Origin of the sequence: Acidocella aquatica, from assembly GCF_030160635.1 — a bacterium.
Lineage (GTDB): Bacteria > Pseudomonadota > Alphaproteobacteria > Acetobacterales > Acetobacteraceae > Acidocella > Acidocella aquatica.
In genome coordinates, this window is sequence record NZ_BSOS01000094.1 from 57,672 (window position 1) to 115,342 (window position 57,671).

General features: G+C 61.8%; 50 protein-coding genes and 1 tRNA gene (2 of these 51 cut by a window edge). 33 read left to right on the plus strand and 18 right to left on the minus strand.

The window, feature by feature from the left end; genetic code table 11:
* The 9 genes in view from QQJ84_RS17155 to QQJ84_RS17195 are tightly spaced (at most 11 nt apart) and all read left to right on the plus strand, a layout consistent with a single transcriptional unit that may run on beyond the window.
* Positions 1 to 225, plus strand: partial view of a TrbC/VirB2 family protein gene (locus tag QQJ84_RS17155; RefSeq protein ID WP_408862241.1) — the 3' portion only. 84 nt of this gene lie to the left of the window's left edge; the window shows 225 of its 309 coding nt (coding positions 85-309); the start codon falls outside the window, past its left edge; its stop codon occupies positions 223 to 225.
* Positions 225 to 494 carry a VirB3 family type IV secretion system protein gene (locus QQJ84_RS17160; RefSeq protein ID WP_284259538.1) on the plus strand — a complete coding sequence of 90 codons (270 nt, stop codon included), beginning with the start codon at positions 225 to 227 and terminating at the stop codon, positions 492 to 494. The genes QQJ84_RS17155 and QQJ84_RS17160 overlap by 1 nt, the downstream gene beginning before the upstream one ends.
* A 9-nt stretch (positions 495 to 503) precedes the next feature.
* The gene (gene trbE, locus QQJ84_RS17165; RefSeq protein WP_284259539.1) at positions 504 to 2,936 is read left to right on the plus strand and encodes a conjugal transfer protein TrbE; all 2,433 of its coding nucleotides are present in this window, start codon (positions 504 to 506) and stop codon (positions 2,934 to 2,936) included.
* Positions 2,933 to 3,682: a P-type conjugative transfer protein TrbJ gene (gene trbJ / locus QQJ84_RS17170; protein WP_284259540.1), complete on the plus strand. Its 750-nt coding sequence runs from the start codon at positions 2,933 to 2,935 to the stop codon at positions 3,680 to 3,682. Before trbE ends, trbJ begins: the two co-directional genes overlap by 4 nt.
* 10 nt (positions 3,683 to 3,692) lie before the next feature.
* A complete protein-coding gene (gene trbL, locus QQJ84_RS17175) occupies positions 3,693 to 5,012 on the plus strand; it encodes a P-type conjugative transfer protein TrbL (protein WP_284259541.1) in 1,320 nt (439 codons plus the stop codon).
* Entirely contained in the window at positions 5,012 to 5,695 is a 684-nt protein-coding gene (trbF, locus tag QQJ84_RS17180) for a conjugal transfer protein TrbF (protein WP_284259542.1), read from the plus strand. Before trbL ends, trbF begins: the two co-directional genes overlap by 1 nt.
* On the plus strand, positions 5,695 to 6,687 hold the full coding sequence (gene trbG / locus QQJ84_RS17185) for a P-type conjugative transfer protein TrbG (RefSeq protein WP_284259543.1): 993 nt from the start codon (positions 5,695 to 5,697) through the stop codon (positions 6,685 to 6,687). The genes trbF and trbG overlap by 1 nt, the downstream gene beginning before the upstream one ends.
* Positions 6,684 to 7,862: a TrbI/VirB10 family protein gene (locus QQJ84_RS17190; RefSeq protein ID WP_284259544.1), complete on the plus strand. Its 1,179-nt coding sequence runs from the start codon at positions 6,684 to 6,686 to the stop codon at positions 7,860 to 7,862. Before trbG ends, QQJ84_RS17190 begins: the two co-directional genes overlap by 4 nt.
* 11 nt (positions 7,863 to 7,873) lie before the next feature.
* On the plus strand, positions 7,874 to 8,155 hold the full coding sequence (locus QQJ84_RS17195; RefSeq protein ID WP_284259545.1) for a DUF2274 domain-containing protein: 282 nt from the start codon (positions 7,874 to 7,876) through the stop codon (positions 8,153 to 8,155).
* Positions 8,156 to 8,180: 25 nt separating this feature from the next.
* Here the strand turns inward: QQJ84_RS17195 and QQJ84_RS17200 are convergent, their stop codons facing one another.
* From QQJ84_RS17200 to typA, 9 genes are all read right to left on the minus strand, one after another.
* Positions 8,181 to 10,841, minus strand: a complete 2,661-nt coding sequence (locus QQJ84_RS17200) for a DEAD/DEAH box helicase (protein WP_284259547.1) — start codon at positions 10,839 to 10,841, stop codon at positions 8,181 to 8,183.
* A complete protein-coding gene (gene rhuM, locus QQJ84_RS17205; protein ID WP_284259548.1) occupies positions 10,838 to 11,821 on the minus strand; it encodes a RhuM family protein in 984 nt (327 codons plus the stop codon). Before rhuM ends, QQJ84_RS17200 begins: the two co-directional genes overlap by 4 nt.
* Entirely contained in the window at positions 11,818 to 13,512 is a 1,695-nt protein-coding gene (locus QQJ84_RS17210; RefSeq protein WP_284259549.1) for a site-specific DNA-methyltransferase, read from the minus strand. The genes rhuM and QQJ84_RS17210 overlap by 4 nt, the downstream gene beginning before the upstream one ends.
* A gap of 7 nt (positions 13,513 to 13,519) precedes the next feature.
* Entirely contained in the window at positions 13,520 to 15,838 is a 2,319-nt protein-coding gene (locus QQJ84_RS17215) for a hypothetical protein (protein WP_284259550.1), read from the minus strand.
* On the minus strand, positions 15,835 to 16,020 hold the full coding sequence (locus QQJ84_RS17220; RefSeq protein ID WP_284259551.1) for a hypothetical protein: 186 nt from the start codon (positions 16,018 to 16,020) through the stop codon (positions 15,835 to 15,837). Before QQJ84_RS17220 ends, QQJ84_RS17215 begins: the two co-directional genes overlap by 4 nt.
* On the minus strand, positions 16,017 to 18,869 hold the full coding sequence (locus tag QQJ84_RS17225) for an SNF2-related protein (protein WP_284259552.1): 2,853 nt from the start codon (positions 18,867 to 18,869) through the stop codon (positions 16,017 to 16,019). Before QQJ84_RS17225 ends, QQJ84_RS17220 begins: the two co-directional genes overlap by 4 nt.
* A 591-nt stretch (positions 18,870 to 19,460) precedes the next feature.
* A tRNA-Arg gene (locus tag QQJ84_RS17230) sits at positions 19,461 to 19,537 on the minus strand.
* Positions 19,538 to 19,592: 55 nt separating this feature from the next.
* Positions 19,593 to 20,252, minus strand: a complete 660-nt coding sequence (locus QQJ84_RS17235; protein ID WP_284259553.1) for an NUDIX hydrolase — start codon at positions 20,250 to 20,252, stop codon at positions 19,593 to 19,595.
* 54 nt (positions 20,253 to 20,306) lie between these two features.
* Positions 20,307 to 22,142 (minus strand): translational GTPase TypA, encoded by a 1,836-nt coding sequence (typA, locus tag QQJ84_RS17240; RefSeq protein WP_284259554.1) that lies wholly within the window; start codon positions 22,140 to 22,142, stop codon positions 20,307 to 20,309.
* A 262-nt stretch (positions 22,143 to 22,404) separates the two neighbouring features.
* On the opposite strand from typA, the gene QQJ84_RS17245 reads away from it, so the two are divergent.
* Complete coding sequence (locus tag QQJ84_RS17245) at positions 22,405 to 23,148, plus strand: transglycosylase SLT domain-containing protein (protein WP_284259555.1); 744 nt, start codon at positions 22,405 to 22,407, stop codon at positions 23,146 to 23,148.
* A 53-nt stretch (positions 23,149 to 23,201) separates the two neighbouring features.
* On the opposite strand, the gene odhB is transcribed toward QQJ84_RS17245, so the two are convergent.
* From odhB to zapE, 5 genes are all read right to left on the minus strand, one after another.
* Positions 23,202 to 24,434: a 2-oxoglutarate dehydrogenase complex dihydrolipoyllysine-residue succinyltransferase gene (gene odhB, locus QQJ84_RS17250; protein ID WP_284259556.1), complete on the minus strand. Its 1,233-nt coding sequence runs from the start codon at positions 24,432 to 24,434 to the stop codon at positions 23,202 to 23,204.
* A gap of 51 nt (positions 24,435 to 24,485) precedes the next feature.
* Complete coding sequence (locus tag QQJ84_RS17255; RefSeq protein ID WP_284259558.1) at positions 24,486 to 27,326, minus strand: 2-oxoglutarate dehydrogenase E1 component; 2,841 nt, start codon at positions 27,324 to 27,326, stop codon at positions 24,486 to 24,488.
* 323 nt (positions 27,327 to 27,649) lie between these two features.
* A complete protein-coding gene (gene sucD / locus QQJ84_RS17260; RefSeq protein ID WP_284259559.1) occupies positions 27,650 to 28,525 on the minus strand; it encodes a succinate--CoA ligase subunit alpha in 876 nt (291 codons plus the stop codon).
* A complete protein-coding gene (sucC, locus tag QQJ84_RS17265; protein ID WP_284259560.1) occupies positions 28,525 to 29,721 on the minus strand; it encodes an ADP-forming succinate--CoA ligase subunit beta in 1,197 nt (398 codons plus the stop codon). Before sucC ends, sucD begins: the two co-directional genes overlap by 1 nt.
* A 146-nt stretch (positions 29,722 to 29,867) precedes the next feature.
* The gene (gene zapE, locus QQJ84_RS17270; protein ID WP_284259561.1) at positions 29,868 to 31,016 is read right to left on the minus strand and encodes a cell division protein ZapE; all 1,149 of its coding nucleotides are present in this window, start codon (positions 31,014 to 31,016) and stop codon (positions 29,868 to 29,870) included.
* 176 nt (positions 31,017 to 31,192) lie between these two features.
* Here zapE and QQJ84_RS17275 point away from each other — a divergent pair, with 176 nt between their 5' ends.
* A complete protein-coding gene (locus QQJ84_RS17275) occupies positions 31,193 to 31,828 on the plus strand; it encodes a 2OG-Fe(II) oxygenase (RefSeq protein WP_284259562.1) in 636 nt (211 codons plus the stop codon).
* On the opposite strand, the gene QQJ84_RS17280 is transcribed toward QQJ84_RS17275, so the two are convergent.
* From QQJ84_RS17280 to QQJ84_RS17290, 3 genes are read right to left on the minus strand one after another with little or no spacing between them, the layout of a single operon-like run.
* Complete coding sequence (locus QQJ84_RS17280) at positions 31,825 to 32,721, minus strand: ATP-binding cassette domain-containing protein (RefSeq protein WP_284259563.1); 897 nt, start codon at positions 32,719 to 32,721, stop codon at positions 31,825 to 31,827. The two genes, QQJ84_RS17275 and QQJ84_RS17280, sit on opposite strands and share 4 nt — an antisense overlap.
* Positions 32,718 to 33,434 (minus strand): molybdate ABC transporter permease subunit, encoded by a 717-nt coding sequence (locus QQJ84_RS17285; protein WP_284259564.1) that lies wholly within the window; start codon positions 33,432 to 33,434, stop codon positions 32,718 to 32,720. The genes QQJ84_RS17280 and QQJ84_RS17285 overlap by 4 nt, the downstream gene beginning before the upstream one ends.
* A gap of 38 nt (positions 33,435 to 33,472) precedes the next feature.
* Positions 33,473 to 34,369: an extracellular solute-binding protein gene (locus QQJ84_RS17290; protein WP_284259565.1), complete on the minus strand. Its 897-nt coding sequence runs from the start codon at positions 34,367 to 34,369 to the stop codon at positions 33,473 to 33,475.
* An 85-nt stretch (positions 34,370 to 34,454) separates the two neighbouring features.
* Between QQJ84_RS17290 and QQJ84_RS17295 the strand changes: the two genes are divergently transcribed.
* The 12 genes from QQJ84_RS17295 to QQJ84_RS17350 all read left to right on the plus strand — a co-directional run bounded on the left by QQJ84_RS17295 (position 34,455) and on the right by QQJ84_RS17350 (position 43,726).
* Complete coding sequence (locus tag QQJ84_RS17295) at positions 34,455 to 34,850, plus strand: winged helix-turn-helix domain-containing protein (RefSeq protein WP_284259566.1); 396 nt, start codon at positions 34,455 to 34,457, stop codon at positions 34,848 to 34,850.
* Positions 34,840 to 35,424 carry a CDP-diacylglycerol--glycerol-3-phosphate 3-phosphatidyltransferase gene (gene pgsA, locus QQJ84_RS17300; RefSeq protein WP_284259567.1) on the plus strand — a complete coding sequence of 195 codons (585 nt, stop codon included), beginning with the start codon at positions 34,840 to 34,842 and terminating at the stop codon, positions 35,422 to 35,424. Before QQJ84_RS17295 ends, pgsA begins: the two co-directional genes overlap by 11 nt.
* 96 nt (positions 35,425 to 35,520) lie before the next feature.
* The gene (locus QQJ84_RS17305) at positions 35,521 to 35,949 is read left to right on the plus strand and encodes a hypothetical protein (protein ID WP_284259568.1); all 429 of its coding nucleotides are present in this window, start codon (positions 35,521 to 35,523) and stop codon (positions 35,947 to 35,949) included.
* Positions 35,950 to 36,201 (plus strand): molybdopterin converting factor subunit 1, encoded by a 252-nt coding sequence (gene moaD / locus QQJ84_RS17310; RefSeq protein ID WP_284259569.1) that lies wholly within the window; start codon positions 35,950 to 35,952, stop codon positions 36,199 to 36,201. It abuts the gene before it with no gap.
* Between the two features lies 1 nt (position 36,202).
* A complete protein-coding gene (locus tag QQJ84_RS17315) occupies positions 36,203 to 36,658 on the plus strand; it encodes a molybdenum cofactor biosynthesis protein MoaE (RefSeq protein ID WP_284259570.1) in 456 nt (151 codons plus the stop codon).
* A 51-nt stretch (positions 36,659 to 36,709) separates the two neighbouring features.
* Positions 36,710 to 37,225 carry an adenine phosphoribosyltransferase gene (locus QQJ84_RS17320; protein WP_284259572.1) on the plus strand — a complete coding sequence of 172 codons (516 nt, stop codon included), beginning with the start codon at positions 36,710 to 36,712 and terminating at the stop codon, positions 37,223 to 37,225.
* Positions 37,226 to 37,307: 82 nt separating this feature from the next.
* Positions 37,308 to 38,330 (plus strand): hypothetical protein, encoded by a 1,023-nt coding sequence (locus QQJ84_RS17325; protein WP_284259574.1) that lies wholly within the window; start codon positions 37,308 to 37,310, stop codon positions 38,328 to 38,330.
* A gap of 1 nt (position 38,331) precedes the next feature.
* Entirely contained in the window at positions 38,332 to 39,759 is a 1,428-nt protein-coding gene (gene radA, locus QQJ84_RS17330; RefSeq protein WP_284259576.1) for a DNA repair protein RadA, read from the plus strand.
* A complete protein-coding gene (locus QQJ84_RS17335; RefSeq protein WP_284259577.1) occupies positions 39,756 to 40,322 on the plus strand; it encodes a CvpA family protein in 567 nt (188 codons plus the stop codon). The genes radA and QQJ84_RS17335 overlap by 4 nt, the downstream gene beginning before the upstream one ends.
* Positions 40,323 to 40,419: 97 nt before the next feature.
* Positions 40,420 to 41,871 (plus strand): amidophosphoribosyltransferase, encoded by a 1,452-nt coding sequence (gene purF, locus QQJ84_RS17340; RefSeq protein ID WP_284259578.1) that lies wholly within the window; start codon positions 40,420 to 40,422, stop codon positions 41,869 to 41,871.
* Positions 41,871 to 42,290, plus strand: coding sequence for a fluoride efflux transporter CrcB (gene crcB / locus QQJ84_RS17345; protein ID WP_284259579.1), 420 nt, complete (start codon positions 41,871 to 41,873; stop codon positions 42,288 to 42,290). The genes purF and crcB overlap by 1 nt, the downstream gene beginning before the upstream one ends.
* Positions 42,291 to 42,526: 236 nt before the next feature.
* Positions 42,527 to 43,726, plus strand: a complete 1,200-nt coding sequence (locus QQJ84_RS17350) for an outer membrane beta-barrel protein (protein ID WP_284259580.1) — start codon at positions 42,527 to 42,529, stop codon at positions 43,724 to 43,726.
* A 75-nt stretch (positions 43,727 to 43,801) separates the two neighbouring features.
* Here the strand turns inward: QQJ84_RS17350 and QQJ84_RS17355 are convergent, their stop codons facing one another.
* Positions 43,802 to 44,263 carry an Lrp/AsnC family transcriptional regulator gene (locus QQJ84_RS17355; RefSeq protein WP_284259581.1) on the minus strand — a complete coding sequence of 154 codons (462 nt, stop codon included), beginning with the start codon at positions 44,261 to 44,263 and terminating at the stop codon, positions 43,802 to 43,804.
* A 154-nt stretch (positions 44,264 to 44,417) separates the two neighbouring features.
* Between QQJ84_RS17355 and ald the strand changes: the two genes are divergently transcribed.
* The 10 genes from ald to QQJ84_RS17405 form a co-directional block, all read left to right on the plus strand.
* A complete protein-coding gene (gene ald, locus QQJ84_RS17360) occupies positions 44,418 to 45,533 on the plus strand; it encodes an alanine dehydrogenase (protein ID WP_284259582.1) in 1,116 nt (371 codons plus the stop codon).
* A gap of 260 nt (positions 45,534 to 45,793) precedes the next feature.
* Positions 45,794 to 47,581 carry an FAD-dependent oxidoreductase gene (locus QQJ84_RS17365; protein WP_284259583.1) on the plus strand — a complete coding sequence of 596 codons (1,788 nt, stop codon included), beginning with the start codon at positions 45,794 to 45,796 and terminating at the stop codon, positions 47,579 to 47,581.
* Entirely contained in the window at positions 47,566 to 49,422 is a 1,857-nt protein-coding gene (locus QQJ84_RS17370; RefSeq protein WP_284259585.1) for a 2-oxoacid:acceptor oxidoreductase subunit alpha, read from the plus strand. The genes QQJ84_RS17365 and QQJ84_RS17370 overlap by 16 nt, the downstream gene beginning before the upstream one ends.
* Positions 49,419 to 50,474, plus strand: a complete 1,056-nt coding sequence (locus tag QQJ84_RS17375; RefSeq protein ID WP_284259586.1) for a 2-oxoacid:ferredoxin oxidoreductase subunit beta — start codon at positions 49,419 to 49,421, stop codon at positions 50,472 to 50,474. Before QQJ84_RS17370 ends, QQJ84_RS17375 begins: the two co-directional genes overlap by 4 nt.
* A gap of 624 nt (positions 50,475 to 51,098) precedes the next feature.
* Entirely contained in the window at positions 51,099 to 52,067 is a 969-nt protein-coding gene (locus QQJ84_RS17380) for a COX aromatic rich motif-containing protein (RefSeq protein ID WP_284259588.1), read from the plus strand.
* A 47-nt stretch (positions 52,068 to 52,114) separates the two neighbouring features.
* Complete coding sequence (locus QQJ84_RS17385; protein WP_284259678.1) at positions 52,115 to 54,145, plus strand: cbb3-type cytochrome c oxidase subunit I; 2,031 nt, start codon at positions 52,115 to 52,117, stop codon at positions 54,143 to 54,145.
* Positions 54,145 to 54,774: a cytochrome c oxidase subunit 3 gene (locus QQJ84_RS17390; protein ID WP_284259590.1), complete on the plus strand. Its 630-nt coding sequence runs from the start codon at positions 54,145 to 54,147 to the stop codon at positions 54,772 to 54,774. Before QQJ84_RS17385 ends, QQJ84_RS17390 begins: the two co-directional genes overlap by 1 nt.
* On the plus strand, positions 54,774 to 55,148 hold the full coding sequence (locus tag QQJ84_RS17395) for a hypothetical protein (RefSeq protein ID WP_284259592.1): 375 nt from the start codon (positions 54,774 to 54,776) through the stop codon (positions 55,146 to 55,148). The genes QQJ84_RS17390 and QQJ84_RS17395 overlap by 1 nt, the downstream gene beginning before the upstream one ends.
* Positions 55,149 to 55,528: 380 nt before the next feature.
* Entirely contained in the window at positions 55,529 to 57,532 is a 2,004-nt protein-coding gene (locus QQJ84_RS17400) for a DUF2849 domain-containing protein (protein ID WP_284259593.1), read from the plus strand.
* Positions 57,519 to 57,671: the start of a DUF934 domain-containing protein gene (locus tag QQJ84_RS17405; RefSeq protein ID WP_284259594.1), read on the plus strand. It continues 327 nt past the right edge of the window; the window shows 153 of its 480 coding nt (coding positions 1-153); its start codon is at positions 57,519 to 57,521; its stop codon lies beyond the right edge, outside the window. Before QQJ84_RS17400 ends, QQJ84_RS17405 begins: the two co-directional genes overlap by 14 nt.

Sequence of the window (57,671 nt, forward strand, 5' to 3'; positions counted from 1 at the left end):
CCCTGGGAAACCCCGCTCAACTCCATTCTCGAATCGGTCCAGGGCCCGGTCGCCAAAATCGTCTCGGTCATCATCATCACCGTCACCGGCCTGTCGCTGGCTTTCGGCGACACCTCCGGCGGCTTCCGCAAGCTGGTCCAGATCGTCTTCGGCCTGTCGATCGCCTTCGCCGCCTCCAGCTTCTTCCTGTCCTTCTTCTCCTTCGGCGGTGGGGCGCTGATCTGATGGATGACGCTGCGCCAATCCCCGGCTTCGAGGCGCAAGTTCACCGCGCCCTGATCGAGCAAATCCTGCTCGGCGGCGCGCCACGCTCCGTGGCAATCCTGAACGGCACACTCGCCGCCGCCCTTGGCCTCGGCCTGCACCTCTGGATCGCCGGCATCGCCTTTTGGCTCACCGGCCACGGCGCCGCAGTCTGGGCGGCGAAGCGGGACGCGCAATTTGTCGACGTCGTGCGCCGGCACCTTCGTTACCCAAGCCATTTCAGGGCGTGAGGTGCGGCCATGCTGAACCTCACCGAATACCGCAACAAGAACACGAGCCTGGCGGATTTTTTGCCATGGGCGGCGCTCGTCGCGCCCGGCGTGGTGCTGAATAAAGACGGTTCCTTCCAGCGCACCGCAAAATTCCGCGGCCCGGATCTGGACAGCGCCACCCCCGCCGAACTCATCGGCACAACGGCGCGGCTGAACAACGCCTTGCGCCGCTTGGGTTCGGGCTGGGCCATCTTCGTCGAGGCGCAGCGCACCCAGGCCAATCATTACCCCGACAGCCACTTCCCCGATCCGGTCTCCGCCTTGGTGGATGCCGAGCGCAAGGCACAATTCGAGGAGGAAGGCGCACATTTCGAGAGCGGCTACTTCCTGACGTTTCTGTTCCTGCCGCCCGCCGAAGACGCCGCGCGGGCCGAAAGCTGGCTCTATGAAGGCAGCGAAAAGGGTGGCGTCGACCCGCACGAGGTGCTCCGCGGCTTCATCGACCGCACAAATCGCGTGCTGCAACTCGTCGAAGGTTTCGTCCCCGAGGTCGAATGGCTCGATGACGCTGAAACGCTGACCTATCTGCATTCCACGATCTCAACAAAGCACCAGCGCGTCCGCGTGCCGGAAATCCCCATCTACCTGGACGCGATCCTTATCGACGAACCGTTGACCGGCGGCCTGGAACCAAAACTCGGCGCCAACCACCTGCGCACCCTGACGGTGATGGGTTTCCCATCCACCACGCAGCCCGGCATTCTCGACGAACTGAACCGGCTCGCCTTTCCCTATCGCTGGTCAACCCGCGCCCTCTGCCTCGACAAGACCGATGCCACCCGGCTGCTCATCAAAATCCGCCGACAATGGTTCGCCAAGCGTAAATCCATCATGGCCATCCTGAAGGAGGTGATGACCAACGAGGCCTCGGTGCTGCTGGACACCGACGCCACCAACAAGGCCGCCGATGCCGATCTGGCGCTCCAGGAATTGGGCGCCGACGCCATCGGCGAGGCCTATGTCACCGCGACTGTCACCGTCTGGGATGAAGACGCCCGCATCGCCGACGAAAAGCTCCGTCTGGTCGAGAAAATCATCCAAGGCCGCGACTTCACCTGCATGGTGGAAGGGGTGAACGCGCTGGAAGCCTGGTTCGGCTCGTTGCCCGGCCACGCCTACGCCAACGTGCGCCAGCCTCCGATCTCGACCCTGAATCTGGCGCACATGATCCCGCTCTCCGCCGTCTGGGCTGGCCCAGAGCGCGATGAACATTTCAACGCGCCGCCGCTGTTCTTCGCTAAGACCGAAGGCTCCACCCCGTTCCGTTTCTCGCTGCATGTCGGTGACGTCGGCCACACGCTCATCGTTGGCCCCACCGGCGCAGGTAAATCCGTGTTGCTCGCGTTGATGGCACTGCAATTCCGCCGCTACAACCACGCGCAGATTTTTGCGTTCGATTTCGGTGGCTCGATCCGCGCGGCGGCCATGGCAATGGGTGGTGACTGGCACGATCTCGGCGGCGCGCTGGCCGAAGACACTGCCCCCGTCGCCTTGCAGCCCCTCGCACGGCTCGACGATGCCGCCGAGCGCGGCTGGGCCGCCGAATGGATCGCCAACATCCTGGAGCGCGAGAAAGTCGCCATCACGCCAGAAGCCAAGGAGCATATCTGGACAGCGCTCTCCTCCCTAGCCTCGGCACCGGTGGCAGAGCGGACCCTGACCGGCCTGTCCGTCCTGCTCCAATCCAACGCGCTGAAGCAGGCGCTCCGCCCCTATTGCGTCGGCGGCCCATTCGGCCGGTTGCTCGACGCCGAATCCGAACGACTGGGCGATGCCGATGTCCAGGCCTTCGAGACAGAGGGGCTGATCGGCACCGGCGCCGCACCCGCCGTGCTCGCCTATCTCTTCCACCGCATCGAGGCCCGCCTCAACGGGCGGCCAACCTTGCTCATCATCGACGAAGGCTGGCTGGCGCTGGATGATCCCGGCTTCGCCGCCCAGCTCCGCGAGTGGCTGAAAACCCTGCGCAAGAAAAACGCCTCCGTCATCTTCGCCACCCAATCGCTCGCCGACATCGAAACCAGCGCCATCGCCCCGGCCATCGTCGAGAGCTGCCCGACGCGCATCTTTCTGCCGAACGAGCGCGCCATCGAACCGCAAATCACCGCCATCTATCGCCGCTTCGGCCTCAACGACCGTCAGATCGAAATTCTCGCCCGCGCCACACCGCGCCGCGATTATTACTGCCAGTCCCGGCGCGGCAACCGGCTCTTCGAACTCGGCCTCGGTGACGCCGCACTCGCCTTCACCGCCGCATCCTCCAAGACCGACCAGAACACGATCACGGAAATCCTGGCAACGCATGGCCAACCCGGCTTCGCCGCCGCCTGGCTTCGCCACAGAGGCGCGGACTGGGCGGCAGACCTTCTTGGCAACCTCAGTTTGGAGGCATCACAATGATTACGCCCCGTTATCGCGCCCCGCTCATCGCGGGCGCCGCCACCATCTCGTTGCTTATGGCCAGTCCGCCCGCCCAAGCGCAAATCGCCGTCTTTGACGCCACCAACTTCTCACAAAATGTGCTGACGGCGGCGCGTGAGCTGCAACAGGTCAACAACGAAATCCAGAGCCTGGAAAACGAAGCCACCATGCTCGTCAACGAGGCCAAGAACCTCGCCAGCCTGCCATACTCCTCGCTGGCGCAGCTCGACCAATCCATCAGCCAGACCCAGCACCTTCTCAGCCAAGCCCAGAACATCGCCTACGATGTCACCACGATCAACCAGGCCTTCACCCAGGTCTACCCGCAGTCCTACGCCAGCACGACCTCATCATCGCAACTGGAAAGAGACGCCCAGACCCGCTGGCAAAATGCCCGCGCGAGCTATCAGGATGCGATGAACGTGCAGGCCGGCGTCGTCCAGAACCTCGCCACCACGCACGCGCAGATCGACGCCCTCATCTCTTCCAGCCAATCCGCCGTAGGCGCGCTGCAAGCCAGTCAGGCGGGCAACCAGATGCTGGCCATCCAGAGCAGCCAGCTTGCCGACCTCACGGCGCTGATCGCCGCCCAGGGCCGCGCCCAGGCTTTAGCCGGTGCGAGTGACGCCGAAGCCCAAGCCCAGGCGCAGGCACAGCTCAACCAATTCCTGACGACGGGTTCTGGCTACCAGGCGGGGTCCGTTCAGATGTTCCACCAGCAATGAGCCGCGTCCCATGAACCCCGGCGTCATCGACAACTTCCTCAACGTCTTCACCACCTACATCGATAGCGGGTTTGGCCTGCTGCACGGCGACGTCGCCTATCTCTCTTCCACCCTGATCGCCATCGACATCACACTCGCCGGGCTGTTCTGGGCCTGGGGTGCCGACGAAGACATCATGGCGCGCCTTGTGAAAAAGACGCTCTACATCGGTTTCTTCGCCTACATCATAGGCAACTTTAACGCCCTCGCCGAGATCGTCTTCAACTCCTTCGCGGGCCTCGGCCTGGAAGCCGCGGGCTCAAACCTCTCCGCGACCCAACTTCTGCAACCCGGCCAGTTCGCCCAGATCGGCATCAATGCCGGCATACCCATTCTGCAAGCCGCCGGAAAACTCATGGGCTACACCTCGTTCTTCAATAATTTCGTGCAGATTTTCGTGCTGATGGTGGCGTGGCTTCTCGTGGTCATCGCCTTCTTCGTGCTGGCCATCCAGCTCTTTGTCACGCTGATCGAATTCAAGCTGACCACACTCGCCGGCTTCGTACTCGTGCCCTTCGGCCTGTTCGGCAAAACCGCCTTCCTTGCCGAGAAAGTGCTCGGCAATGTCGTGGCCTCGGGCGTGAAGGTACTGGTCCTCGCCGTCATCGTTGGCATCGGCACCACCCTGTTCAGCCAGTTCACCCAGGGTTTTGGCAACACCCAGCCAACCATCGAGGACGCGCTCTCCCTGGTCCTGGCCTCCCTGTCGCTGCTCGGCCTGGGCATTTTTGGCCCCGGCATCGCCACGGGCTTGCTCTCTGGCGCGCCACAGCTTGGCGCAGGGGCTGCCATTGGCACCGCACTCGCTGCCGGTGGCATTGGCGCCGCGGGTTTGATCGGTTCGGCTGGTGCCCTTCGCGCTGGTGCTGGTGCGCTTGTCGCAGGCACACGGGGTGGCGCGGCTCTCGCAGGCGGCACATCGACCGCCTATCGCCTGGGCGCCGCAGCCTCCGGCGAAGGCGGCATAAAAGGCGCTGCCGCGGGCATGGCCGGTGTCGCCAAGGCAGGTGCCGCCGTGCCACGCGCCATGGCGGCCCGCGTCGCCGACAACTTGAAGCAAAGCTTTGCCGCCGGTGGCCGTGCCGCATTCCAGGCAACCGGCGGTGCACAGCCAAATGCATCGGCCGAGGCCACACCCACCGGTGCCGCCGCAGGCGGTCCACCCGGCTGGGCCCGGCAGATGCGCCGCCGCCAGGCCGTCAGCCACGGCGTCTCCACCGCCACCCATGTCATGCGCTCTGGCGACCATGGCGGCGGCTCCACCAATGTTGATCTTTCGGGAGAGAAATAATGCAGTTCCGCCGCGCCGGCACGCGCTATGGCCGCACCCCCGAGCCCGAAACCCCCTACCAGAAAGCCGCCCAGGTGTGGGACGAGCGCATCGGCTCCGCCCGCGTCCAGGCCCGCAACTGGCGCCTTATCGCCTTTGGAAATTTGCTCCTTGCCATGGGCTTGGCCGGTGGCCTCGTCTGGCAATCCGCGCGCGGCAGCGTCGTCCCTTGGGTGGTGCAAATCGACAGTCTCGGCCAGGCCCAAGCCATCGCCCCCGCCATCGCCGATTACCGCCCGACCGACCCGCAAATTGCCTGGCAACTCGCCCAGTTTATCGAGGACGTGCGCTCGATCCCCGACGATCCCGTCATCGTGCGCCAAAATTGGCTCCGCGCCTACGACTTCACCACCAGCCAGGGCGCGATGGCACTGAACGACTATGCCCGCAACAATGATCCCTTCGCCGACATCGGCAAGGCGCAAGTCGCCGTCGACGTCTCCAGCGTCATCCGCGCCTCTGACAACAGTTTCCAGGTCTCCTGGGTCGAACGCCACTACCAGGACGACAGCCTGGTCTCGACGGAACACTGGACCGCCATCCTCACCATCGTCCTGTCCCCACCCACCGACGCCGATCGCCTGCAGAAAAACCCCCTCGGCGTCTACGTCGACGCCATCAACTGGTCGAAGGAGCTCGACTGATGAAAATTTCCGTCTCCCCGCTGGCCCTATCCGCCGCGCTCGTGCTCGCGGGTTGCGCGACCTACAAACCGCCCAGAATCAGCTACGACACCGCCCCCCAACCGGCAGTGTTGCTCCCGGCACCACCCGCGCCGGTCGACATCGTGCAAATCCCGACACCGCTCCCGCTCCCTGACCAGCTAAAGCCGCTCCCGGCAGGCCCAACCGCACCGGCAGCGTCGTCTAACCCCACGGCGCAAGTGGCCGCGGCGAACGCCGCCGCCCGCATCCAGCCAACCAGCGATGGTTATATCAACGCCATCCAGGTCTACCCCTTCACAGATGGCGCGCTCTACGAGGTCTACGCCGCCCCCGAGGAAATTACCGACATCGCCCTGCAACCCGGCGAGCAACTCGTCGGCTCCGGCCCCGTCGCCGCCGGCGACACTGTCCGCTGGATCATTGGCGACACGACAAGCGGCACAGGCCCAACAACGCAGGTCCACATCCTGGTCAAACCGACACGCCCCGATCTGGTGACCAACCTCATCATCAACACCGACCGCCGCACCTACCACCTGGAACTGCGCTCCACGACAGTGACCTATATGGCCTCGATCTCGTGGAACTATCCAGAAGACGAGCTGATCGCCCTGCAGCAGCAGAACAACGCCGCCGACGCGGCCACACCCACCGCGACCGGTATCGATATTTCCGCACTGAATTTCCGCTACCAGATCGAGGGTGACAACCCACCCTGGCGCCCCTTGCGCGCCTTCGATGACGGCCACCAGGTTTTTATCCAATTCCCAAATGGCATCGGGCAGGGGGACATGCCGCCGCTCTTTGTCATTGGCCCCAGCGGCAAGACGTCCGACCTAGTCAACTACCGGGTGCGCGGCCCCGACATGATCGTCGACACCTTATTTGCCGCCGCTGAACTGCAAATGGGCGACGGCAATTCTGAGCAGCGTGTCCGCATCGTCCGCACCGACGGGACACCGTCACAATGACCGGCCAAGACCCCGGAAACGGCGAAACCCGACCGCTTGCCGCCGAACTCCGGCTGCGGCCAAATCGGCCGAGCGTCACGCGACTCTCGCGCCGGGTGCTGATCGGTCTCGGCACCGTCGCCAGCCTCTCCATCTTCGGCCTGACCTACTGGGCGCTGCAAACACGCGGCGTAAAACCTGAAAACCAGGAACTCTACAACACGCGGAACCAGAACATCGCCGACGGCGTTACCAGCCTGCCGAGCAGTTACAACGACCTGCCAAAACCCACGCCGCCACTCGGGCCGCCACTGCCCGGCGATCTTGGCCCACCAATCCTCCATGCCGAGCAGCAGGGCCGCGTCTCGACGGGCAATGACCAAGCAGACCAGCAACTGGCCCAGGAGCAGAACTCCGCCCGCACCAGCAGCCTGTTCGTTCAAACGGCCACGCCAACGGCCACCTCCGGAACTGGACAGGTCGCGAGTCCCGATCAAGAGCCAGGTTATACCGGCGCCCCTTCGCCAACCGATCCAACGGCTACCCAAAACATGCAGGACCAAAAGCTGGCCTTCCTGAACGGCCCCTCCGACGCGCCCACCGTCAGCCCAGACCGGCTGACCAACGCGGCGTCGCCCTACATCGTCCAGGCCGGATCGGTGATCCCCGCCGCTCTCATCACCGGCATCCGCTCAGACCTGCCCGGCCAAGTCACCGCCCAGGTAACGGAAAATGTCTATGACAGCCCAACCGGTCAATATCTTCTCATCCCCCAAGGCTCAAAGCTGATCGGGGAATACAACAGCGAGGTCGCCTTCGCGCAAAGCCGTGTCCAACTGGTTTGGACCCGGCTGATCCTTCCGAATGGCCGCTCCATTGTTCTGGAGAACCAGCCCGGAGCCGACACCCAAGGCTATTCCGGGCTTCAGGATGGGGTGGACAACCACTGGGGTTCATTATTTGAAGCCGCCCTGCTCTCCACATTCCTGAGCGTCGGCGCCGAGGCAGGAACCGGCAACCAGGAGAACAGCCTCGTCCAGGCCATCCGCAGTGGTGCGTCCGACAGCATCAACCAAACCGGCCAGGAACTCGTCGAACGCGAGCTTAACATCCAGCCGACGCTCACCATCCGGCCGGGGTTTCCGGTTCGGGTGATCGTTAATCGTGACCTAGTCCTCGCGCCATATCAGGGTTAAAGGAGATGGGCATGGTAAAGTTAAAGCTTGGCATGATTCCAGACGACAAGCCCGTGAAACTCACCGTAGAAATCCCAGCCGCAGTTCATCGCGATCTTCTTGCCTATGCTGAGGTGCTCGGACGAGAGACGGGACATCCGGTCACCGACCCAGCACGACTGGTCGCGCCCATGCTGATCCGGTTTATGGCAACCGATCGAGCTTTCGCCAAAATACGACGGGTGGCACAACCTCAACCAACCGACGACCGACCGACACGGTTCGGCACATCGCAACAAGTCAAAGATCCTTGAAGTGACCGCACCCGCCCAGTAAAAATCACGAATACTTGCGAGCTAGCCCCTCTAACGTCATATTTTCAGCAATTGCATCATGCGGGATCAGTACGTAGCTCCACGGCTTTCCGCCATAACTTGCGGCATGTTCCGTAGCGTGACGGCACCATTCGACCGCGACGGCCTTCTTAGCCACCACATCCGGATCGGTCATATTGTTTGATGCCTTAGGCTCCAACATAAAAATGTGTCCTTCGGTCTCAGCCACGAAATCCGGCTGATATTCGAGCTGCTCAACACCTGAGCGGTAAAATAGCTTGAACTGTCCCTTCACCGGCTTGAACCATTTCAGCGATTCCCGTTCCAAAATCACCGCCATTTTGCGTTCGCCGTCGGCCTGGAACTTTTGCTCACGGTATAGGCAACGCTTGAACCCAGCAAATACATACCGCGCCATGTTGCTCTTGTCGGGTGGCGAGATTCGGTAATCAAGCGGCGCATCTCCGGCACTGGCACTATAGGCGCTAGGCAGGAGTTCGGTGAAACCACGCGTTACCACCACTTCATATTCAGCCCGTTGGTCTTGCCAAAAATGTTCTTGCATTTGTGCATGAACAAAACTGGCAATCTCTTTCTTATGCAGTCGCAGCACGTTGCGTGCATCATCCTCCGACAGATAGCCCAGAAAATGGCGCGTCACTTGCCCCGCGAGATCATAGAGTAATTCGGCATTTTCATCGTATGACACATCGTCGAAATCGATTAGGCTACCAACTACGTAATCCTCCAACCTTTGCTCTTCGATATTACCCGTCCCCGTGCCAATGCGATCGATCTGATCCGTACGCAAATGTTGGGCCAATAAGGTATCGTCCGGCGCCTCGTACCTCATCCTTGACAGATCGAGTTTGAAGGGGCGGAAGCCCGACTTCACCTCGCCCTTGGGAACCACCAGGATGCGCGGAATATCAATCGTCTGTTGCACCACCAATTCGCTAGTTTTAGCGATGATCGCGGCAAAATTCGGTTGGGTGATGATGCCCCCCAACTCCATCTGCACCGGGCGATAACTCTTCTCCACCTCAGCCAGCAACGCCGCCTGCACCTCCGGCCGCAGTAAATGCCCTGCACTGGGAATCAGCAACGGTTGTGCCTCTAGTTTGCGGATCGCCGCATAGGCGATCTGCGCAACCCTTTCATCGTCGCCCCCAAACGCCGCCTGATTTTCATGAAACCCACCATAGCTTGGGGCTGCTGGTGCCAAACCAAGCTGCACAGCCAGTTGCGGGGCAGATACCACCGTCACCGTCTTTTGCCCGATCGGATCATCGGACAGGATCAGCTGTTGCAACCGGATAGTCGAGTCGGGCCGCCTTGCTTCGTCAACGATCTCTTGAAAGCGATCATGTGCCACGATGTTCAGCCGGTCGACCGCCATCACCCCGGTGCGTTTGCCATACGGCAGCCGCAAGCCGCGTCCGATCGATTGTTCGATCAAGGTCCTGGCATTCGCCGCGCGCAGCGGCACGATGGTATAAAGATTGGTTACATCCCAACCTTCCTTCAGCATGTTCACATGGATAACGATCTCAGTTGGCTCGTCGGTATGTTCTACCTTCAAAAGCCGCTCAATGGTTTCCTCTTCCTTCACGGATGAATCAACCTGGATTACCTTGTCCTTATACCGCCCCTCAAAAAAGCCATCCGACTGGATCAATCGCATCAATTCAGCTGCGTGGGTGGTGTCGCGCGCAATCACCAGAATAAACGGTTTCACAATCCGCTGGCCGGTCTGGCGGGCATATGTTTCAAGCTCCACCTTCACGCTTTCGTGCAGCCGCACGCCATCTTCCAACTTAATCTGCTGGATCGATTCCGGCGATTTTCCCACCGGACTAAAATTCTCACGTGTAACCACGGCCGGCTCTTTCACAAAGCCGTCTTCCATCGCCCGGGCCAGAGGGTAATCAAAGATCACGTTTTGAAATGCCACAGGACCGCGCGTAGTCTCGACAAACGGCGTCGCGGTTAACTCCAACCCAATCACCGGCTTTAATTCATTGATCGCGCGAATGCCCGCCGATGCCCGGTAGCGGTGCGATTCATCCATGATCAGTACCAGGTCTTTCAGCCCTGCCAGATAATCGAAATAGCTCTCGCCAATTTCCTCACGAAAACTGCGGATACGCGGCGAACGTCCACCCCGCACCTCGGAATTGATCTTGGAAATGTTAAAAATATTGATCGTCGTGGGGAACAAGCTGCCACCGCTGGCAATTTGCCGTTCATAATTCTCGCCCGTCGTAATCACCGGCGGGCTGATCGCAAATTCAGCGATGCCTTTCAGCACATATTTAGGCGTGTTCTGGGTAAAGTCGGCAATCAGCTTGTTATAGATCGTCAGGTTTGGCGCCAGCACAAAGAAATTATTCAGCCCATGCGCCAGATGCAAATAGGCAATAAACGCGCCCATCAACCGCGTCTTGCCCACACCAGTCGCCAATGCAAAACACAGCGAGGGAAAATCGCGTTCAAAATCCTTCACGGTGGGGAATTCGCTGTTGATTGCAGCCAGTGCCGCCTCCAAATCTACCCCCTTTTGCGGTGGCACGATCTCAGTGATGCGGTCGAGGATTTCCAGCGAACGGCGTTGCGGCGCGCGTAAACTTAACCGCCCAGCGATGGCATTGACGTGGCGGTTCATCGCTTATTATCCTTCTTCACAGTCGCCGCAATTTTTTGCAGTTCTTCCAGTTCATCGCCCGCTGCCGCAGCGCTTCTGCGGTTGGCATCGAACAAATCATATTTCTGATGGGCAATCGCCTCGGCCCGAGCCGCCGAGACACTTCCTGCACTCCGCAGCACCGGCAACTCGTTGTTTTTCAGAAACGCGTCCAGAATGGTCTCCCATTCGGCCAACGCAATCTCCTGGCGGCGTTTGCTCCGCAGTTCGGCGGTATCCAGGAACATCGTCACGATCAGGTTCAGTTCCTTCACCTCCGCCTCGCCGAGGTAATTTTTGGCCGTTGTCACATCCCCCTTGCGCACCCGCCCGGCCTTCCAGGTGGTCAGCCCCATATTGGGGGCGTTTTCATTGGCACGGGCCGCGATCAGCTCCGCCGCCGTGTGGTGCGTAACGGCATAGAGCATCTTGTTTTGAATGCTCGCGTAAAACAGCGGAGCGGCATCGGATTTGGCGTTGTAATCCACACTGAGCGCCAAAATATCGCGGATTTTCTGGTAAAACCGCACCTCCGAGGCCCGAATGTCCCGGATGCGCTCCAAAAGCTCGTCGAAATAGTCAAATTTCGGGTCTTTCAGGCGCTTGTCGTCTATGACAAAGCCTTTCAGCAGATATTCTTTCAGCACCGTAGTGGCCCAGCGCCGGAATTGGGTGCCACGTTCGGATCGCACCCGGTAACCCACGGCCAGCACCACCTCCAGGCTATAAAGCCTGACGGGCTTGTCCGAATGAGCAATGTGCATAATTTGCACATTGCTCACCTCATCCAACTCGCCGCTCGTAAACAAATTGCCGATATGCTTGGTAATCACCGACCGTTCACGGTCAAACAAGGCCGCCATCTGCTCTTGGGTCAGCCAAGCGGTGCCCCCGATAGACCGCAGTTGGATGTCGATCTTGCCATCCTCGGTGGTATAAAGGATCAGCTCGCCCTCGCTCATTTGCGCCCCCGTTTACCGGGGCTGGGCGAGGCGCCGAATAAATCGCTGGGGTCGGGCGCCAGCGGGGGCGGGGCTTCCTCTACCGGCGGACGCACGGGCCTGGGCGGTGCTTTGGGCAGGTTCTCCACATTCAGGCTGTAATCATCATGCCCCCACTCACAGCGGTTCTTGATGTGGTTGGGGATCTTCTTCACGGTCAAGTTCTCAAACCTGTCCGTCCGCCCGCGAAAGGCGGAGCATAGCACCAGCAGCGAGCGATCGGCTCCCACCTCCTCACTCAAATGCGCCAGTTGCTCCAGCGAGAGCGTTTGGGTGGTGACATAGATAAAATCACGCTCCGTCGAGGCGCCATGTTGCCAATAGAGCGTATCGCTGGGCGCATAAACAAACCCCTCCAGCTTGCACAAAGCCTCGGCCAGCATGGCCGCATTATACGCCTTGCTGATGACCTCGCGTCCATAGCGGTCTGTCTCCAGCAGCGAAGGTGCAAGGCGGAAGTAGCGGAATCCGCCGCCACCTTCCCAGCCCATTGCTTCGGTGATGCCGCCTTTGTCGTCGCCATCGATCACTTTGCGCAGGCGAGGGATGATATGGGTATGGCAATGCTCACCCAACTCGATCATGATCCAGCGTCGGCCCATCTTGTGGGCGACAGCGCCAGTGGTGCCCGAACCAGCGAAGGAATCGAGGACGAGATCGCCGTGGGCCGTGGCAATTTCCAGGATCCGCTTTATCAGGCGCTCGGGCTTCGGTGTGGAGAAAGGAGTCTCTGGAAACAACTTATCAATTTCAAGTTTTGATTCTTGATTATGACCAGTTTCATCAAACCCCCAAATACTCCGTGGCACTATTTTTTTGGTCTCGGTAAGAAACTTCTTGATTCGGGGCATGGTTCCAGTTCCACCCTTCCCCCAGTAAAGAAGATTGTTTTCCACATTTTTCTGGTGCGTGTTAATATCATATGCCCACACCCGCGTTTTACTCGGCAAAATTTCTTTTCGAGTAAACGGATTCGTAATGGGATAATACAAATTCGGTCTCTCATCGGACGACTTAGCGCAGGTGTACGCAGCAGAGTTCCAATCTCCGCGAGGATCATTGTCGGGGTTTTTGTAATATTCAAGTTGTGATTCAGAACGATTTAAGCGATTTGGCCGCCAGTTTTCTTTGTTAACCGCATAGACTAGAACGTGATCGAAATCCGCACTGAAATATTTTGCATCATTCGCGGGCGAAACTCGTTTGTGCCACGCAAGATTGGCAACAAAATTTCGACGCCCAAATACCTCGTCGCAAAGCACTTTCAAATAATGTGCTTCATTATCGTCGATCGTGATCCACAGCGAACCATCATCCGCTAATAGCCGTCGAATAATCTCCAGCCGATCTCGCATTAATGACAGCCAGATAGAATGCTCCACCCCATCATCATAATGCTCAAACGCACTGCCAGTGTTGTAGGGCGGGTCGATGAACACACATTTCACCTTCCCCGCGAACTCCTGCTCCAATGCCTTCAATGCCAGCAAATTATCGCCAAAGATCAGCCGGTTATCAAAGAGATCATTGTCACCCACCATATGCCGCGCATGATAGGACAGCGCCGCATCCTCCAACAAAATCCGCGGCTCCAACTGCGGCCGGTTTTCCTTACCCACCCACGTGAGTTCTAGTTTTTGCTTTTTAGCCATAAGTCAATCAACCTGGTTTCTTGAGAGGATGGAGGCGCCGTGTATCACCGCTATTCCTCCAGTAACTGCCTGATTTGTCGTTGCTCGGCCATCCATGAACCGGACAGGTTAGGGCATCGATTAACGCGACAACTTGGCTTGAAAAGCCGATGGCATCAGAGTCGAGCATTTCAAATGAAATCGACTTGAAATGCGCGCCAAACGCATTTCGCGCCTGAAATATTCGTTGCAACTCGTCGAGACAAGCTTTTAATTCGACTGTGACCGCTGTTGGTTGGTTTCCATTCTCCGGCTTGTCTCTGATCTCAACTTTCAGAGCTTCACGCAACTTCTTGTCTATCGCCTGGAGGAAATCACCGATTGTATAAGTGGAATTTGTCCGCCGGGGCAGACTGCATTCATATTTCTGGGTTAAATAATCGAGCGCTGCCTCAAGAATAACACCCGCCTTGCTGCATATCGCTTGTGGGTCAACCGGGTTAGCGCTCAGCAAAGTTTTCAACCGATCAATTTCAGGAATTGAATTTACAGAACGTATACCATTGCCGATCGTCCAGCCATGCAATTCAATAAATTGGCAGGGTTGGTCGGGCTTGAGCCAGCCCCACCGATATTTCTCGCGCCATGGTCGGTAATGCGTTGTCACAATCGTATGACGAAATTTTTCGCTGACGCCATAAATCATTTGAATCACTCGCTCAACATGCGGCTCATCTACGCTGCCCAGAACATCATCAAGGATTAGAATGGTTTCCTTCGCTCGATCACGTAGCGCGAGCGCCAGGAAGACACAAAGCCCCAACGTATCCAAATGCGACTGGCTATAATAGGCTTGTGGAGGCGCCTCTTGTCCTGAAAATTTTGCCTTGAGCTCTAACGATGCTCTCTTATCAGGGTCAAGGGGCAACGCAATTTTATCTAAACCCTCACCAGGGTGAACATCCTCATAAAGTTTGCCAACTTGCTCTGCGATTTCCTTGATAATTCCGTCCGTGAAAGCCTGACGCTCAGCAACACAGATTTTTAACGCCTCTTCAATCTGCGGAACCAGCGCCCCTAGCTCGATTCTCCTTCCATGATTGTTCTCATAGCCGTCTAATGCAGATGCGAGGGCGGTAATAAACTGCTTTTCTCCTCGCCACGAATTTTCCCTCACCGCCCATGAATCTGCGGCGGGCACAGCGGACAAAAGCCATGCCGGCAGGTCTTTCAAGTCTCCGGGAGGCGAGTTATCGGGTAGATGCACGTCGCCGGACCATTGATGCCCTGCCTTTGCTGCCTCGTATGCCTTTGTGCCTTGGCTATAATCGACGCCAATCTGCAGTCGAATCGCTTCAGTTTTACTTAGCGCATCTTTCTGCTTCTTCCATTCCGTATTAGCGGCCTGTAGGGCGCTAAATTGGCCTAGGCGCTCTTTGATTGCTTCTTCCAAACCAGATACATTTTCAGTGCTTTGGCATAGTGGACATTCTGAAATCAATGTATGTGCATGCAGATATGCTTGCCCAGCTTCAAGCAACTCCAATAAATCATTCGCCCCGTCGCTTGCCTGAGCGGCCGCTTCCGTGCGGGCTTTTTCAGCTTTCGTGACGGCTAATTTTACGACTTCAAGAGCCTCTTGGTTGACGCTAGTCCTTTCTGAAAAATCCTTTAGCGCTTGAAATGCCAACCGCAATTTCCCTATCGCAGCGATATCAGAAGTTAGACTTGTTGCTGGAGCTGCCAACTTACTTTTGGCCCATGAGACGGGATTTTTACCAGCAGGATTTTCGGCTGCATCATAATACTCTTGCAGAGAGACTAGATTTTGGTCTTCAATAAGTTGAGCGTTATCTCTCTCGACAGCGATACGTTTTCCAAGTTGACGAAGCGCTTCCTCGGATGTCTCGAAAGGCGCGATATCGATAAACCGTTTTATCTCTTCATATCTCTTCGCGGGCGCAGCTTCGATCAATGCCAGTATTTGTTGACGCCGGAGAAGTTCAATACGCGGCTTGGCACTATGTGGCGCAACAGAATATTTTTTGCCAACAAGGCTACCGCTACAATCTCCATTGGACGACTTTAGAACTACCAATAAGTCCGAACCAGTCTTGCCAGCAGTATGCCAAAATTTTGTAAGTGCCGATCCCATGCCACGGTCTTCGAGCGAACCAACCTTCTCCTTCGCGAGGAATTCAAATGCATCGCAAATTGTAGTTTTTCCCGTACCATTTTCTCCGTAGATCAGCGTAAATTTTCGATCCTTTTCAAAACCAATCGTAAAATTTGATGATGAGCCACGGAATGCAGATAAAGACAATGATTTAAGAGAGTTTGAACTCATGGCTGTTCGCTCTTCGCAATGGCAAGCTCAATATCCAGTTTCCAATCCTCGCCCTTCATTGTGCCAGCAGCAATTTTTGTGACGAGTTGTTCCCGTTTATCCGCACGGAGCAACTTCTTTTCGATTAGTCGGTCCACCAAAATTTTTGCCAATTGTGAAGACGGTGTTTCCAACTCTGTCATACCAGCACCCATCGTAAAGTGAACAACGACTCAGTTTTAATATTTTGACGTAGTTTGCCTTCAATTTGGGCGATCAACGTGCCGCGCTGACGGTCGATCTCGTCCTGTGCTTCAAATAAATTACGGCGCTTGGTGGTACGTAAATGCTCCAGAGATTTAATCTGCTTCTGCCCCGCCAGCTTGTCTTCCAGACCAAGGGCCGCCAATGCTGCCCGGCGGGCTTCTTTGATCTGGCGGTCTATCTCCTTGATCTCGCGTTCCAACCCGAGTTTCAGATCATCGGCCCAGCATTCCAACTTGTCAGCCTCGGCCTCAAAAAATTTTACATTACGGTCGGCGTTAGCTTGGCGGATACGGCCAGCCTGGTCATCCCAATGCGTCTCCAAACTCGTCAACGGGCCCTCCGGCAACATGTCCATCTCGCCCATTGTAGCAGCTAACCCCAACAAACGCTTAGCGGCATCTGGGCTGATCGCGGTGCCGTTGTCAGCTTCCCCCGCCAAAATGATATGATCTTCAGGCGCATCCAGCGCTTCAATGGTAAATAGCCGTGCGATGAGCCAACCGCTCTGGCCGCGCAGAGGTTCCAGCGCACTGATCTTGCCGCTGTGGCTACTGAAATCAAACCGCACTTCGTGAGCGGCTGATCCATGCGCTTTGGCCCGTGCCACGACCGCTTCGCCCAATGGGTGATTGATACGGTATAAATGCGCTTCGCCTGACCGGCGTGGCAATTCGTACAAGCCCAGCGGCACAGCCCGGGCGTCCGCCCAGGGCGGGCATTCGCGTAACGCGAAGGCGCCGGTTGCCGGAAAATCGGCATAGGGTGCCAATTCATGCCGGGTAAGGCGCAGTAACTGTTCCTCAAATCGTCCCAGATAATCTTTTGCCTCACTGTTGCGGGATTTCAGCTTCTCTCGCACCTCATCATCAAAATTCTCCAGTAATTTCTGCCTCGTTTGGCTCATGGCCTGGTTGATTTCCAGACTCATATCCCGCTGCAACTGGTCGAAGGCGGCCTTGATCTCGTCAGTCTGCCGGCATTGCTGGTAAATGCCAGAAATGCGTTTTTCAAAATCGACGCCGGATTCAATCACGCCAAGAACCTCGTCGCTGGCGCCAAACACACCTTCAAATAATTTAAATTTTTCAGACAGCAATTCATAGACGCGCTGATCGGCCTCGTTCTTGCGATTGATGAAATTCACCACCACCACGTCGTGCTTTTGGCCGTAGCGATGGCAGCGGCCAATGCGCTGTTCAATGCGTTGCGGGTTCCATGGCAGGTCGTAATTCACAACCAGCGAACAAAATTGCAGGTTGATCCCCTCCGCACCCGCCTCAGTAGCGATCATGATGCGGCCCTGGTCTCGGAAATAATCCACCAGGGCGGATCGCATATCGGCGGTACGCGAACCGGTAATGCGGTCGGTGTCTTTGTGATGCGCATACCAAGCGTTGTAAATTTTCTTCGAGGCTTCGTCGGTGTTGGTGCCGTTGAACAGCACGATGCCGTCGCTGTAGGGACTTACGCTAAGCAGTCGCAGCAAATAGGCTTGGGTACGGCGGGATTCTGTGAAGATGATGGCTTTCTGCGCAGCGCCCAACTCATCGGCTTTGGCAAAGGCCACCTTCAATGCTTTTAACAGCGCTTTTCCTTTGGCATTCTCTTCAATCGAAGTGGCAAGCTTGGCAAAACCATCCAAATCGGCAATTTCGGCGGCAATGGCGCGGCGGTCGGCTTCGGTCAAAGGCTCCGGTGCGTCCTCGTCCCATTCGTCGGCGGTCTCGTCCAGTGCCTCGTAATCTTCGCCCAGATCGAGTTCACTAAATTTATCGTCGTCGGCCAGCTTGCCGCGTAGACGTTGGGCAATGGAATTAAGCGCGCCTGCGATGGCGAAGCTGGACGAGGCCAGCAGCTTGCGCAGAACCAGGGTCATCAGCGAGCGTTGGCCAGAGGGCAAGGCTTGCAAGTTTTCGCGACGTAGATAATCGGAGACAAGCTGATATAGCCGGTCTTCGCTCTCCTCGGGGGTAAATTCTTCCACGATCGGGAAGCGTTTGGTGTAGGGCACATAGGTGGTCACTTGCCGTCGCAAGGTACGGTGGCAGATAGGTTTCAGCCTATCGCGTAACTGGCTGAATACCCGGTCGGGGGCAGCCGCCATGAACTGCTCACGGAAGCTCTTCAGATCACCGAAACTGTATTCATCAATAAAACTGACCAGACCATAAAGCTCAAGCAGTGAGTTTTGCAAAGGCGTCGCAGTGAGGAGCAGCTTTTGCTTGCCTGACAACGCGCCTTTCAATGTGTTAGCGATGACATTGGAAGGTTTATAGACGTTACGCAGCCTGTGGGCTTCGTCGATCACTACCAAATCCCAAGGGGTTGCCGCAACGTCGGCGGCTTTGCTGCAGGCGAATTGGTAGGAACAGATGACGACGGTGTTGTCCTGGGTAAACGGGCGGAAATTGCCCGCCTTTATGGCCTGATTGTAGGATTTCGCCTCGATAATGGCGCAACGCAGGAAAAACTTCTCGGTCAGCTCCTGATGCCATTGCTTACGCAAGTTTGATGGTGCGATGACCAAAATTGCCCGTTTGCGCTCGGCCCAGCGTTGCGAGATGACCAGTCCGGCCTCGATCGTCTTGCCGAGGCCCACTTCATCCGCCAGCAAGGCTCCTTTGGAGAAGGGGGAGGCAAAGGCGAACAAGGCTGCATCGACCTGATGAGGGTTGAGGTCCACTTGCGCTCCCGCGACAGCGCTGGCCATGCGCTCGCCATCATCCGGCGCTTGGCGGCGAGTGAGGTCGTAGGCAAAGTATTTGGCCTGGAAGTCGGTGATCATGCCAGGCATAGGGCGGCGCGAATGGCAACTATAGCGTCCGTCAACAGGTTACCCTCGCGTATAAGTGGAATGAAGCCATCCTTAGGTATCACCACGAATCGGCAATCGTGAAGGGATTTTTAGGAAACGCGGTAGCGAGGTTCGTGGACATTGGGGGGCGCACCCAGCCCCCGAATTTGATTAGACTATCCGGGGCTATAAAGGCGCCGAAAACGGTCAGCATCTAGTGTAACGTCACCCAAACCGCTCGAAGTCCGTCTCAGCCAGTCTCACCCGAACAGTTTTCTTGGCTTAACTTACTGAAGTGAATGCTGAAGATAAGCCGGACTGAATCGGGGGACAACCCATTACGACCAAAATCGATCTGACCATGCGGCCTGAACAGTGAGTGCAAAAGCGGTCAATATGCGCCGAGTCGACCGGTTCCAAGGCCTCCCCAAGCCGCCAATCCTAAATCAAACGCTCATTGCTATAGAGCCGACTGGATTCAGCTCCTTGAGTGCGCTTGCTTCCGTAGTGCTTCCGTGGCTAAAAACCACTCCGGTGTCGGAATGGATTAACTTAACAACACATTGATTTTACTAAGAAAATTGGCGGACCCGACGCGATTCGAACGCGTGACCTTTGCCTTCGGAGGGCAACGCTCTATCCAGCTGAGCTACGGGTCCGTACCGCGGCGCTTCTATCTGAAAACCCGGCACCCGGCAACGGCAATGGGATATTTCAGCTTTTACAATCTAATGCCATCATCTCCCGCGCCAAACGGATCAGCGGCAGATGGTCCGGCACCGCGAACTGGCTGGCCCGCAGGCTCATGATCTCCGCCACCTGCACGGCCTTCGCATCGTCACCCGGCTGCAACGGCAGTTCGCGTAAATCCCCCGGCAGCCTGAAGCAGAACCCCTGCGTGGAGACGCCGAAAACGTCGCCCTGCCGTATGCTGGTGCCGGGCAGGTTGTTCCACGCCACGCGAATGTCGAACGGACGGTCATACAAGCGGCGCCCGACCGGCCCCGCCGTCCCCTCCCGCAGCAGCCTTTCGTCCACGCCGGTCTCCTCCACCGCCTCGCGGATCGCCGCGTCCAGTGGGTTTTCCACCCCGCCGTCCACCTCATCAATAAACCCGCCCGGCAGCGCCAGCAGCCCGGCGCCGGGATGATGCAGCCGCGTGATCAGCACCACCTGGCCATATTCATCGAGCAAAATGGCATCCGCCGCATGGCGCAGATGCAGCGCCACATCACCTGTGCCAGGCAGGCTCACGCGGCCCAGATCATGCACCGCATGGCTGGGAATATCCCCAAAACACCCCGCGATAAAGCGATCGGTGATTTGGCGCTGCAATGCTGCATCGACAATCATATGGTCTTTAACGGCTTCCACAGGCCCCTCCACAACGAAAAAGGGGCACCCCGTGAGGTGCCCCTTGTTTTCTGTTCAGGCCGCGTCGCCTGAGGCGCGGTCGGCGCGCTTGCGGGCGTTGGGGTCCAGGTGCTTCTTGCGCAGGCGCACGGCGCTGGGGGTCACTTCCACCAGCTCATCGTCCTCAACATAGGCAATGGCCTGCTCCAGCGTCATCTTGCGGGGCGGCACCAGCAACAGCGCCTCATCCTTGCCGGCGGCGCGGATATTGGTGAGCTTCTTCTCGCGGACCGGGTTGATGTCCAAATCGTTCTCGCGCGAATGCTCGCCCAGGATCATGCCAACATAAACCTTCTCGCCCGGCGAGACGAACAGCGTCCCGCGGTCCTGCAGGGCGAACAGCGAGTATTGCACGGCCTCGCCATCCTCGGATGAGATGAGAGCGCCGTTGCGGCGGCCCTCGATCTTGCCTTTCCAGGGGCCGTAGCCCGCAAAAAGGCGGTTCATCACGCCGGTGCCGCGCGTGTCGGTGAGGAACTCGCCATGGTAGCCGATCAGCCCGCGCGAGGGGATACGGAACGTCAGGCGCTGCTTGCCGCCGCCGGAGGGGCGGATGTCGGAAAGCTCGCCCTTGCGGCGCGACATTTTGTCAACAACCGCGCCGGCATAAGGCTCGTCCACGTCGATCAGGCACTCTTCATACGGTTCTTCGCGCTCGCCGGTCTCTTCGTTGGTGCGGGTCAGCACGCGCGGGCGGCCGATGGTCAGCTCAAATCCCTCACGGCGCATCTGCTCGATGAGCACGCCAAGCTGAAGTTCGCCACGGCCGGAAACCTCGAACGCATCGGTCTCGGAGCTGTCGGCCACCATGATGGCGACATTGCCCTCGGCCTCGCGGTAGAGCCGGTCGCGGATCTGGCGCGACGTCACCTTCTTGCCTTCGCGCCCGGCCAGCGGGCTGTCATTGATGCGGAAGGTCATGGAGAGGGTCGGCGGATCGATCGGGGTGGCGGGCAGGGGGCCCTGCAGATCCATCGAGCCGATGGTATGCGGGATGGTGGCGTCGGTCAGGCCCGCGACGGCGATGATGTCGCCGGCTGAAACCTCATCAACTGAAACCCGGTCCAGGCCGCGGAAGGAGAGCAGCTTGGTCAGGCGGCCGGTCTCAACCACCGTGCCATCCAGGCGGTAGACCTTCACCGGCATGTTCACGGTGGCGCGGCCCTGCTCGACACGCCCAGTCAGCACGCGGCCGAGGAAGGTGTCGGACTCCAGGATGGAGGCAACCATGCCAAACGGCGCATCGACATTCAAATTAGGCGCCGCAACGTGGGAAAGGATAAGGTCGAACAACGGCGTCAGGCTCTCGCGCGGGTCTGCGAGGTCCTTCACAGCCCAGCCCTGGCGGCCCGAGGCAAACAGCATCGGGAAGTCGAGCTGTTCCTCATTGGCGTCCAGCGCCGCGAAGAGGTCGAACATCTCGTTATGCACGTCATCCGGCCGGGCGTCGCCACGGTCGATCTTGTTGACGACCACAATCGGCTTCAACCCGCGCGCCAGCGCCTTGCCAAGCACGAACTTGGTCTGCGGCAACACGCCCTCGGCGGCATCCACCAAAATCACGGCGCCATCCACCATGTTCAAAATCCGCTCAACCTCGCCGCCGAAATCGGCGTGGCCAGGGGTATCGACGATGTTGATGCGCACATCGTTCCACACCACCGAGGCAACCTTGGCGAGAATGGTGATGCCGCGTTCCTTTTCGAGGTCGTTGCGGTCGAGCGCGCGCTCGGTCACGGCCTGGTGCGCGGCATAGGCGCCGGACTGCTTGAGCAGCTGGTCGACAAGCGTGGTTTTGCCATGGTCAACGTGTGCGATGATGGCGACATTGCGGATCTTTGGAGCGGACATTTTTGACGGGCCTGACAGTTAGTGCAGTACAGTTAGTGCAATGCTTGGGCCGCTGCCTCGTCTGAACGGAGCAACGGCCCAAAAATCGCGCGGAAGATTTCCCGCTCCGCATAGCCATATTGCGCCGCAAAAGCGAGGGCTAAAAAACAATTGCTGCCCTGCGGCGGCATGTAACCGGAAAATTCACGGAATTGCGACCCGAAAGCCTCGCCAGCTTCGGGCCATTTGCGTAAGGATTCGGGCCGAGGGAGGCGGGATTGGCTTGAAACACTTGTCGCTTGGCACGATTCCACGAAAAGCGGGTCCGCTGGCAACAGGATTGCTGGTAACCGGGCTGCTGGCAATGCTGGCGCGCGCGGCATGGGCTGATCTGCCGCCCGGCCAGGCCTGCGGCATCGCCGGGCACGCAGCCGAACAGGCCGCCGCCCTGCCAGCCAACCTGCTGGTCTCCATCGGCATGGTGGAAAGCGGCCACCCCGACCCGCTCACCGGCCGCATCGCCCCCTGGCCCTGGACGGTCAACGCCGGCGGCAACGGCCAATATTTCATGGATAAAGCCGCCGCCGAAGCCTTCGTCCGCCTCGCCTTATCCTCCGGCGTGCGCGATATTGACGTCGGCTGCTTCCAGATCAGCCTGCAAAACCACCCCGGCGCCTTCGCCACCCTCGATGACGCCTTCGACCCGGTCGAAAACGCCAATTACGCCGCCGGCTTCCTCAACCGCCTGAAAAGCCAGACCGGCTCCTGGAACACGGCCATCGCCGATTATCACTCCGCCGAACCCGACCTTGGCCTACCCTACCAGCGCCATGTCCTCGCCGTCTGGCACGGCCTGGGCCTCATTCCGCCTGGTCTCGACTCCCAATTAGCCGACGCCGCCCTCACCGCGCCCGACCCTTACGTCATCCTGATGTCCCCCGCCGCCCGCCGCATCCATGTCTACACCCCGGCCAGCCCCCCCGGCGCCGGGCTGCCGCGCGGCCTCCCCCGGGTGATCACGCCATAAAAAAAAGGCCAGAGGATGATCCCCTGGCCTTTTTGCGCGCGGTACCGCCCGGATCAGATTTCCAGCAGCAACCGCCGCGGGTCTTCCAGGCTTTCCTTCACGCGCACCAGGAAGGAGACGGCCTCGCGGCCATCAATGATGCGGTGGTCATAGGAGACGGCCAGATACATCATCGGGCGGATGACAACCTGCCCGTTTATCGCAACCGGGCGTTCCTGGATTTTATGCATTCCCAAAATAGCCGATTGCGGCGGGTTGATGATCGGCGTGCTCATGAGCGAGCCATAGACGCCGCCGTTGGTGATGGAGAAAGTGCCGCCTGAGAGCTGCTCCAGCTTCAGCGTGCCATCCTTGGCGGCCTTGCCGAACCCGGCGATCTCCGCTTCGATCTGCGCGATGGTTTTCTCACCCGCGTCGCGGATCACCGGCACCACCAGCCCGTTGGCGCCGCCGACGGCGATGCCCATGTGAACATAGTGCTTATACACGATGTCATCGCCGTCGATCTCGGCGTTAACCGCGGGGAACTCAGCCAGCGCCGCGACCACGGCCTTCACGAAGAAGCCGTTGAAGCCCAGGCGCACGCCCTTATGCTTCTTCTCGAATGCGTCTTTATATTCGCTGCGCAGCGCCATGATCGCGCTCATATCCACCTCGTTGAAGGTGGTGAGCATCGCGGCGGTGTTCTGCGCGTCTTTCAGGCGGCTGGCGATGGTCTTGCGCAGCCGCGTCATCTTCACGCGCTCTTCGCGGGCATCGGGCGTGCGGGCGGGCTTGGCTGCGGGCGGGGCGGGCACCACGGGCGGCTTGTTGACGAATTCGAGCACGTCACCCTTGGAAATACGGCCTTCCTTGGCGGTGCCGGTGCCGATATCGGCGGCGGAGATGTGTTTCTCCTCCATCATTTTCGCGGCGGCGGGCAGTGCCGCCACGCCGGGGCGCGCCACCGGGCCGGGCGGTGTCTGCGGCGGATGCACGCCTGCGGCCGCGGCGGGCGCCGTGGCGGGGGCGGATTTGGGCTCGATCACCTTTCCGGCAGCCTTGGCCCCTGCGGCGCCAATACGGCCAAGCAGCGCGCCGACCTCAACTTCAGCCCCCTCCGGCGCGATGATTTCTTCCAGCACACCAGCTTCCGGCGCGTTGACCTCAACCGTCACCTTGTCGGTTTCCAGCTCCACCAGGGGTTCGTCGGCGGCCACGGTGTCCCCGGCCTTTTTGATCCATCGGGCGATGGTTGCGCTGGTAACGCTTTCCCCAAGTGTCGGGACTTTGATGTCGGCGGCCATAACTGCTCCTAATTTTTAGACGCGGGGTCGTTCGGGAGGTGTTGCGAAAGTTTAGACGGATAATGCCTCATTCACCAGGGCCGCCTGTTCGGCGGCGTGGACGCGGGCAAGCCCGGTTGCCGGGCTGGCAGCGGCGGCGCGGCCAACATAGCGCGGCCGTTTGGCAGCGCCCCCGGCGGCGATGAGCACAGCCTCGATCTTGCGGTCAACAAAGGTCCACCCGCCGTTGTTCTCCGGTTCCTCCTGGCACCAAACCACCTCGGCCTTGGTATAGGGCGCGAGTGCTGCCTGCAGCTTGCGGGCAGGGAAGGGGTAGAACTGCTCCAGCCGCACGATGGCGACATTCTTGATCCCCCGCTCGCGCCGCTCGGCCAGCAGGTCATAATACACCTTGCCGGAGCAAATCACGACTCGCTTAACCTGCGCCGGCGCGGCGATTTTGTCGATTTCCGGGATCACGTATTTGAAACCGGACCCGGTGGCCATGTCGCTCAACGGCGACACCGCCAGCTTGTGCCGCAGCAGCGATTTCGGCGTCATCAGCACCAGCGGCTTGCGGAAGTTGCGCTTGAGCTGGCGGCGCAGCGCGTGGAAATAGTTCGCCGGCGTGGTCAGGTTGCACACCGTCATGTTGCGTTCGGCGCAAAGCTGCAGATAGCGCTCCAGCCGGGCGGAGGAATGTTCCGGCCCCTGGCCCTCATGCCCGTGCGGCAGCAGCAGGGTCAGCCCGCACATGCGCAGCCACTTGGTCTCGCCCGAGGCCAAAAACTGGTCGATAATAACCTGCGCGCCGTTGGCGAAATCGCCGAACTGCGCTTCCCACAGCACCAGCACGCTGGGGTCAGCCAAAGCGTAGCCATATTCAAAGCCCAGCACGCCCACTTCGGAGAGCAGCGAGTTGAAGATCTCGATCCGCGCCTGGTCTGTGCTGATATTGTTCAGCGGCGTGTATTCGTTCTGGTTGGTCTGGTCGATCAGCACGGCATGGCGCTGGCTGAAGGTGCCGCGCTGGCAATCCTCGCCGGAGAGCCGCACGCGGTGGCCATCGAGCATCAGCGTGCCAAACGCCAGCGCCTCGCCGGTCGCCCAGTCGATACCCTCGCCGGTCTCGATCATCTGCCGCTTGGCTTCGAGCTGGCGCAGAATCTTGGAGTTGATGTCAAAATTTTCCGGCGGCGTGGAAATGCCTTTGCCAACCTCGCGCAGCTGCTCCAGAGGCGCGGCGGTGGCTTGTTCCTCCTGCTCGTCTTCCTCGCTGGCCTGGCCCAGGCCCGACCAATGGCCTTCCAGCCAGTCCGCCTTGTTCACCTTATACGCCTGCGCACCCTTATAGGCGTCCTCCAGGGTCTGGTTGTAATTATCGGCAATCGCCTGCGCCTGTTCGGCGCTCACGCTGCCCTCGGCCGCCAGGGCATCGGCATAAAGCGCGCGCGTGGTCTTCAGCGATTTGATCGCCTTGTACATGATCGGCTGCGTGAACGCCGGCTCCTCGTTCTCGTTATGCCCGTGGCGGCGATAGCAGACGAGGTCGATCACCACATCCACCGCGAATTCCATGCGGAACTCGGTCGCCAGCCGGGCCGCGAACACCACGGCCTCCGGATTATCGCCGTTCACATGCAAAATCGGAGACTGCACGGCCTTGGCGACATCCGTACAATACAGGCCGGAGAAAGCATGCGCCGGCACGGTGGTGAAGCCGATCTGGTTGTTCACGATCAGATGCACCGAACCGCCGGTGCGGTAGCCGATCAACTGGCTCATCGCCAGGGTTTCATACACCACGCCCTGGCCCGCGAAGGCAGCGTCGCCATGCATCAGAATCGCCATCGCGTTGCGGCGGGTGGCATCGCCCATCATATCCATCCGGGCGCGGATCTTGCCGACCACCACCGGGTCCACCGCTTCAAGATGCGAGGGGTTGGGTTGCAGCGAGAGATGCAGCTGGTTGCCGTTGATGGTAATATCGGTGGAGGTGCCGAGATGGTACTTAACGTCGCCTGAGCCTTCCACATCCTCCGGCTTGGCGCTGGCGCCGCCGAACTCGCTGAACAGCGCCACCAGCGGCTTCTGCACGATGTTAACCAGCGTGTTCAACCGGCCGCGATGCGGCATGCCGATCGCGATTTCCTTCACCCCACCCTTGGCCGCGGTCTCGATGATCGCGTGCAGCGCCGGAATGGTGCTCTCCCCGCCCTCCAGGCCGAAGCGCTTGGTGCCGACATAGCGGCGCTGGCAGAAGGTCTCGAAACTGTCAGCCTCGGTCAGCTGACGCAAAATGGTGGCTTTCTCTTCCCGCCCGAACGCGGCGAGCCAGGGCGCCCCCTCGATCCGCTGCTGGATCCAGGATTTCTGCGCCGGGTCCTGAATATGCATGAACTCGACGCCGATTTCGCCGCAATAGCTGGCCCGCAAAATGGCGAGAATTTCCCGGACGGTCGCAGTGTCCCGGCCAAGCACGCCGTCGATGAAAATCGGCCGGTCCATGTCGGCTTCGCTGAAGCCGTAGGTCGTGGGGTCAAGCTCTGTATGCTGGCGGGGCTGGCGCAGATGCAGCGGATCAAGCTGCGCCTCCAGATGCCCGCGCACGCGGTAGGCGCGGATGAGCATCAGCGCGCGGATGGAATCCAGCGTCGCGGCGCGGGTACCGGCGGCCGGCGCCGGGGCGGGCTTGGCGGCCTCGGGCACATCGAACACCGCGGGGCGTGGCGCCCAGGAGGCGCCGGAAGCATCGGTGAGAACCGATCGGGCCTCATCGTCCAGCGAGGCGAAGAGCACCGCGAAATCCGGGTCCACCGAATGGGGGGCGGAAATCCATTTTGCGTAAAGCTGTGCGATGAACTGGGCATTCGCGCCATTCATGGCGGTTGCGATAATGTCTACGCCGGCCATATCAAACCTATCCCTCTATAAAGCGATTCCGCCCCGCTTAATTCACACTGTTCCAAGCAAACAGCGTCAAGTCCGGCCTCCCGCCAAAATAGGGCAGGTTTACGAACTCTGCGGGCATATAGGCCACAAGCCCGGCCTAATCTTTATCCGGTTTGGAGGGGCTGGGTTGTTCAACCTGCATGTGTATCAGATTATTCGCCCCGCACCTTCCGATTCCTTAAAATCCGCCCGTTTTATCAGAAAAAACGCAGCGGGAGTCATGAAAAAGGCTGAACCACTTTCGCGATCCAGCCTTTAACAAACCAATCATATGGGCCCGGCGCTTATGCCCGCAGCGCCTTCACCATGGTGCTGCCCAGCGCCGCCGGGCTATCGGCGACAAAAATGCCAGCCTCGATCATCGCCGCGATTTTCGCCTGGGCGGTGTCCTTGCCGCCCGAGATCACCGCGCCGGCATGGCCCATGCGGCGGCCCGGAGGTGCGGTCACACCCGCGATAAAGCCCACAACCGGCTTCTTGATCTTGTGGCGGGCGAGGAACTCAGCCGCGTCGATCTCCGACGGCCCGCCGATTTCGCCGATCATGATAATCGCCTGGGTCTCGTCGTCATGCAGGAACAGGTCCAGCACCTCGATGAAATCCATGCCCTTCACCGGGTCGCCGCCGATGCCAACACAGGTGGACTGGCCAAGCCCGGCGGCGGTGGTTTGCGCCACCGCCTCATAGGTCAGCGTGCCCGAGCGCGAGACGATGCCAATCGAGCCGCGCTTGTGAATATGGCCCGGCATGATGCCGATCTTGCATTCATCGGGGGTGATGACACCGGGGCAGTTCGGCCCCACGAGGCGCGAGTTGGAGCCGCAGAGCGCGCGCTTCACCCGCACCATGTCAAGCACCGGAATGCCCTCGGTGATGCACACAATCAGCTCCATCCCGGCGTCGATCGCCTCCAGGATGGAGTCGGCCGCGAACGGCGGCGGCACATAAATCGCCGAGGCATTGGCGCCGGTCTTGGCGCGCGCCTCGCCCACGGTGTTGAACACCGGCAGGTCAAGATGCCTGGTGCCGCCCTTGCCCGGCGTCACGCCGCCGACAACCTGCGTGCCATAGGCCAGCGCCTGCTCGGAGTGGAACGTGCCCTGCGCGCCGGTGAAACCCTGCGTGATGACTTTGGTGTTTTTATTGACGAGAATGGCCATTACGCGGCTTCCTTCACGGCTTTGACGATTTTTTCAGCAGCATCGGCGAGATTGTCCGCCGGGATGATCGGCAGGCCGGATTTGGCCATGATATCCTTGCCAAGCTGCACATTGGTGCCTTCCAGGCGCACCACCAGCGGCACCGAGAGCGAAACCTCCCGCGCCGCGGCGATCACGCCCTCGGCGATGACATCGCAGCGCATGATGCCGCCAAAAATGTTGACCAGAATGCCCTCAACGTTCGGATCGGACAGAATGATCTTGAACGCGGCCGTCACGCGCTCCTTGGTCGCGCCGCCGCCAACGTCCAAAAAGTTCGCCGGCTCCGCGCCGTAGAGCTTGATGATGTCCATGGTCGCCATCGCCAGCCCGGCGCCATTGACCATGCAGCCGATGTTCCCATCCAGCGCCACATAAGAGAGGCTGTGCTTGTTGGCCTCCAGCTCCTTGGGGTCTTCCTCGGACTCATCGCGCAGCTTCTCGATCTCGGGATGGCGGTAGAGCGCGTTGTCATCGAAGCTCACCTTGGCATCCAGCGCGATGATCTCACCGGCGCCGGTCACCACCAGCGGGTTGATCTCGATTATCGCGGCATCCAGCGCGACGAATGCCTCATAGATCGCGCTCACGAACTTGGTGAACGTGCCGACCTGCTTGCCTTCCAGCCCAAGGCCGAAGGCCAGCTTGCGGGCGTGGAAACCCGAAATCCCGGAGGCCGGGTCAACCGGCGCGCGCAAAATCTTCTCGGGGTGGTGCTCGGCCACCTCCTCAACTTCCATCCCGCCCTCGGTCGAGGCGACGATCACAATCTCGGAGACCGAACGGTCGATCAGCAGCGAGAGATACAGCTCGCGCTTGATATCGCAACCAGCTTCCACATACACGCGGCGCACCAGCCGCCCGGCCGGGCCGGTCTGCTTGGTGATCAGCGTATGGCCGATCATCGCCTCAGCAGCCTCGCGCACTTCCTCCAGGCTCTTGGCCAGGCGCACGCCGCCCTTGCCGGCCGGGTCATCCTTGAACTTGCCAGCGCCGCGCCCGCCCGCGTGGATCTGCGATTTCACCACATAGACCGGCCCGGGAAGCTTCTTCGCGGCTTCAACCGCCTCTTCCGGCGTCCAGGCCACATGCCCGCCCAACACTGCGACGCCATAGGCTTTCAGCAGTTCCTTGCCCTGATATTCATGTATGTTCATTTGAAGTCGGCCTACCCTGTTTTCTGGAGTTAAAACGGCGTCGCCGGGGGTGCTACTCCAATCATCAGCCCCCGGCAAGAAGCATTGCTGCGCTGCGGGAATTTCACGATCGCGAGGGGGAAAGCCCGGCGGCATCTCCCCGGGGTTTAAGTCAGATGCGGTAGTTTCAGATATTCCTCGCTCTGCATCTCCTCCAGCCGGGAGGCAGTGCGTTCAAAAATTTTCGCGCCTTCGCCGGCGCGGTACAAATCATCCGGCCGCGCGGCGGCGGTGGCGTAGAGTTTCACCCGGTGCTCATAGAGCGCGTCGATCAGCGTCACAAACCGGCGCGCCTCGTCGAAATTATCCGGCGAAAGCCGCGGAATCCCGTCGATCAGCAAATTGTGATAATGCGTTGCCAGGGCCAGATAGTCCCCCGGCCCCAGCGGCACGCCGCAAAGCGCCTGAAAATCGAACCGCGCGGTTTGCGCGGCGGCCAGCGGCACGGGCAAAGTGCGTCCGGTGACGATGATGCTCTCCGCCCTGGGCGCCGCCCCGGCGGTGAGTTCATCAAAAATCCGGTCCAGGGCATTATCGGCGCGGCTGTCGGCGGGCGCGTACCAGCAGGCCAGCCCATGTAGCCGCTCGCGCCGGTAGTCGCGCTCGGCATCCAGCACCAGCACGTCCAGCTTTTTCTTGATCAGGGAGATGAACGGCAAAAACGCATCGCGCCCCGGCTTGCCCTTATATAAATCATCAGGGAGCGTGTTGGAGGTGGCGACAACCACCACCAGCCGGGCGAACAGCGCCTCGAACAAGCGGCCCAGGATCATCGCGTCCACAATGTCATGCACCTGGAACTCATCGAAGCAGAGCAGCGACGCTTCCTCGGCGATCTCGTCGGCCAGGGCCGGGATCGGGTCGGCGATATTGGGATTGTCGCGCTTGATGGCATGAAAGCGCCGGTGCGCGTCCTGCATGAATTCGTGGAAATGGATGCGTTTTTTGCGCGGCACGTCGGCCGCCTCAAAAAACAGGTCCATCAGCATCGATTTGCCGCGCCCGACCTCGCCCACGATATACAGCCCGTTGGGGTGGTCCTCCACCTCATCCACCTGTTTACGGTGGAGCAACCGGCCGACCCAGCCGTTGGGCGGCTTTTTCGGATACGGATTATACCCGCGCAGCTTTGCCCATAAATCCTGCAACCGCTCGGCCGCGCTGGCCTGCGCGGGATCGGAGATGATCGCCCCGGCGGCAATGCGCGCGCGATACGCTGGAATAACGCCAGAGAGGAGGGGGAGGGCGCTGGACATACTGGGCACCCCCGATACTCCCGGGGCTTGTGCGGCGCAACAACCATAAAGCGTAGGTGCATTGCGCGCGGGGCTAGGCAATAATCCAGGGGCGCCGCGCGCAATAATTTGTCGCGCGCCTCCCATGCCCCCGCGCCACATTGACGCGCGGCCCCGGCTTCAATACGCATTTGCACATGGATATTCTGGATTTTGAGGGCTTGCGCGCGGCGCCGGTCGCCACCGGCCCGTTTCCCCATATTGCCCTGCCGCGTTTCGTGAAGCCCCAGGCGCTGCCCGCCGTGTTCGCGGCCCTGCCGCCGATGAAAGGGCGCGGCAGCTTCCCCATCGGCGCGCTGAAGCTGGGCCCGGCCGCCCGCGCCGCCATCGCCGGGCTGGAGGGCGAAGAGTTCCGCGCCATCATCGCCGAAAAATTCAACCTCGACCTTCAGGGCGCCCCGCTGATGACCACCCTGCGCGGCAATTCCGGCGCCCAGGACGGCCAGATCCACACCGATTCCACCGCCAAGCGCGTCACCATCCTGCTTTATCTCAATCCGGCCAGCGGCGCGGCCTGGGCGCGTCAGGAGGGTTGCCTGCGCCTGCTGCGCAATGGCACCGATCTGGAAAACTACGCCGCCGAAATCCCCCCGGTGGACGGCACCCTGCTGGTTTTCCCCAACAGCCCCACCGCCTTCCACGGTCACAAACAATTCATCGGCCAGCGCTATGTGGTGCAGATGAACTACATGACCACGAGCACCAAGGCGAAGGCCGAAATGCGCCGCCACCACCTCTCCGCCTTCATCAAGCGCCTCACCCGCGCGGCTTAACCCAGCCGTTTCAGCTTTAAGGGGTCAGGCCGCAGAAAAACCTCCGCCCCCGGCGCAAACCGCTTCCTCCCGCCTGCCTCCAGATGCACCACAAACCGCGTGCCCGCCCGCGCGCATTCCAGCCGCAGCCCCTCGCCATGCGCGCGCGCTGACATAACCACCGCCGCCAACCCCGTTTCGGTCACGGCAATATCAGCGGCGCGGATCGCATAACCAACGCCGCCTTCTTCCCAGACATTCTCAAACCCCAGCAACTGCGCCGCCGCCGCCGAGCAAGGGGTGGTGAAAACCTCGCGCGTAACCCCCTGCTGGATCACCCGCCCCCCCGCCAGCAGCACCAGCCAGTCCGCCATCCCCGCGATGGCGGGATCATGCGTCGCCGCCAGTGCCGGCAGCTTGCGCGCGGTGAGGGTAGCGCTCAGCCAGGCCAGCGCGGCGTCGCGCGTGGTGGCGTCCAGCCCGCTCAACGGCTCATCGAGGAGCAAAAGTTCCGGCCCGCGCGCCAGTGCCCGCGCCAGCGCCACCCGCTGCGCCTCCCCGCCGGAGAGCGCCTTCGCATCGCGCCGCGCCAGCATCCCCAACCCCAGCTCGTCCAGCAACGCCTGCGCCTGCGCAAACCGCCCCGCCCCGCGCAGCGCATAGGCGGTGTTTTCCAGAACATTCAAATGCGGGAACAGACCCGCCTCCTGCGGCAAATACCCGACCGGCCGCGCCTGCGCGCTCAGCCCGCCCCAGGGCGCCCCCGCCGCCGGCAACAACCCCGCCAACGCCTTCAACAGCGAGGTTTTGCCCGCTCCCGAGCGCCCCAACAGCGCGGTAAACCCCCGCACCTCAAAGCGCGCCTCCAGCGCCACCGGCGCTTCCAGCCGGTAATCAACCAACAGCGGCGTCATCCCCGCCGCCGCGCCCGCAGCCCCAGCCACAGCGGCAGCGGCAGCGCCGCCAGCAGAAACACCGCGACCAGCGGAAACACCGCCTCAATCCCCAGGTCCTGCACATCCACCCACAGCCGCACCGGCATCCCGGCGGGAAAATACGCGAGGATCAGCACAATCCCGAACTCCCCCAGCGCGCGCACCCAGCACAGCGCCAGCGCCCCGGCCAGCCCGCGCTGCGCCAGTGGCAGCGTCACCCGCCAAAACACCCGCCATGGCCCATCCCCCAGCGTGCGGGCAATCTGCTCCAACGCGTCCGGCACCTCCACCAGCGCCCCGCGCGCGGCGATGATATAAGTCGGCAGCGCCGCATAAACCCCGGCCAGCACAAAAGCCGCCGGCGAGTTGGTCAACACCAGCCCCACCCGCGCGAACGCCGCCCCCACCGGCGCCGCCGGGCCGTACAAGCTGACCAGCAATATGCCCAGCGCCAGCGTAGGCATCAGCATGGGGATCAGCACCAGCGCCTCCACCATCGCGCCGCGCCGCCCGGCCGTGCGCGCCAGATACAAGGCCACCGGCGTTCCCATCACCGCGATCAACCCCACACTCAGCGCGCCGCCGGCCAGCGAGGTAACAACCGCCCGCACATCCTGCGCGTCCAGATTGGCGCCGCGCCAATCTCCGCCGGTCAGCAGCGCGAACAGCGGCGCGCTCAGAAATCCCAGCACCAGCAGCAGAAAAGCCCGCCGGGCGAGGGGCAGGGCGTTCAGATGCTTTCCCCCTTGCCGGGACCATAACCATCGCGCGCCAAAATCGCCTGCCCCGCCGGGCTGCTTAAAAACGCGGCAAACGCAGCCGCCGCCCGCGGGTTGGGCGCGTTTTTCAGCACGGCGGCATAAAACACCAGCGGGCCTGGATGCAGGGTCTTGCCGTCCAGGCTCAACCCCGCCCGGCCGTACCACGTCGTCGCCAGTGCCGGATCGCTCAAATTAACCTCCGGCGGCAGCTCAATGAACGGCAGGCGCTGCGACACCGCGGCACTCTTATACGTCAGCGTCGCGTCAATCTGCCCGTCCTGCAGGCGCGCGAGCAGCGAGGGTTCGGCGAATATCTGCGCCGGATTCTCCACCGCCCCGGCCACCCGCGCTGCGAAGCCCGGCAGCTTGTAATAGGCCTCGGCCAGTTGCAGCGCGTATAAAACATACTGCCCCTGCGGGTCGCTCGCCGGGTCGGTCCGCCCGAAGCGCAAGCCCGGCGCCGCCAAAATCTTCCGCCAATCCGCCCCCGCCCGCGCAAACCGCGCCGCATACGCCGACTCCGGCGCATAGGCCAGCACCATCTCCGTACTGGCAAAGGGCACCGCCCCCTCGGCCAGCCCCGCCGCCTCCACCACTTTCACCGGCCCCGCCGAGATCGAGACAAACACATCCGCGTTCAGCGCCCGGCCCGCCAGCAGATGCGCCAGCGCCATCGCGCCCTGTCCGATCCCCTCAAAGCGCGTCCCCGTCCGCGCGCTGAACACCGGCCCCAGCCCCCTGTCCATCACCACGCCCATAGACCCCGCAAACGCCACGACGACCTTCTCCGCCGCCCAGGCCGGGGCGGCGGCGAGGCCCAGCATACTGGCGGCAGCGGCAAGCAGCAGGCGGCGTGTCGTCGGCATGTTTTCACTCCAAAAATCAGGTCAGGCCACGATATGTTCACCCGGCTATATCGTCAATCGCCGCCAATCATGCTTGGCTGCCGCCATGGCAACCGCACCCCCTCTGGCATTGCGCCTGCGCCTGCAACGCAACGGCGCCATCATCCTCGGCCCCGGCCGTGCCGACCTGCTCGCCTACATCGCCGAAACCGGCTCCATCGCGGCCGCCGGCCGGCGCATGGGCATGAGCTATAAACGCGCCTGGGTGCTGGTCGATTCGCTAAACGCCACCTTCCACGAACCCCTGGTCCTGGCCACCAAGGGCGGCGCCGGCGGCGGCGGCGCCCGGCTCACGCCGCTGGGTGCGCGCCTGCTCGCCGCCTATCGCGGGCTGGAGGCCGCCACCGCCACGGCGGGTGCCGGGCATTTGATGGAAATTGAAGCCGCTTTAGCGGTTCCGCCCGCGCCAAAAGCCAGCTACGATGCTCAAAATGATCAGTGATTTGCCAAATATCCTCACTCTCTCGCGCATCGGCGCGATCCCGGTACTTGTGCTGTTCGTCGCCATCGGCGCCCCCTGGGCGGATTTCCTGGCGGCCCTGGTCTTCCTCATCGCGGCGGTGACTGATTATCTTGACGGCCGGCTGGCCCGCGAAATGGCCCAATTGTCCGATTTCGGCCGTATGCTCGACCCCATCGCCGACAAGCTGCTCATCGGCGCCACACTCATGGCCCTGGTCGGCTTCGGCCACCTGCCGGGCTGGGGCATCTATCCCGCCATCGTCATCATGCTGCGCGAGATCCTGGTCAGCGGCCTGCGTGAATATCTGGCCGAGCTGCGCATCGGCCTGCCGGTAACGCGCCTCGCGAAATGGAAAACCGGCGTGCAGATGGTGGCGCTCGGCCTGCTCCTGCTGGGCAGCAGCGGCGCGCGGATCATCGGCCTCGGCTGGCTGCCGATGGCCTGGCTCGGCGGCACATTATTATGGATGGCCGCGGTCCTCACCCTGGTCACCGGCTGGGACTATCTGACCGCCGGCCTGCGCCACGCCAGCGCCCCGCGCCCCGGCGCCTGAACAGGCATCTGACCAGGCCCTGGCGCCTGCGCGCCGCAAGGCGCATTTCCTCCCGCCGCGGCTTCGTCTAAACACACCCCCATGGGCATAGGAGTCATGGTTTTGCGGCATCGTCTGGTTCTGGGTCTGAGTTTGAGTCTGTTATTGTCCGGCTGTGCGAGTGAGCGCCAGTTCGCCGCCGATTCGCTGTGGCCTTTTGGCAATCCAAATGCGCCGAAGTCAGTGAGTGAAACCGCGCAGCGCTCCCTGGGTAAAAACCCGGCCGTGACCCCGATCCCCCCGCAGGCGGGCAATGTCTGGCCCGGCCCGGTGGAGCCGATGCCAACTTTGAGCGACATCCAGAAACACGCAAACCAGCCGCTTGGCCAGTCTTATACCCCCTCGCTGCCCTCGCCTTATCCGCCGGGGCAGGGGCCTGCGCCGGGCACGGGCGTCTCCGCCGGCATGGCCGACAGCACCTTGTACTCTGTCCCCTCGGGCGCCACGCCACAGGTGGTCCCCTCCGCCACAGGCAGCGGCAACTAAATGAAACTGCTCTATTTCGCCTGGTTGCGCGAGAAAATAGGGCAGGCCGAGGAAAACCTGACCCCGCCGGAGAACGCCGCCACGGTCCACGACCTCATCGTCTGGCTGCGTACGCGCTCCCCCGGCCACGCCGCCGCCTTCGCCGACACCAAGCTGATCCGCTGCGCCATCGATCAGGAGTTCGTCAGCCTCGACGCCCCCCTCGCCAGCGCCGCCGAACTGGCCTTTTTCCCGCCTGTCACGGGGGGCTGAGTTGCCGCGCATCCTTGTCCAGGCAGCGGATTTCAACCCCGGCGCCGAGCTGGCACACCTCGGCGGCAGCGGCACAGGCGGCATCGCCAGCTTCACCGGCATCGTGCGCGCGGGCGATGGCCCTGGCCCACGGGTCAGCGCCCTCACGCTGGAGCATTATCCGGGCATGACCGAGGCGGCGCTGGCAAAAATCGCCGCCCGCGCGCAGGCCCGCTGGGCACTCACCGGTTGCACCATCATCCACCGCATCGGCCGGCTCCTGCCGGGCGAGAACATCGTCTTCGTGGCGGCCGCCAGCGCCCACCGGGGCGACGCCCTGCAGGCGGTGGCGTTCCTGATCGATTACCTGAAAACCGGCGCCCCGTTCTGGAAGGCCGAGGAATTGGAGACTGGCGAGCGCCGCTGGGTCGCCGCCCGCGCGGCCGACGAAACGGCGGCGGCCGCTTGGCATGAATAAGCCCCGGCATCAAGGTTTGCCCCGCCGTGCGGGTCGGCTATAGACGCGCTCATGAACCTGAAAGACCATATCCGCGGCGTCCCCGATTTCCCCAAGCCGGGGATACTTTTTTATGACATCTCAACCCTGCTGCGCCATGCCGATGCCTGGCAGGTGGCGATGGGCCGGCTGACCAATGTGGTGCGCGCCTATCACCCCACGGTGCTGGCCGGGGTGGAGAGCCGGGGCTTCCTGCTCGCCGCCCCCCTGGCGCTGAAGCTGGGCTGCGGCTTTGTCATGCTGCGCAAGCGCGGCAAACTGCCCGGCGCCACCGTCGGGCTTGATTATGCGCTGGAATACGGCACTGACCGGATCGAGATTCAGTCCGATGCCGTGGCCCCCGGCGCGCGGGTGGTCGTGGTCGATGACCTGCTGGCCACGGGCGGCACCATGGCCGCCGGGATTAAACTCTTGCAGAACGTCGGCGCCGAGGTTGTCGCCGCCGCCGCGCTGATCGAGCTGACCTTCCTGAACGGGCGTGGAAAATTCGACGTTCCGTTCGAGGCGCTTGTTCAGTACGACGATTAAGTTGGCCATCAATTAGCCATTAATAAGACGTGACGTGCCGTATAACCGAAAGAGGGTGGTAGTCCGAATGAATCGCCGGCAGATGATGCGCGGATTGGCCTTGGCCTCCCTGGTGCCGCTTGGCGCGGCGCCCGCCCGCGCCGAAGCCGCCCTGGCGCTGCTGGTGGCCGGGCCGGATGGCGAGCAGACCAGCCGCTGGGGCAATGCCTGCGCGCTGGCGATGCAGGCCGGATTTCCCGGCGCCCCCTCCATCATCACCCAGGCGGTCGGCGGGCTGGACGGTGTCACCGGCGCCAACCGGCTTGATGCCCTGGTCGTCCCCGACGGCAAAACCGCCGTGATTCTGCCCGGCGCCGCGTTGATCGCCTGGCTCACCGGCGACTCCCGCGTGCATTTTGACCCCACGCGCTGGGTGCCGCTGATGGCCGGGGGCAATTCCGGCGTGCTGGTGGTGCGTCTCCCCTCTGGCGCCGCGCCGGATTTAAAGACCCTGCAATCCCTGGCCCCGCTCAAACTGGCGGCCGATCAGCCGCAAAGCAACGACCTCGCGGTGTTGCTCGCCCTGGCCCGGCTCGGCGTGCCCACGGCCCCGGTGTTCGGCCTGCGCGGCACCGATGCCAAAATCACCGCCTTCACCGCCGGTCAGGTCGACGCTGTTTTCCTCTGCGGCGAAGGCGTCCCTGAGGACATCGCCCCCCTCACCGCCAGCGGCGGGGTGCCGGTGTTCAGCCTGGGCCTGCAAAATGCTGACGGCACCATCAGCCCCGACCCGGCGTTCCCCAGCCTGCCCGATGCCACGGCGCTCGGCCCCAGCGTCTCGCCCTTTCTTGATACCGCCTACCGCGCCGCCGCCGCCGCCGCCCGGCTGGATTTCATCATGGTGCTGCCACGGCTGACCGACCCCGGCAGCATCTCCCAGTGGCGCCAGGCCGCCAGCGAGGCATTGGCCGCGCCCGCCCTGGTTGCCGCCGCCAGCGCCAGCTCCATAACCCTGCAATCCGCCCCGGCGGTCATCGCCGGGCTTACCGCCCTAAACCTCGCCCCCGCCGATCAGGCCGATATGCAGGCTTTTCTGACCAAGAATTTCGGCTGGCAGCCAGGCTGATTTGGCGAAACCGGCCAAATCCTTCGTCTGTTCGGCCTGCGGCAGTGTGTTCCCCAAATGGGCCGGGCGCTGCGAGGCCTGCGGCGCCTGGAACACGCTGGAGGAGCAGGCCGCCATCCCGGCGCTGCCCGGCGGCCTCAAGACCACCGGCAACGCGCGCGGCAAAAAAATTGAATTCGTCGGCCTCTCGGGCATCACGCCGCCGCCCCCGCGCGTGCCCACCACCATCGCGGAGTTTGACCGTGTGCTCGGCGGCGGTCTGGTCCCGGCCTCGGTCGTGCTGGTCGGCGGCGATCCCGGCATCGGCAAATCCACCTTATTACTACAGGCGGGCGCCGCGCTGGGCTGTGCGGGCAGCCAGGTCATCTACATCTCGGGCGAAGAGTCGGTGGACCAGATCCGCATGCGCGCTGCCCGCCTCGGCCTGTCCAGCGCGCCCATGCATCTCGCCGCCACCACCCAGCTGGGCGACATCCTGGCCAGCCTCGCGCAATTCCCCGATGCCGCGCTGGTCGTCATCGACTCCATCCAGACCATGTGGACCGAAAGCGTGGACTCCGCCCCCGGCAGCGTCACCCAGGTCCGCGCCGCTGCGTTCGAGCTCATCCGCGCCGCCAAATCCCAGGGTTTCGCCCTCATGCTGGTGGGTCACGTCACCAAGGAGGGCAACCTCGCCGGCCCGCGGGTGCTCGAACACATGGTCGATGTCGTGCTCCATTTCGAGGGCGACCGCGGCCACCAGTTCCGCATCCTGCGCGGCGTGAAAAACCGCTTTGGCGCCACTGATGAGATTGGCGTCTTCGAGATGACCGGCGGCGGCCTCGCCCAGGTGCTCAACCCCTCGGCCCTGTTCCTGGCCGAGCGGCGCGGCAATGTCTCCGGCAGCGCGGTCTTCGCCGGGCTGGAGGGCTCGCGCCCCGTGCTGGTGGAAATCCAGGTCCTGCTCGCCCCCAACCCCGGCGGCTCCCCCCGCCGCTCGGTCATCGGCTGGGATTCGGGGCGGCTCTCGATGTTGCTGGCGGTTCTGGAATCGCGCTGCGGCTTAAAATTGGCAATGAACGATGTGTATCTCAACGTCGCCGGCGGCCTGCGCGTCACCGAACCGGCGGCCGACATGGCGGTGGCCGCCGCGCTCATCTCCGCCGCCTCCGATGTCCCAACCGATCCCTCCATGGTCTTCTTCGGTGAAATCGGCCTCTCCGGCGAGCTGCGCCAGGTCGCGCAGGCGGAGCTGCGCCTGAAGGAAGCCGCCAAACTCGGCTTCGCCCAAGCCGCCGCCCCCAAGCGCGTGGCGGGCGGGGCGGGGCGCATCGCCATCCCCTCCAGCCTCAAGCTGCTGGAAATCGGGCATCTGACGGACCTTGTTGGCATCGCCACATCAGGGGTAAAACGTGCCGCGCCAAAAACCAAGAACAAGGAGCAGGAATGACCTGGATTGATGCCGCGGCCCTGGTGATCGTTATTCTCTCCGCGGCGTTCTCCATGGTGCGCGGCTTCGTGCGGGAGGCCCTGGGCGTCGCCGCGTGGATCGGCGCCGCCTTCGCGGCGGTGAAATTCTACACCCTGGTGCAGCCCGAAATGGCCAGCATCCTGCCCAAAAACCTGGTTGATTACGGCTCCATGGCGGTGGTGTTCATCGTGGTGCTGATCGTGCTGAGCCTCATCAGCGCGCTGGTTGGCGGCTATGTGCGCGACTCCGCCCTCTCCGGGCTGGACAGCAGCCTCGGCCTGGTCTTCGGCGCGGCGCGCGGAGCGCTCGTCGTCTGCCTGGCCTATATCGCCCTTTCCGTCGGCGTCGCGCCCGAGCAATGGCCCGCCCCGGTGAACAACGCCCGTTTCCTGCCGCTGGCCTTTCAGGGCGCCACGGCGCTGGTCTCGCTGCTGCCCAAGCAATATCAGCCGAAGGTTGATCCGCTGCCGGGCAAGCCCGCGCCCAGCGCCGGGGCCCTGATGCAACAGCCCGTCGCCGGCAGCGCGCTGAGCGCGCATTAACAAAGCGGGGGAGAGCAATGCGCATGCTCTTCTCGACATCGGACTGTCACAAGGCTAGTTGAGGCGCGAGCGATTTAGAGTGGGGGTAGAGGCCGGCGTGATCGACGATGACAAGCCTCATGAGGAGTGCGGCGTATTCGGTGCCTGGAACGTCACTGACGCAGCGGCGATAACGGCGCTTGGCCTGCATGCGCTGCAACATCGCGGGCAGGAGGCAACCGGCATCGTCACGCATGATGGCGTGCGCTTCCACTCGCACAAGGGCCTCGGCCTGGTCGGCGACAATTATAGCGACGCGAAAACCATGGCGGGCCTCCCCGGCACCCGCGCCATCGGCCACAACCGCTACGCCACCACGGGCGAGACCGTGCTGCGCAACGTGCAGCCCTTGTTCGCCGAGTTCGAGTTCGGCGGTTTCGCCGTCGGCCATAACGGCAACCTCACCAACGCGCACACATTGCGCAAGGCGCTCACCCGCCGCGGCTGCCTGTTTCAGTCCACCATGGACTCTGAGGTCTTCGTCCACCTCATCGCCATCAGCCTCTACGCCAGCGTGGTTGACCGCCTGATCGACGCGATCAAACAGGTCATCGGCGCCTACTCCCTGGTGGCGCTCACCGAAAACCAGCTCATCGGCGTGCGTGACCCTCTGGGCGTGCGCCCCCTCATCCTCGGCCGCGTCCACGGCGCCGACGGCAATGCAGGCTGGATTCTCGCCTCCGAAACCTGCGCGCTCGACATTGTCGGCGCTGATTTCATCCGCGACGTCGAGCCCGGCGAGATCGTGCTGATCGACGATACCGGCGTGCGCAGCATCAAGCCCTTCGCGCCGCAGAGCCCCCGTTTCTGCGTGTTTGAATACATCTATTTCGCCCGGCCCGACTCGGTGATGGAGGGCACCTCCGTCTACAACGCCCGCAAGCTCATCGGCGCGCAATTGGCCAAGGAGGCCCCGGCCGAGGCGGATGTCATCGTCCCCGTGCCCGATTCCGGCGTCCCCGCCGCCATGGGCTTCGCCGAGGCCAGCGGCATCGCCTTCGAACTCGGCATCATCCGCAACCACTACGTCGGGCGCACCTTCATCGAGCCGACCGACCAGATCCGCCACCTTGGCGTGCGTTTGAAACATTCGGCCAACCGCGCGATCCTGGAGGGCAAGCGCGTCGTGCTGGTGGATGATTCCATCGTGCGCGGCACCACCAGCCAGAAGATCGTCGAGATGGTCCGCGCCGCCGGTGCCGCCGAGGTCCACATGCGCATCGCTGGCCCGCCGACCGCCTATTCCTGCTTCTACGGCATCGACACGCCCGAGCGCAGCAAGCTCCTCGCCGCGCGCAACAGCATCGAGGAGATGGCCAAGCTGATCGGCGTTGACAGCCTGGCCTTCATCTCCATTGACGGCCTCTACCGCGCCCTGGGCAAACCCGGCCGCGACCCCAAAAAACCGGCCTTCTGCGATGCCTGCTTCACCGGCGATTACCCGATCGCCCTCACCGACCACATCGAGCCGCGCGATGAGCAACTAACCCTGCTCGCCGAACTCAGCTGATGGACGATGTAGCCGCCTATCTCTGGGTTGCCCTTGGCGGGGCGCTCGGCAGTGTGGCGCGCTTCGCTTTGGGCAACGCCATGGTCCTGCTTACCGGCCCCGCCTTTCCCTGGGGCACGCTGCTCATCAATGTCATCGGCTCCTTCGTCATCAGCTTTTTCGGCATGCTCACCGGCACGGGCGACCGATTCGCCCTGCCTTATGAAGCGCGGGTTTTCGTTACGGTCGGAATTTGCGGCGGATTCACTACATTCTCATCATTCAGCCTGCAGAGCGTGGACCTCATCCGCGCCGGCCAGCCCGGCCGCGCCGGGCTCTATGTTGCGGCCTCCCTGATTCTCTGTGTTGCGGCCTGTGGCCTTGGCTTTTTGTCAGCGGCGGCCCTTAATAACAGCGCCGGTCCCGCGCATTCTCTCTAAGAGATACGCGCCTGAAACGGATTAAATTCCTGTCGGAATTTGTGTTATTTAAGCAACAGGAATGTTGCAAAACGATTATGCGGCTTCTTTTGACTGGCCCGGTGACCGGATCGGCATGTAGATTGTCATTTCGTCGTTATGAGATGATGCAAAATCAGGTTCTTGCCCTGAATGAGTAACATCTCAGGCTACGTTTTAGGCATTTAAGCGCAACAACTGCGCATTCAGGAGGCATAATGATTACCATGCGTCGGCAACTTCTGGGACTGGGCTTCGTCGCCGCGTCCTCTCTCTTGGCCCTTCACGCGGCCCAGGCCATGAGCGGCCCCACGGCAATCACGATTGACGGTGGCCCGCTCGGCTCGCTCGCCCTCAGCGGCGGCGTTGACGGTTATGGCTATTACCTGACCGAGACCAACAACAACGGCTACCTGCCGTACAGCAACAAGTCCAACGGCGCCTATGTCGGCAGCGGCCTGGTCGAGTTGCAGAAGACCTCCGGTGTTCTGCAGTTCACCCTCGAGGTCGGCTCCAACGGTGGCCCCTTCGCGCTCGGCACCGCCCCGAGCCAGACCAGCATCAGCAACCTCTCCACCGGCCCGCTCTATGCCGGCTACATCACCATCGCCCCGCCGAACACGCCGATCACGGTCTCCGTCGGCCAGATGGGCTCGCTCGAAGGCTACGAATCCGGCGTTGACTGGAACAACGCCAACCAGTTCGTCACCGGCTTGTGGTATGTTGAAAATGCCCAGGCGCGCGGCGTGCAGGTCAACTATTCGCAGGGTCCGGTCTCGGCCTCCGTGCAGTTTGGCGATGGCTATGACACTGGCGTGTTCAACTTCCTGCAGGCTCTGGGCAGCTACGCGTTCAACGCCAACAACACCCTCAGCGTCTTCTACGCGGGCAACCTCGGCCGCACCGGCCTTAACGCCCACACCTACGCCGGCACCGGCAACTACAACAACACCTCAGTTGGCGCCTACGGCTCCTACTTTGATAATTCGCAGATGGTTGGCGCCTATTACAGCTACACCAACGGCAACCTGAACGTGGTGCCCGAAGTGCAGTACCAGATCGCCAAGGCTGACGCGAAGCTGAACCAGATGAAGGCGACCAGCAACTTCGGCGCCGCCGTGTTCGGTGATTACACCTTCGCCAACACCCCGTATTCGCTTGGCGGCTGGGCTGAATACTTCACCTCGCACACCTCCAGCATGGACAGTTCCTTCTGGTACCTCGCGCCGGACGCCGAAGCGGTTGGCTTCTCGGCAACCCCGACCTGGCAGTACAAGGACCTGTTCGCCCGCGTGGACGTTGGTTACCTCTACATGCTGAACAAGACCCTGCCGAGCGGCATCAAGTCTGGCTTTGGCAACAGCGGCAACGACAGCGGCATTTTCCAGAGCACTCTGGAAGCCGGCCTGCTGTTCTAAAAATCCGTTACGTTTAACGGCAATGCGGCCGGACCTTCGGGTCCGGCCGTTTTTGTTTGTGTCATAAAGTTTGCCTTATAAAGGCAGCCGCGCCGTCCGCTTCACAGTGCGCAACGTGAGCGTCGATTGCACCCGGCTCACCCCCGGCACGCTGGTCAAAACCTCCGAGTGCAACCGCTCCAGATCCTCCATATCGCGGAAAATCACCCGCAACAGATAATCCGACTGCCCGGCCAGCAAATAACATTCCTGAATCTGCGGCACGAGATTAACCTTCGCCTCGAAGGCATCCAGCTTCTTGCGGTCCTGCCCGTCGAGCGTGATGAAAACATAAGCCGTCCCCGGATATCCCGCGGCCTTCTGGTCAAGTACCAGATGCGTCCCGGCCACCAGATCCCCCTGCATCAACAAATGCAGCCGCCTTAAACAGGCCGATGGCGATAAATTCACCTTCTCCGCCAAATCGGCGTTGGAGAGCCGCCCATCGCCCTGCAAGGCGTTCAGAATCTGCACATCCCGCGCGTCGATCTCATTCATTGATATAAACTTCGAATAATTATCTAATAAGTAAAATATTTCTCCATAAAACCTTAAAAGTCCACATGATATTCGTGAAAAATTTCACATAATTCCGTTATTATGCAGTTTAACAGCCGATCCCCGGCTGGCTCAGAACAGAAGGGACTGTCCCATGCGTATCGGTGTACCGGCTGAAATCAAAGACCATGAAGACCGCGTCGGCCTCGTGCCCGCCTCGGTGCGTGAACTCACCCATCGCGGCCATGAAGTTTCGGTCGAAGCCGGTGCGGGCCACGGCATCGGCATTTCCGACGCCGACTATGAGGCCGCCGGCGCCAAAATCGTCACCGGACCTGATGACATCTGGGCCAAATCCGAAATGGTCATCAAGGTGAAGGAACCCCTGTCCGTCGAGCGCAAAAAGCTCCGCCCCGGCCAGGTGCTGTTCACCTACCTCCACCTCGCTCCAGACCCCGAGCAGACCAAAGACCTGCTGGCCTCCGGCGCCACCTGCATCGCCTATGAGACCGTCACCAGCCCCACCGGCGCGCTGCCGCTGCTCACCCCCATGTCCGAAGTCGCCGGCCGCATGGCCGTGCAGGTCGGCGCGCATAATCTGGAAAACGCCAACGGCGGCCGCGGCATGCTGCTCGGCGGCGTCCCCGGCGTGCCCCCGGCTGAGGTGCTGATCCTCGGCGGCGGCGTCTCCGGCGCCAACGCCGCCCTCATCGCCATCGGCATGGGCGCCGATGTCACCGTGATGGACCGCAACATCGACGTGCTGCGCCGCCTCGTCGCCCAGCACGGCACCCGCATCAAAACCGTGTTCTCCACCCAGCACGCCATCGCCACCCACATCGCCACGGCTGATCTCGTCATCGGCACGGTGCTCATTCCCGGCGCCGCGGCCCCCAAGCTGGTCACCCGCGCGCTGCTGCAAACCATGAAGAAGGGCGCGGTCATCGTCGACGTCGCCATCGACCAGGGCGGCTGCACCGAAACCTCGCGCGCCACCACCCATTCTGACCCCACCTATGTGGTCGACGGCGTGATCCACTACTGCGTCGCCAACATGCCGGGCGGCGTCGCCCGCACCTCCACCTTCGCGCTCAACAACGCGACGCTGCCCTTCGCCCTGGCGCTGGCCGACAAAGGCTGGAAACAGGCCCTGAAGGACGATCGGCACCTGCGCGACGGCCTCAACGTCCACGCCGGCAAAGTTACCCATCCGGCGGTCGCCGCCGCGCTGGGTTACACCTATGAGCCTGCGGAGAACGCGCTGGCTTAAATTCGTCATCCCCCACGGCAGGGGCCAGCCCCTGCCGTCTGCGCCTTCCTCCCCCCGCCAGCCATGCCCGAATTTCCCCGGGCATGGCGCGGGGTGTTATGCGTTTTTCGCATGCGTGAGATGTTTTCAGGGGGGTTTTTCCCCCCAAAGCACACGCCTAGCGATAGGATATAATGCCGCGAGAGCATGAGTAAGCGCTATGCAGCCCGGACGCCAATTCCATCATGGCAGGCTAAGGCTGGTGTTGGAGGGAATTGGACTTGCTGCCGACTGACATTAAAGATCCCGGCTATTTCCACAAAGTGGTGGATTGCCAATGGGCCTGCCCGGCGCACACGCCGGTTCCCGAATATATCCGTCTGATCTCCGCCGGCCGTTATGCCGATGCATATATGGTCAACTGGAAATCAAACGTCTTCCCCGGCATTCTGGGCCGAACCTGCGACCGCCCCTGCGAACCGGCCTGCCGGCGCGGGCGGGTCGAGGAGCAGCCGGTGGCCATCTGCCGGCTCAAGCGAGTCGCCGCCGACTACAAGGGCGATGTCTCTGATCGCATGCCATCCCCCGCCGCCACAAAAAACGGCAAGCGCGTCGCATTGGTCGGCGCCGGCCCCGCCTCGTTGACCGTCGCGCGCGACCTCGCTCCCTTGGGCTATGAGCTGACCCTTTTTGACGAAGGCCAGAAGGGCGGCGGCATGGTCCGCACCCAGATCCCCAAATTCCGCCTGCCCGAGGAAGTCATCGACGAAGAAGTCGGCTACGTCCTGGGCCTTGGCGTTGAAACCCGCTTCGGCGCCCGCGTGAACAGTCTCAAATCCCTGCTCGACGACGGCTACGACGCCGTATTCATCGGCACCGGCGCCCCGCGCGGCCGCGACCTCGATCTTCCCGGCCGCAAGGAGGCCGCCGCCAACATCCATTTGGGCATCGACTGGCTCTCCTCCGTCTCCTTTGGCCACATCACCTCCATCGGCAAGCGCGTCATCGTGCTCGGCGGCGGCAACACGGCGATGGACTGCTGCCGTTCCGCGCGCCGCATGGGCGGCACTGACGTCAAGGTCGTCGTCCGCTCCGGCTTCAAGGAAATGAAGGCCAGCCCGTGGGAAAAAGAAGATGCGATGCATGAGGACATTCCCATCCTCAACTTCCTGGTGCCCAAGGAATTCACCCATGAGAACAACCGCCTCACCGGCGTGGTGTTCGAGACCGTGCACGCCGTCTACGACGATAAAGGCCGCCGCCAGCTGGTGAACAACGGCGAGCCGGATGTGCATATGCCATGCGATGACGTTCTGGTCGCCGTCGGCCAGGAGAACGCCTTCCCCTGGATCGAGCGCGACATCGGCATCGCCTTCGACCGCTGGGGCATGCCGGTGGTGGACGAGACCACCCACCGCTCCACTAACGAAAAAGTATTTTTTGGCGGCGATGCCGCGTTCGGCCCCAAAAACATCATCTGGGCCGTCGCCCACGGCCATCAGGCCGCCATCTCCATTGATCGTCTCTGCCAGGGCGGCGCCATCGATGACCGCCCCCCGCCGGGCGTGCAGCTGATCAGCCAGAAAATGGGCATCCATGAGTGGATCTACGATAACGAGGTCTCCAACGACCATCGCTTCGCCGTCCCCCACGCTGAAAAAACCGCAGCGCTTGCCAACATCAAAACCGAAGTCGAACTTGGCTTCGACCTCGGCCAGGCCCTCGCCGAAGCCCAGCGCTGCCTCAACTGCGATGTACAGACCGTCTTCTCCGCCCCCGCCTGCATCGAGTGCGATGCCTGCGTCGACATCTGCCCGGAAGACTGCATCACCTTCACCGCCGATGGCGAGGAGGCCGATCTGCGCGGCCGCCTCAACGCCCCGGCGCGCAACCTTTCTCAAGACCTCTACATCGCGGACGGCCTGAAAACCGGCCGCGTCATGGTCAAGGATGAGGATGTCTGTCTGCATTGCGGCATGTGTGCCGAGCGTTGCCCGACCGGTGCCTGGGACATGCAACGTTTTCTCTTCGATATGGCACAGGCAGGAACAGCATGCTCCAAGTCGTAAAACCGGTTGACGGCCTCGTCCGCGTCAACGATTTCGTCGTCAAATTCGCCAACGTCAACGGCTCCGGCTCCGCCAGCGCCAACCAGATGTTCGGCAAGGCCATCCTGCGCATGGGCGTCCCCGTCGCCACGCGCAACATCTTCCCCTCCAACATCCAGGGCCTGCCGACGTGGTACGAAATCCGCGTCTCCGAGGCCGGCTACATGGGCGCGCGCGAGGGCACCGAGCTGATGGTGGCGATGAACCCCCAAACCTGGGACCAGGACATCGCCTCAATCCTCCCCGGCGGCTATCTCTTCTACGACTCCAGCCGCGTGGTGCCCGAAAACCGCCTGCGCAGCGATATCATCATCATCGGCATGCCGCTCACCGAGCTGTGCAACCGCGCCTACACTGACCCGCGCCAGCGCCAGCTCTTCAAAAACATCATCTACGTCGGCGCCATCGCGGCCCTGCTGGATATCGGTCTTGAAGTGCTGGAAACCCTGATCGCCGAGCAGTTCAAGGCCAAGGAAAAACTGATCTCCGCTAACATCCAGGCGCTGCACATGGGCCGCGACTATGCGCAAACCCATCTGCAATGCCCCATCGGCCTGCGCGTGCGCCGCTCCAACGCGGTAGGCGATCGCATCGCCATCGAGGGCAACGCCGCCGCCGGCCTCGGCGCGGTCTATGGCGGCGCCACCGTCGCCGCCTGGTATCCCATCACCCCCTCCACCTCGCTGGTCGAGGGCTTCCAGAAATACTGCACCCGCTTTCGCGTCGACCCGCAAACCGGCGCGCATAACTTCGCCATCGTCCAGGCCGAGGACGAACTCTCCTCCATAGGCATGGTCATCGGCGCCTCCTGGAACGGCGCGCGCGCCTTCACCGCCACCTCCGGCCCCGGCATTTCGCTGATGCAGGAATTCTTCGGCCTGGCCTATTTCGCCGAAATCCCCGCCGTCATCTTCGATGTCCAGCGCGCCGGCCCCTCCACCGGCATGCCCACCCGCACCCAGCAATGCGATGTTCTGGCCTGCGCCTATGCCTCGCATGGCGACACCAAACACGTCCTGCTCTTCCCTGAAGATCCCTATGAGTGCTTCACCTTCGGCGCCCAGGCGTTTGACCTCGCCGACCGCCTGCAAACCCCCGTTTTCGTCCTGCTCGACCTCGACATCGGCATGAACGAGCGGCTCACCCGCCCGCTTGTCTGGGATGACTCCAAAAAAATGGACCGCGGCAAGGTGATGACCGCCGAAGAGCTCGAAGCCGGCAAGGATTTCGGCCGCTACCTCGATGTCGATGGCGACGGCATCACCTACCGCACCTACCCCGGCACCCATCCCACCCGCGGCTCCTTCTTCACCCGCGGCACCTCGAAGGACCGTTACGCCCGCTACACCGAACTCGGTTCGGCCTATGAGGACAACATGCAGCGTCTGCTGCGCAAATTCGCCACCGCCGCCACCCTGGTCCCGGCCCCGGTCGTCCGCCCGGCATCCCGGTCCACCAAACTCGGCGTCATCTATTACGGCTCCACCGCTGCCGCCATGCTCGAAGCCGCTGATCTGCTGGCAGGGGAGGGGATCGAGCTGGACCTCATGCGTGTGCGCGCCTTCCCCTTCAGCGATATCGTCAACGGCTTCATCGAGGCGCACGAAAAAGTCTTCGTCGTCGAACAAAACCGCGACGCCCAATTGCGCACCCTGCTGGTCAACGAGCTGGAAATCGACCCCGCCCGCCTGCCCAAAATCCTGCATTACGACGGCTCGCCGATCACCGCGCGCCAGATCGCTGAAAAAATTAAAGGCCACCCCTCGCTCACGGCCAGGTCTTTCGAGAGGAGCGCGTCATGAGCTTTCTGCCCAAACCCAAGCTGCACCACCCCGGCCTGCTCCCCAACGCGCTGGGCTACACGCGGCGCGACTATGAGGGCGCGATCTCCACCCTCTGCGCAGGCTGCGGTCATGATTCCATCTCGGCGGCCATCGTCCACGCCTGCTTCCAGATGGACCTGCCCCCCCACCGCATCGCCAAACTCTCCGGGATCGGCTGCTCCTCCAAAACGCCTACCTACTTTCTCGGCAGCTCCCACGGCTTCAACTCCGTGCATGGGCGCATGCCCTCCGTCCTCACCGGCGCCAACCTCGCCAACCGTGATCTTATTTATCTGGGCGTCTCGGGTGACGGCGACTCCGCCTCCATCGGCCTCGGCCAGTTCGCCCACTCCATGCGCCGCGGCGTCAACATGGTCTACATCGTCGAAAACAACGGCGTATATGGCCTCACCAAGGGCCAGTTCTCCGCCACGGCTGACAAAGGCGCCAAGAGCAAGCGCGGTGTCGCCAATAACGACGAGGCGATAGACCTGGTCAGCATGGCCATCCAGCTCGGCGCCAGCTTCGTCGGCCGCAGCTTCTCGGGCGACAAGGCTCAGCTCGTGCCGCTGATCCAGGCCGCCCTGGCCCACCCCGGCGCCGCCTTCATTGACTGCATCTCCCCCTGCGTCACCTTCAACAACCACCAGGGCTCCACCAAAAGCTTCGACTATGTGCGCGAGCACAACGAGGCGGTGAATATGCTGGATGTCATCACCGGCCGCGACGAGATCACCGTTGACTACGCCCCCGGCGCCGTCGAAATCGTCGAACAGCACGACGGCTCCCTGCTGCGCCTGCGCAAGCTTGCGGGTGATTATGATGTCAGCAGCCGCGCCGAGGCGCTGGGCTTCCTGCAACACCATCACGCCAAGGGTGAAATCGTCACCGGGTTGCTCTACCGCGACCCGGAGCCCGAGGAGATGCACAGTTATCTCAAAACCACGGCAACCCCCCTCAATGAGCTCACCGAAGCCACCCTCTGCCCTGGTTCGGCGGCGCTCGAGAGGCTGAACGCCAGCCTGCGCTGACCGCCGCTGCGAAGCATCAGCCCACCAACCCGGGATGGCGCGCCATCCCGGGTTTTTTATATCCGCCCATGCGCGGCCCCACCTCCCGGCGCGGCGCGGGTAAAATGTTACCAAATCTAACGCAAAAGATGAGGCGAACGCCACTTGCGAATGATTATTAATATAACTAAATGTTATTGAGAATGACTATCAATGCCATATCAAAATCGTATTTTTAGCCTACCATCAAAAATATAATTATTATATCGATATGAATTGCCACCTAAATCAAAACAAAATAAACAGGCCAAAATCTGTTATAATATGCTGAAAAACATAAAAATTATTAGGGCATTGCGGTCTCAATTAATCGCCGATGGTATGCGTAAACCAAAATAACCACGACAAAACTATTACGATTTATATTCAAAAAATATTTTTTAGAACGCCGTAAAAAACTGAAAAACAAATCTGTTCAGCAATAACGCTTTCTATTATTACATTGCGTTAAGTTGTCGCGTCAGATCGGGAGGAACTCACCATGTCCGCACTTGCATCGGATACCATTGGCGCGCGCCGCCGCCTTCGTCCCTTCGCGCAACACACCAGCGGCTCTCAACCCTCACTTATCTGGATAGACCGGAAATGAACCCGCCAAAGCAGCGCAGAGCCTCTCTGCTGTTAAAGCCTCTTCTCGCCCTGCCGGCCTTGCTGCTGTCAGGCTGCACCATGGCCGGCATCCGCCTGTTCCACCCGGCCGGTCTCGTGGCCGGCGCCGAGATGCACTACACCCTGATCCTCGTCATCACGATGCTCATCATCATCGTGCCGACGCTGTTGATGACCATCATCTTCCCCCTGCGCTACCACCATTCGCGCAACGCCAAATACACGCCCGACTGGCATTTCTCGCTGACCATCGAGCTGCTGGCCTGGGGCATTCCCTTCGCCATCGTCGCCTTTCTCTGCTATCTCACCATCCAGGGCGTCTACGCGGTCAACCCCTGGGCGCCCGGCATCCTGGCCAACGCGCCCGGCGCCAGGCAGCCGCCCATCAACGTCGAGGTCATCGCGACCGATTGGCAATGGGTGTTCGTCTACCCTGACCAAGGCATCGCCACGATTGACGATCTGGTGGTCCCCTCCGGTCGCGTCGTGCATCTGCAGATGACCGCGACCAGCAACATGAACGGCTTCTACATCCCCCAGGTCGCGCCAATGGTTGATGCCATGCCGGCGATGGAATCCAGGGACGCCTTCGAGCTTGACCAACCCGCCACCTACACCGGTTTCTCGACCGATTTCTCCGGCGCCGGTTTTTCCTGGATGCAGTTCTCCACCCGCGTCGTGCCGCAGGCGGAATTCGATTCCTGGGTGGCGAGCGTGCAGGCCAACCCGAACCAGCTCACCTACGCCGCCTTCCAGAAAATCGCGCAGCCCACCGTGAATGCCGGCGCCAAACCCGCATACTTTTCCGCGCCTGATAAAAACCTGTTCGGCGAGGTGATGACAGCGGCAATGCAGGGCGTGGTCTACCCCGTGCCCGACTCATTCACCAAGCGCGTGTCCGATAATTCCGCGCAGGGCGCCCAAGCCCCCGCCAGCCCGCAATAGGAAAGGTTTCAATCGTGCAAGTAGCAGTAGACGGTCCCTGGTCGCCATTGCTCGGGCGCTTATCGCTCGCGGCGATCCCCTACGACAATCCAATCCTGGTCTCCACCTTCGCGGTCGTAGCGCTGCTCGGCATCGTCATCATCGGCGCCGCCCTTTATTTCGGCAAGCTGGGCTACATCTGGCGTGAATGGCTCACCACCGTCGATCATAAAAAAATCGGCGTGATGTACATCATCCTCGGCCTCGTCATGCTCTTCCGCGGCTTCATGGACGGCGCGATGATGCGCACCCAGCAGCTCCTGGCCGACGGCCCTAATTCCCCCGGCTACCTCGGCGCCCAGCACGGCTATCTGCCGCCCTACCATTTTGACCAGATCTACACCGCCCACGGCACCCTCATGCTGTTCTTCGCGGCAACGCCCCTGGTCGCTGGCCTGGGCAATCTCATCGTGCCGCTGCAAATCGGCGCGCGTGACATGGCCTTCCCCTACCTCAACGCCACCAGCCTCTGGCTGACCGTCTCTGGCGCGGCGCTGTGCATGATCTCGCTCTTCGTGGGTGAGTTCTCCAACGCCACCTGGGTCGGCCTCATGCCCTTCTCCGAAATGCCGACCAACCCCGGCGTCGGCGTTGATTATTGGATGTGGGCCTTCCAGCTCTCCAGCATAGGCACCACCTTCAACGCCATCAACATGATCGCGACCATCGTAAAAATGCGCGCGCCGGGCATGCGCTGGTTCCGCATGCCGGTTTATTGCTGGTCCTCGCTCACCACCAACATCATCGGCCTTTCCATCTTCCCGGTTGTCACCGTGGCGCTCACCATGCTGGGCATAGACCGCTACTTCGGCACCCATTTCTTCACCGCCGGCTACGGCGGCAACTTCATGCTCTACGTCAACCTGTTCTGGATCTGGGGCCACCCCGAGGTCTACTTCCTCATGCTCCCCGCCTTCGGCCTGTTCTCCGAGATCGTGCCAACCTTCTCCAACAAGGCGCTGTTCGGCTATCCCACCATGGTCGCCGCCTCCTTCTCCATCGGCGGCATCGGCTGGGTCGTCTGGGCGCATCATTTCTTCACCATGGGCATGGGCCCGGAGCTGAACGGCTATTTCAGCGCCGCGACCATGCTGGTGGGCATCCCCACCGGCGTAAAAGCCTTCAACTGGCTGTTCACCATGTATCGCGGCCGCATCACCTACGCCACCCCGATGCTCTGGGCCCTCATCGGCCTGGTGCTCCTGCTCATCGGCGGCCTCACCGGCATGATGCTCTCGGCCTCGGTGTTTGACTATACCGTACACAACAGCCTCTTCGTGGTCGCCCATTTCCACTGCATGGTGCTGGTCATCGGCGCCGCGCTGTTCGCCGGCGTCACCTACTGGTGGCCAAAGGTGTTCGGCTTCAAGCTCGACGAGAGGAACGGCCAGATGTATTTCTGGACCTTCGTGCTCGCCAGCCTGCTGGTGTTCGTCCCGCTCTTCTACCTCGGCTTCGCGGGCGTCACCCGCCGTTTGGACTACATCTACAACCCGGCCCTCAAGCCGCTGCTGTGGGTGTCGGAGGGCGGCATCGGCATGTACTTCGTCTCGCTCTTCTACTTCGGCAAAATGCTCTACGTCTCCCTGCGCGACCAGATCCCCGCGCAAGCCGACGCCTGGGGCACCGGCCGCACGCTGGAATGGCTCACCCATACCCCCGTGCCGTTCTACAATTTCGCCGTCACGCCGCAGATCAACGCCCGCGATGAGCTGGCATGGCGCAAGGCCAAGGGCGTGGAGGGGGTGCAGCCAACGCATTACGTGCCCATCCACCTGCCCAGCAACACCGCGGTCCCTGTCATCATCGGCGCCCTGGCCACGGTCTTCGGCTTCGCCATGACCTGGCGCATCTGGTGGCTCTCCATCGCCTCGCTGCTGGCCATCATCATCGTGGTCATCATCCGCTCCTTCGACAAAAACGAGGGCTACGTGCTGAGCGCGGAAGACATCGCGAAAATGGAAAACCAGGTCGCGCTGGCGAGCATCATCGCCGAACAACCCAAACGCCCGGCCCTCGCCCAAGTGGAGGCACATTAATGGCAACCAGCAATCCAACCGGGGCGGCCCTCGCCCTGTGGAACCCAGGCGCTGACGAGCATGACCCGATCTCGGCGCGCACCTACGGTTTCTGGCTCTACCTCATCGGCGACGCCCTGCTGTTCTGCAGCCTGTTCGCCTCCTACGCGGTGCTGGACAATCCAGTAAACGCCGCCGGCGGCCCGCTCACGGCCCAGGTCATCAACACCCCGCACGGGCTGTGGCAGACCTTCATCATCCTCGCCAGTGTCCTGGCCTACAGCCTGGGCACAGTATCGCTGAAAAACGGCAACGCGGCGGGCGTCCAGCTCGGCATCCTCGCCGCTTTGCTGCTCGGCGGCGCCTTTCTCTACATCAGCGGCACTGACCTCTGGGCCCTCGCCGCCCAGGGCAACGGGCCCACGCGCAGCGCCTTCCTGTCCGTCTTCTTCACCCTTCTGCTCACCCACGGGCTGCACATGCTCTTTGGCATCCTGTGGATGCTGGTGATGCTGGTGCAGGTCGGCGTCCTCGGTTTCACCAAGGATGTCGTGGGCCGCCTGCTGAACCTGCGGCTGTTCTGGCAGTTCCAGGCCACCATGTGGGTCTGCGTTTATTTCTACGTCTATCTGCTCGGAGGTGCCCGCTAATGTCCAGCCATTACAACCCCCTGCAACACCCGGAAGTCCAACAGGGCACAACCGGGCGCTACATCGCCGCCTTCCTCGCCTCGGCCGCCCTCATGGGCGGCGCCTATTACGCCTCCACCCAAAAACTCCCGCTCATGGAGTTCGCCGCCACCGCGGCGGCGCTCTCGCTGGCGGCGCTGGTCTCCCAGCTGGCGCTGTTCTTCGGGCTCAACATCTCGCAGGCGCAAATCTGGAAAGGTGTGGCCCTGTTCCTCGCCATTCCCCTGTTCATCATCACCATCGGCATGACCGTCTGGGCCTTCTCCTCGCTCTATTCGCGCACCATGCCGATGGACGGCATGCTGATGAGCGGCCAGCCGACCCTGCTGCAATAACCATCCCCGCAAAAAAGCCGCCTCCCGCCCCTGGGCGGCGGCTTTTTGCCAATTTTCTCTCCCGCAAGGGCATTTTTCAGCCTCACGAAAAAATATTTTTTATGTCTCGCGGCATAAACACCCCACCCCTGGCGCGCGCCCGGTTGGAAGAGTTTTGCACCCCGCTCCCCGATGTTGGGAGCAAATTTCCTCCATCTCCCCCGGGAGAGTGAGAACCTCGACACCCCGTTTACAACCCGCTTTTTCCGCGCCGTGCCGCCATCTAATCCAAGGCCCATGCGCCCGGCCGGCCGGGTTTCAATCTCTGCGCTCATACCCTATTTCAGCTCAGCGCTCACGGGCGCCATGGTTTCGAGCTTAGGGAAGCGAGTGGATTGAGTATGTCGTTAAGCATTATTTCCGCCAACCGCCTGCGGGACGGCCGCACCGTCTGGCGTACCGCCAACGGCGAATGGGCCGAAGACGTGCAAGCCGCCGGCGCGCTCGATGCGCAGGCCCTGGCCCTGGGCCTGCAAGCCGCCGCGCTGCAACCGCAGACCGTGGTGGATGTCCACGAGGCCGCCGTCACCCTCGCCGCTGACGGCACGCCCATCCTCACCGCCCAGCGCGAACAGATCCGCGCCACCGGCCCTTCCGTGCGCCCTGATCTTCCCGTCAGCACCTGGGGCGCCACCGGCGCCGCCCTGCCGCCGCTCCCCTCCGAGACCTCAACCTCCCCCTTCGCCGGCATCTACCGCTATGATGACTACGACCGTCAGTTCCTGCGTGACCGCGCCGCCCAGTTCGGCGATCAGGCCGCCCGCCGCCTTGCCGGTGAGCTGAGCGAGGACGAATTCAAGCCCCTGCGCCTGATGAACGGCCTCTACCTCCAGCTCCACGCCTATATGCTGCGCGTCGCTTTGCCTTACGGCATCCTCAGCGCCGCCCAGCTGCGCCAGCTCGCCTACGTCGCCCGCCATTATGATCGCGGCTACGGCCATTTCACCACCCGCCAGAACATCCAGTTCAACTGGCTGCGGCTCGAAGACGCCCCGGCCGTTCTCGCCCTGCTGGCCGAAGCGGGCATCCACGCCATCCAGACCAGCGGTAACTGCGTACGCAACGTCACCACCGACGAATTCGCCGCCGCCGCCGCCGATGAAATCGTCGACCCGCGCGTCTACGCCGAAATTCTGCGCCAATGGTCCACCGACCACCCCGAGTTCACCTACCTCCCGCGCAAGTTCAAAATCGCCATCACCGGCTCCCCGCAGGACCGCGCGGCCGTGCGCGTGCATGACATCGGCATCATGGCCCGCCGCAACGCGCAGGGCGAACCGGTGTTCCAGATATTCGCCGGCGGCGGCCTCGGCCGCATCCCGGTCATCGCCGTCAAACTGCGCGACGAGCTGCCGGTACACGACCTGCTCCGCTACGTCGAAGCCATCCTGCGCGTCTACAACGCGCTTGGCCGGCGCGACAACATCCACAAGGCGCGCATCAAAATCCTCATCCGCGAAATGAAGCCCGAACATTTCATCGAAATGGTCGAGAACGAATTCGCCTCCCTCCCGGCTGATTATTGCGTCCTGGAAGCGGACGTCGTGGCCGCCGTCGCCGCCCGCTTCGGCGCGCCGGCTTTTGAAACACTCGAGGCCAACCCAGCCGCATTCTCCAGCGCCCTGAAAGATCACCGCGCCTTCCGCGCCTGGGTCCGCACCAACACCCACCCGCACCGCCAGCCCGGCTACATCAGCGCGGTGATCTCGCTGAAAACCCCCGGCAGCATCCCCGGCGACGTCAAGGCCGAAGAGATGGACAAAATCGCCGATCTCGCCGACCGTTTCTCCTTCGGCGAACTGCGCGTCACCCATCAGCAAAATCTGGTCCTCCCCCATGTCCGCAAGGCCGATCTGCACGCATTCTGGTCCGAGCTGGTCACACTCGGCCTCGCCGCGGGCAATATCGGTTTGGTGACTGACATCATCGCCTGCCCCGGCATGGATTATTGCGCTCTCGCCACCGCCCGCTCCATCCCCGTCGCGCAGCGCATCGCAGAGCGCTTCGCCGGCCCAGAGCGCCAGCAGGAGATCGGCCCGCTCGATCTCAACATCTCAGGCTGCATCAACGCCTGCGGCCACCACCATGTCGGCCACATCGGCCTGCTCGGTGTCGATAAAAGCGGCACCGAAGTCTACCAGATCACCCTGGGCGGCGCCTCGGATGAAAAAGCCGCCATCGGCACCATCATCGGCCCGGCCGTGCCCACCGAGCAGGTGCCCGAGACGGTGGAGAAAATCGTCAACGCCTACATCGCCAACCGCACAGAAGGCGAAACATTCATCGATACCTACCGCCGGCTTGGCCTGGCGCCATTCAAGGAGGCCGTCTATGGCAATCATTAACGCACAAGGCCGGGAAGTCGCCGATAGCTGGACCACCAGCGAACCCGACGCCGCGCCCGCCCCCTACGCCATCATCCCCCTGGCGGATCTGCCTCCGGCGGGCGAGAAGCTGCCCGCCCCGCTCGGCGTGCAGCTTCCC

Excerpts from the sequence above, each read along its gene's own strand:
- trbJ (WP_284259540.1), top strand. The coding sequence starts at position 2,933 with ATGATTACGCCCCGTTATCGCGCCCCGCTCATCGCGGGCGCCGCCACC.
- QQJ84_RS17375 (WP_284259586.1), top strand. The coding sequence starts at position 49,419 with ATGAGCTTTCTGCCCAAACCCAAGCTGCACCACCCCGGCCTGCTCCCC.
- trbG (WP_284259543.1), top strand. The coding sequence starts at position 5,695 with ATGAAAATTTCCGTCTCCCCGCTGGCCCTATCCGCCGCGCTCGTGCTC.
- QQJ84_RS17210 (WP_284259549.1), bottom strand. The coding sequence starts at position 13,512 with ATGGCTAAAAAGCAAAAACTAGAACTCACGTGGGTGGGTAAGGAAAAC.
- trbE (WP_284259539.1), top strand. The coding sequence starts at position 504 with ATGCTGAACCTCACCGAATACCGCAACAAGAACACGAGCCTGGCGGAT.
- QQJ84_RS17325 (WP_284259574.1), top strand. The coding sequence starts at position 37,308 with ATGATGCGCGGATTGGCCTTGGCCTCCCTGGTGCCGCTTGGCGCGGCG.
- QQJ84_RS17400 (WP_284259593.1), top strand. The coding sequence starts at position 55,529 with ATGTCGTTAAGCATTATTTCCGCCAACCGCCTGCGGGACGGCCGCACC.
- pgsA (WP_284259567.1), top strand. The coding sequence starts at position 34,840 with ATGATCAGTGATTTGCCAAATATCCTCACTCTCTCGCGCATCGGCGCG.
- QQJ84_RS17160 (WP_284259538.1), top strand. The coding sequence starts at position 225 with ATGGATGACGCTGCGCCAATCCCCGGCTTCGAGGCGCAAGTTCACCGC.
- QQJ84_RS17195 (WP_284259545.1), top strand. The coding sequence starts at position 7,874 with ATGGTAAAGTTAAAGCTTGGCATGATTCCAGACGACAAGCCCGTGAAA.
- crcB (WP_284259579.1), top strand. The coding sequence starts at position 41,871 with ATGGACGATGTAGCCGCCTATCTCTGGGTTGCCCTTGGCGGGGCGCTC.
- QQJ84_RS17295 (WP_284259566.1), top strand. The coding sequence starts at position 34,455 with ATGGCAACCGCACCCCCTCTGGCATTGCGCCTGCGCCTGCAACGCAAC.
- trbF (WP_284259542.1), top strand. The coding sequence starts at position 5,012 with ATGCAGTTCCGCCGCGCCGGCACGCGCTATGGCCGCACCCCCGAGCCC.
- sucD (WP_284259559.1), bottom strand. The coding sequence starts at position 28,525 with ATGGCCATTCTCGTCAATAAAAACACCAAAGTCATCACGCAGGGTTTC.
- zapE (WP_284259561.1), bottom strand. The coding sequence starts at position 31,016 with ATGTCCAGCGCCCTCCCCCTCCTCTCTGGCGTTATTCCAGCGTATCGC.
- QQJ84_RS17215 (WP_284259550.1), bottom strand. The coding sequence starts at position 15,838 with ATGAGTTCAAACTCTCTTAAATCATTGTCTTTATCTGCATTCCGTGGC.
- QQJ84_RS17390 (WP_284259590.1), top strand. The coding sequence starts at position 54,145 with ATGGCAACCAGCAATCCAACCGGGGCGGCCCTCGCCCTGTGGAACCCA.
- QQJ84_RS17200 (WP_284259547.1), bottom strand. The coding sequence starts at position 10,841 with ATGAACCGCCACGTCAATGCCATCGCTGGGCGGTTAAGTTTACGCGCG.
- QQJ84_RS17355 (WP_284259581.1), bottom strand. The coding sequence starts at position 44,263 with ATGAATGAGATCGACGCGCGGGATGTGCAGATTCTGAACGCCTTGCAG.
- QQJ84_RS17335 (WP_284259577.1), top strand. The coding sequence starts at position 39,756 with ATGACCTGGATTGATGCCGCGGCCCTGGTGATCGTTATTCTCTCCGCG.
- QQJ84_RS17280 (WP_284259563.1), bottom strand. The coding sequence starts at position 32,721 with ATGACGCCGCTGTTGGTTGATTACCGGCTGGAAGCGCCGGTGGCGCTG.
- sucC (WP_284259560.1), bottom strand. The coding sequence starts at position 29,721 with ATGAACATACATGAATATCAGGGCAAGGAACTGCTGAAAGCCTATGGC.
- rhuM (WP_284259548.1), bottom strand. The coding sequence starts at position 11,821 with ATGAGCGAGGGCGAGCTGATCCTTTATACCACCGAGGATGGCAAGATC.
- QQJ84_RS17320 (WP_284259572.1), top strand. The coding sequence starts at position 36,710 with ATGAACCTGAAAGACCATATCCGCGGCGTCCCCGATTTCCCCAAGCCG.
- trbL (WP_284259541.1), top strand. The coding sequence starts at position 3,693 with ATGAACCCCGGCGTCATCGACAACTTCCTCAACGTCTTCACCACCTAC.
- QQJ84_RS17275 (WP_284259562.1), top strand. The coding sequence starts at position 31,193 with ATGGATATTCTGGATTTTGAGGGCTTGCGCGCGGCGCCGGTCGCCACC.
- QQJ84_RS17220 (WP_284259551.1), bottom strand. The coding sequence starts at position 16,020 with ATGACAGAGTTGGAAACACCGTCTTCACAATTGGCAAAAATTTTGGTG.
- QQJ84_RS17255 (WP_284259558.1), bottom strand. The coding sequence starts at position 27,326 with ATGGCCGGCGTAGACATTATCGCAACCGCCATGAATGGCGCGAATGCC.
- odhB (WP_284259556.1), bottom strand. The coding sequence starts at position 24,434 with ATGGCCGCCGACATCAAAGTCCCGACACTTGGGGAAAGCGTTACCAGC.
- QQJ84_RS17225 (WP_284259552.1), bottom strand. The coding sequence starts at position 18,869 with ATGATCACCGACTTCCAGGCCAAATACTTTGCCTACGACCTCACTCGC.
- typA (WP_284259554.1), bottom strand. The coding sequence starts at position 22,142 with ATGTCCGCTCCAAAGATCCGCAATGTCGCCATCATCGCACACGTTGAC.
- QQJ84_RS17395 (WP_284259592.1), top strand. The coding sequence starts at position 54,774 with ATGTCCAGCCATTACAACCCCCTGCAACACCCGGAAGTCCAACAGGGC.
- moaD (WP_284259569.1), top strand. The coding sequence starts at position 35,950 with ATGAAACTGCTCTATTTCGCCTGGTTGCGCGAGAAAATAGGGCAGGCC.
- QQJ84_RS17190 (WP_284259544.1), top strand. The coding sequence starts at position 6,684 with ATGACCGGCCAAGACCCCGGAAACGGCGAAACCCGACCGCTTGCCGCC.
- QQJ84_RS17305 (WP_284259568.1), top strand. The coding sequence starts at position 35,521 with ATGGTTTTGCGGCATCGTCTGGTTCTGGGTCTGAGTTTGAGTCTGTTA.
- QQJ84_RS17370 (WP_284259585.1), top strand. The coding sequence starts at position 47,566 with ATGCTCCAAGTCGTAAAACCGGTTGACGGCCTCGTCCGCGTCAACGAT.
- QQJ84_RS17380 (WP_284259588.1), top strand. The coding sequence starts at position 51,099 with ATGAACCCGCCAAAGCAGCGCAGAGCCTCTCTGCTGTTAAAGCCTCTT.
- QQJ84_RS17350 (WP_284259580.1), top strand. The coding sequence starts at position 42,527 with ATGATTACCATGCGTCGGCAACTTCTGGGACTGGGCTTCGTCGCCGCG.
- ald (WP_284259582.1), top strand. The coding sequence starts at position 44,418 with ATGCGTATCGGTGTACCGGCTGAAATCAAAGACCATGAAGACCGCGTC.
- QQJ84_RS17290 (WP_284259565.1), bottom strand. The coding sequence starts at position 34,369 with ATGCCGACGACACGCCGCCTGCTGCTTGCCGCTGCCGCCAGTATGCTG.